The 49,720-nt window shown below is 61.3% G+C and carries 44 protein-coding genes and 2 pseudogenes; 19 read left to right on the top strand and 27 right to left on the bottom strand.

Features of this window, described 5'->3' with window-relative positions; all coding sequences use genetic code 11:
- Nucleotides 1-402 precede the first annotated feature (402 nt).
- Nucleotides 403-1,215 carry a hypothetical protein gene (locus DCO57_RS20405; protein ID WP_208978062.1) on the bottom strand — a complete coding sequence of 271 codons (813 nt, stop codon included), beginning with the start codon at nt 1,213-1,215 and terminating at the stop codon, nt 403-405.
- Nucleotides 1,216-1,288: 73 nt separating this feature from the next.
- Nucleotides 1,289-2,791 (bottom strand): DUF1254 domain-containing protein, encoded by a 1,503-nt coding sequence (locus DCO57_RS20400; protein WP_116700766.1) that lies wholly within the window; start codon nt 2,789-2,791, stop codon nt 1,289-1,291.
- A 237-nt stretch (nt 2,792-3,028) separates the two neighbouring features.
- Between DCO57_RS20400 and DCO57_RS20395 the strand changes: the two genes are divergently transcribed.
- On the top strand, nt 3,029-3,268 hold the full coding sequence (locus DCO57_RS20395; RefSeq protein ID WP_116700765.1) for a hypothetical protein: 240 nt from the start codon (nt 3,029-3,031) through the stop codon (nt 3,266-3,268).
- A gap of 62 nt (nt 3,269-3,330) precedes the next feature.
- Here DCO57_RS20395 and DCO57_RS24000 read toward each other — a convergent pair.
- From DCO57_RS24000 to DCO57_RS20370, 4 genes and pseudogenes are all read right to left on the bottom strand, one after another.
- Nucleotides 3,331-3,438: pseudogene (locus DCO57_RS24000) on the bottom strand (transporter); the annotation flags it as partial.
- Nucleotides 3,439-3,733: 295 nt separating this feature from the next.
- Nucleotides 3,734-5,272: a DUF1254 domain-containing protein gene (locus tag DCO57_RS20385; RefSeq protein ID WP_116700764.1), complete on the bottom strand. Its 1,539-nt coding sequence runs from the start codon at nt 5,270-5,272 to the stop codon at nt 3,734-3,736.
- Between the two features lie 80 nt (nt 5,273-5,352).
- Complete coding sequence (locus tag DCO57_RS20380; protein ID WP_116700763.1) at nt 5,353-6,858, bottom strand: DUF1214 domain-containing protein; 1,506 nt, start codon at nt 6,856-6,858, stop codon at nt 5,353-5,355.
- Between the two features lie 283 nt (nt 6,859-7,141).
- On the bottom strand, nt 7,142-8,134 hold the full coding sequence (locus DCO57_RS20370; RefSeq protein ID WP_116700761.1) for a helix-turn-helix transcriptional regulator: 993 nt from the start codon (nt 8,132-8,134) through the stop codon (nt 7,142-7,144).
- Between the two features lie 218 nt (nt 8,135-8,352).
- Between DCO57_RS20370 and DCO57_RS24155 the strand changes: the two genes are divergently transcribed.
- Entirely contained in the window at nt 8,353-9,030 is a 678-nt protein-coding gene (locus DCO57_RS24155; protein WP_116700760.1) for a helix-turn-helix domain-containing protein, read from the top strand.
- A gap of 375 nt (nt 9,031-9,405) precedes the next feature.
- Here the strand turns inward: DCO57_RS24155 and DCO57_RS20360 are convergent, their stop codons facing one another.
- From DCO57_RS20360 to DCO57_RS20340, 5 genes are all read right to left on the bottom strand, one after another.
- Complete coding sequence (locus tag DCO57_RS20360) at nt 9,406-10,776, bottom strand: type II restriction endonuclease (protein ID WP_165814796.1); 1,371 nt, start codon at nt 10,774-10,776, stop codon at nt 9,406-9,408.
- Nucleotides 10,773-11,228, bottom strand: coding sequence for a DNA mismatch endonuclease Vsr (gene vsr, locus DCO57_RS20355; RefSeq protein ID WP_116700758.1), 456 nt, complete (start codon nt 11,226-11,228; stop codon nt 10,773-10,775). The genes DCO57_RS20360 and vsr overlap by 4 nt, the downstream gene beginning before the upstream one ends.
- A 5-nt stretch (nt 11,229-11,233) precedes the next feature.
- A complete protein-coding gene (gene dcm, locus DCO57_RS20350; protein WP_116700757.1) occupies nt 11,234-12,469 on the bottom strand; it encodes a DNA (cytosine-5-)-methyltransferase in 1,236 nt (411 codons plus the stop codon).
- Between the two features lie 410 nt (nt 12,470-12,879).
- Nucleotides 12,880-13,581 carry a UTRA domain-containing protein gene (locus DCO57_RS20345; protein ID WP_116700756.1) on the bottom strand — a complete coding sequence of 234 codons (702 nt, stop codon included), beginning with the start codon at nt 13,579-13,581 and terminating at the stop codon, nt 12,880-12,882.
- A gap of 41 nt (nt 13,582-13,622) precedes the next feature.
- On the bottom strand, nt 13,623-15,002 hold the full coding sequence (locus tag DCO57_RS20340; protein WP_116700770.1) for a formimidoylglutamate deiminase: 1,380 nt from the start codon (nt 15,000-15,002) through the stop codon (nt 13,623-13,625).
- An 81-nt stretch (nt 15,003-15,083) separates the two neighbouring features.
- Between DCO57_RS20340 and hutI the strand changes: the two genes are divergently transcribed.
- From hutI to DCO57_RS20300, 8 genes are all read left to right on the top strand, one after another.
- Complete coding sequence (gene hutI / locus DCO57_RS20335; RefSeq protein ID WP_116700755.1) at nt 15,084-16,289, top strand: imidazolonepropionase; 1,206 nt, start codon at nt 15,084-15,086, stop codon at nt 16,287-16,289.
- Complete coding sequence (hutH, locus tag DCO57_RS20330) at nt 16,286-17,842, top strand: histidine ammonia-lyase (RefSeq protein ID WP_116700754.1); 1,557 nt, start codon at nt 16,286-16,288, stop codon at nt 17,840-17,842. The genes hutI and hutH overlap by 4 nt, the downstream gene beginning before the upstream one ends.
- Nucleotides 17,829-18,662 (top strand): N-formylglutamate deformylase, encoded by an 834-nt coding sequence (gene hutG, locus DCO57_RS20325; RefSeq protein WP_116700753.1) that lies wholly within the window; start codon nt 17,829-17,831, stop codon nt 18,660-18,662. Before hutH ends, hutG begins: the two co-directional genes overlap by 14 nt.
- On the top strand, nt 18,655-20,328 hold the full coding sequence (hutU, locus tag DCO57_RS20320) for a urocanate hydratase (RefSeq protein ID WP_116700752.1): 1,674 nt from the start codon (nt 18,655-18,657) through the stop codon (nt 20,326-20,328). Before hutG ends, hutU begins: the two co-directional genes overlap by 8 nt.
- 51 nt (nt 20,329-20,379) lie before the next feature.
- Nucleotides 20,380-21,477, top strand: a complete 1,098-nt coding sequence (locus DCO57_RS20315; protein WP_116700751.1) for a TRAP transporter substrate-binding protein — start codon at nt 20,380-20,382, stop codon at nt 21,475-21,477.
- A gap of 293 nt (nt 21,478-21,770) precedes the next feature.
- Complete coding sequence (locus tag DCO57_RS20310) at nt 21,771-22,274, top strand: TRAP transporter small permease subunit (protein WP_116700750.1); 504 nt, start codon at nt 21,771-21,773, stop codon at nt 22,272-22,274.
- Complete coding sequence (locus DCO57_RS20305) at nt 22,271-23,821, top strand: TRAP transporter large permease subunit (protein WP_116700749.1); 1,551 nt, start codon at nt 22,271-22,273, stop codon at nt 23,819-23,821. The genes DCO57_RS20310 and DCO57_RS20305 overlap by 4 nt, the downstream gene beginning before the upstream one ends.
- A gap of 49 nt (nt 23,822-23,870) precedes the next feature.
- The gene (locus DCO57_RS20300; RefSeq protein ID WP_116700748.1) at nt 23,871-24,125 is read left to right on the top strand and encodes a helix-turn-helix domain-containing protein; all 255 of its coding nucleotides are present in this window, start codon (nt 23,871-23,873) and stop codon (nt 24,123-24,125) included.
- 82 nt (nt 24,126-24,207) lie between these two features.
- On the opposite strand, the gene DCO57_RS20295 is transcribed toward DCO57_RS20300, so the two are convergent.
- The 7 genes from DCO57_RS20295 to DCO57_RS20265 all read right to left on the bottom strand — a co-directional run bounded on the left by DCO57_RS20295 (nt 24,208) and on the right by DCO57_RS20265 (nt 32,512).
- Nucleotides 24,208-25,371: an iron-containing alcohol dehydrogenase gene (locus DCO57_RS20295; protein WP_116700747.1), complete on the bottom strand. Its 1,164-nt coding sequence runs from the start codon at nt 25,369-25,371 to the stop codon at nt 24,208-24,210.
- Between the two features lie 167 nt (nt 25,372-25,538).
- Complete coding sequence (locus tag DCO57_RS20290; RefSeq protein ID WP_116700746.1) at nt 25,539-26,927, bottom strand: aldehyde dehydrogenase family protein; 1,389 nt, start codon at nt 26,925-26,927, stop codon at nt 25,539-25,541.
- Nucleotides 26,928-27,122: 195 nt separating this feature from the next.
- On the bottom strand, nt 27,123-28,490 hold the full coding sequence (locus DCO57_RS20285) for a glutamine synthetase family protein (RefSeq protein ID WP_116700745.1): 1,368 nt from the start codon (nt 28,488-28,490) through the stop codon (nt 27,123-27,125).
- Nucleotides 28,491-28,614: 124 nt separating this feature from the next.
- Nucleotides 28,615-29,664, bottom strand: coding sequence for a TRAP transporter substrate-binding protein (locus DCO57_RS20280; protein ID WP_116700769.1), 1,050 nt, complete (start codon nt 29,662-29,664; stop codon nt 28,615-28,617).
- A 121-nt stretch (nt 29,665-29,785) separates the two neighbouring features.
- Nucleotides 29,786-31,126, bottom strand: a complete 1,341-nt coding sequence (locus tag DCO57_RS20275) for a TRAP transporter large permease subunit (RefSeq protein WP_116700744.1) — start codon at nt 31,124-31,126, stop codon at nt 29,786-29,788.
- The gene (locus tag DCO57_RS20270) at nt 31,126-31,722 is read right to left on the bottom strand and encodes a TRAP transporter small permease subunit (RefSeq protein ID WP_116700743.1); all 597 of its coding nucleotides are present in this window, start codon (nt 31,720-31,722) and stop codon (nt 31,126-31,128) included. The genes DCO57_RS20275 and DCO57_RS20270 overlap by 1 nt, the downstream gene beginning before the upstream one ends.
- Complete coding sequence (locus tag DCO57_RS20265) at nt 31,715-32,512, bottom strand: N-formylglutamate amidohydrolase (RefSeq protein WP_208978061.1); 798 nt, start codon at nt 32,510-32,512, stop codon at nt 31,715-31,717. Before DCO57_RS20265 ends, DCO57_RS20270 begins: the two co-directional genes overlap by 8 nt.
- A 146-nt stretch (nt 32,513-32,658) precedes the next feature.
- Between DCO57_RS20265 and DCO57_RS20260 the strand changes: the two genes are divergently transcribed.
- From DCO57_RS20260 to DCO57_RS20225, 8 genes are all read left to right on the top strand, one after another.
- Nucleotides 32,659-33,528 carry a MurR/RpiR family transcriptional regulator gene (locus DCO57_RS20260; RefSeq protein ID WP_116700742.1) on the top strand — a complete coding sequence of 290 codons (870 nt, stop codon included), beginning with the start codon at nt 32,659-32,661 and terminating at the stop codon, nt 33,526-33,528.
- Nucleotides 33,529-33,694: 166 nt separating this feature from the next.
- The gene (locus DCO57_RS20255; RefSeq protein ID WP_116700741.1) at nt 33,695-34,267 is read left to right on the top strand and encodes an NUDIX domain-containing protein; all 573 of its coding nucleotides are present in this window, start codon (nt 33,695-33,697) and stop codon (nt 34,265-34,267) included.
- Nucleotides 34,260-35,894, top strand: coding sequence for a phosphotransferase (locus DCO57_RS20250; protein ID WP_116700740.1), 1,635 nt, complete (start codon nt 34,260-34,262; stop codon nt 35,892-35,894). The genes DCO57_RS20255 and DCO57_RS20250 overlap by 8 nt, the downstream gene beginning before the upstream one ends.
- Nucleotides 35,887-36,777 carry a GAK system ATP-grasp enzyme gene (locus DCO57_RS20245; RefSeq protein WP_116700739.1) on the top strand — a complete coding sequence of 297 codons (891 nt, stop codon included), beginning with the start codon at nt 35,887-35,889 and terminating at the stop codon, nt 36,775-36,777. The genes DCO57_RS20250 and DCO57_RS20245 overlap by 8 nt, the downstream gene beginning before the upstream one ends.
- The gene (locus DCO57_RS20240) at nt 36,774-37,874 is read left to right on the top strand and encodes an HprK-related kinase B (RefSeq protein WP_116700738.1); all 1,101 of its coding nucleotides are present in this window, start codon (nt 36,774-36,776) and stop codon (nt 37,872-37,874) included. The genes DCO57_RS20245 and DCO57_RS20240 overlap by 4 nt, the downstream gene beginning before the upstream one ends.
- Nucleotides 37,871-38,575 carry a histidine phosphatase family protein gene (locus DCO57_RS20235; RefSeq protein WP_116700737.1) on the top strand — a complete coding sequence of 235 codons (705 nt, stop codon included), beginning with the start codon at nt 37,871-37,873 and terminating at the stop codon, nt 38,573-38,575. Before DCO57_RS20240 ends, DCO57_RS20235 begins: the two co-directional genes overlap by 4 nt.
- The gene (locus DCO57_RS20230; protein ID WP_116700736.1) at nt 38,576-39,946 is read left to right on the top strand and encodes a metallophosphoesterase family protein; all 1,371 of its coding nucleotides are present in this window, start codon (nt 38,576-38,578) and stop codon (nt 39,944-39,946) included.
- Entirely contained in the window at nt 39,943-40,218 is a 276-nt protein-coding gene (locus DCO57_RS20225; protein ID WP_116700735.1) for an amphi-Trp domain-containing protein, read from the top strand. The genes DCO57_RS20230 and DCO57_RS20225 overlap by 4 nt, the downstream gene beginning before the upstream one ends.
- 11 nt (nt 40,219-40,229) lie before the next feature.
- Here the strand turns inward: DCO57_RS20225 and DCO57_RS20220 are convergent, their stop codons facing one another.
- The 8 genes from DCO57_RS20220 to DCO57_RS20185 form a co-directional block, all read right to left on the bottom strand.
- Entirely contained in the window at nt 40,230-41,381 is a 1,152-nt protein-coding gene (locus DCO57_RS20220) for a M56 family metallopeptidase (protein ID WP_116700734.1), read from the bottom strand.
- Nucleotides 41,368-41,763, bottom strand: a complete 396-nt coding sequence (locus tag DCO57_RS20215) for a BlaI/MecI/CopY family transcriptional regulator (protein WP_116700733.1) — start codon at nt 41,761-41,763, stop codon at nt 41,368-41,370. Before DCO57_RS20215 ends, DCO57_RS20220 begins: the two co-directional genes overlap by 14 nt.
- 102 nt (nt 41,764-41,865) lie before the next feature.
- Nucleotides 41,866-42,147 (bottom strand): DUF2160 domain-containing protein, encoded by a 282-nt coding sequence (locus tag DCO57_RS20210; protein WP_244287985.1) that lies wholly within the window; start codon nt 42,145-42,147, stop codon nt 41,866-41,868.
- Nucleotides 42,144-42,941, bottom strand: coding sequence for a carbohydrate ABC transporter permease (locus DCO57_RS20205; RefSeq protein WP_116700731.1), 798 nt, complete (start codon nt 42,939-42,941; stop codon nt 42,144-42,146). The genes DCO57_RS20210 and DCO57_RS20205 overlap by 4 nt, the downstream gene beginning before the upstream one ends.
- A gap of 11 nt (nt 42,942-42,952) precedes the next feature.
- On the bottom strand, nt 42,953-43,819 hold the full coding sequence (locus tag DCO57_RS20200; RefSeq protein ID WP_116700730.1) for a sugar ABC transporter permease: 867 nt from the start codon (nt 43,817-43,819) through the stop codon (nt 42,953-42,955).
- Complete coding sequence (locus DCO57_RS20195; protein WP_116700729.1) at nt 43,816-44,907, bottom strand: ABC transporter ATP-binding protein; 1,092 nt, start codon at nt 44,905-44,907, stop codon at nt 43,816-43,818. The genes DCO57_RS20200 and DCO57_RS20195 overlap by 4 nt, the downstream gene beginning before the upstream one ends.
- A 12-nt stretch (nt 44,908-44,919) precedes the next feature.
- Nucleotides 44,920-45,984, bottom strand: a complete 1,065-nt coding sequence (locus tag DCO57_RS20190) for an ABC transporter ATP-binding protein (RefSeq protein ID WP_116700728.1) — start codon at nt 45,982-45,984, stop codon at nt 44,920-44,922.
- A gap of 125 nt (nt 45,985-46,109) precedes the next feature.
- Nucleotides 46,110-47,849: an ABC transporter substrate-binding protein gene (locus DCO57_RS20185; protein ID WP_116700767.1), complete on the bottom strand. Its 1,740-nt coding sequence runs from the start codon at nt 47,847-47,849 to the stop codon at nt 46,110-46,112.
- Between the two features lie 528 nt (nt 47,850-48,377).
- On the opposite strand from DCO57_RS20185, the gene DCO57_RS20180 reads away from it, so the two are divergent.
- Nucleotides 48,378-49,439 (top strand): NAD-dependent epimerase/dehydratase family protein, encoded by a 1,062-nt coding sequence (locus tag DCO57_RS20180; RefSeq protein ID WP_208978060.1) that lies wholly within the window; start codon nt 48,378-48,380, stop codon nt 49,437-49,439.
- Between the two features lie 132 nt (nt 49,440-49,571).
- On the opposite strand, the pseudogene DCO57_RS23985 reads toward DCO57_RS20180, so the two are convergent.
- Nucleotides 49,572-49,720 (bottom strand): annotated as a pseudogene (locus DCO57_RS23985) (ABC transporter substrate-binding protein); the annotation flags it as partial.

Below are 49,720 nucleotides of genomic sequence, written 5' to 3'. Positions count from 1 at the left end.
TGCCTCTTTCCCCATAGACCCCCCGCCAAGGCCCCGCGGCTTCCTCCTTCCGAGGTTTGTCAACGCGGACCGATGCCTGCTCCGCGGCAACCGCCACACAGCGGCCCGCATCGAAAAACCTTCAGGGGAGCGGTAGTTCGTTGCACCTCGAACCAACGGCGGCTTTGCGCCTAGAGTGATCATGTCACGACCAGAAATTCAGCAGCGGGCATCGTGACCGCAAAACTCCATGCTTCGGTGGCTAGGCATCACGAATTGACCTATAGATCGTCCTTTTCATCGTGACGTCGGTAAACACATCACCGACCGGAGCCGCCTCCTGTGACCAGGCACTGGCTGTCATTCCTGTCGAAACGAGCAGTGCAGTCATCAGTGTCTTGCGCATAGTTTTCTCCGTGCCGGCTATTTCGGAAATTGAAAATTGATGCCGCCGAAAACGCCCCATTCGGATTGGCCAGCCCCTCGTGAAGCCACCGAAATTTGAGGTTCGACAAACATGTTGATGATGGCCTTCTTTCCCTTGATGACCCTGCCGAGCCCCAATCCCAGAGGAATGTTGTAATTGTCGCTTTCGAAATCGTAGGTCCAGATTGCCGTCGAGCGGGCGTACCAGCCGTCGCCCAATTGTCCGATCAACAAGGGCTGAAAAGCACCCGCGTTGACGTCCTTGCGATCGTTGTCGCCGGCGACACTAGCCTGCCAGGTCAGCAGGTAGCCCCACTGAAACTTGGGGTTACTGTAATTGAAAAGGACATTGGCAAGGCCAAGGGACAACTTGTCCGATCCAAGTGTCCGATCCGTCGCTGTCGGGGCAGTGATCTGTGGCCCGATGCCGAAACTGAGGTCGGGGATCCCGGTATCGATCAGATAAGCTGCGAAGACGTTGAAATCTCCGATGCCGGTGGTGTGTCCTCCGGTCAGCGACGTGGGAACCGTATTGATCGGCAGCGTCGCGCGGACCAGCCAATCGCCCCCGAAGACACTGACCGGCAAAGCTCCCCGCAAGTAGAACGCGTTTGAGTTGGTATCCAGATTGCTCAGGTTGCCGTTGTATTGGTTCTGCAAATTGAACGTGTTGAATGCGGCCAACGGGTTGTTGGCCTGGGACAGATCAGGAGCGTTTTGGGCCCATGCATTTGGTCCGGTACCCACATAAAGGGCCAAAAGAACCGCCACGAGCCAACGCGTTTTCCACGTGTGCATTTTTTCCATCATTGGATCTCCTCGATGCAGCATCTGAGGGTTGGTCTGGGCGACACCGGTAACTGTGTCGCCCAAAGCTGAGGGGTTATTCGACCTGCACGACTTCACCTGGCTGCCAGGCCTTGTCGAACCATGGCTGGGTCGGGCTGTAGATCCGCCACAGGATGTTCCAGCCTTTGCCGGGAATGGTCTGCAGCCAGTTGACGTCACCCTCGGGTTTTTCGGGGCTGAACGTGATGTCATAGGAGCCATCTGCGTTCTTGACGATGGCTTCGTCGATGCTCGAGACACCCGGATAATTCTGATCGGTCTGCATCAGGGATCGCGTCTGGTTGTCATACAGCGTCACGTCCCAGAAATTCGCCGCAGGCACATCAGGGGGGACATGCATGGTATAGGTCTGGGCGCCATCAAACGGGCTGCCTTCGGAATCGTGCGCGCCGATCATGTACTGTGAGCCTCTGCCGACGCCGGGGTTCACCATCGCAGGCGTAATACCGGTCGCATAGAAATGGAACCGGGCGCGGTAGTCACTCAGGCTCGCATCGTTGCGCAGGAACTCATGACTGCCACCTGCAAACCCAACTTCCCATGTTTTGCTGTTTGGATAGGGCCGGACCGTTTCATCGCGGTTGTTGAACACGATGCTTCGCATTGCTGCGGTCCCAACTGCGGCAGCTTCCTTAAGGATTTTTTGCATCCGGGCATCCGGTGCAAAAGGTTTGCCTTTTTCAATCCCGATTGCAGCAAGCATACCAATGCTTTCGTTGTCATACGAGAAATACGGCTCTTCCTGCACGATCTCATTCACTTCTTCAAAGAACGTCTCATCTTGGGCGTGCAGTGTGTTGAACGCCTTGCCCGACACGTTGACCCAGTTCACGTCTTTGGGCTCTGAGCCCAACGGGTAAAGCTTGAAGTGTTCTTTCATGTTGGTAACAACCGGATCGGCGTCAAAGTTCTTCATGAAGCCGCGCATCGCCAGCCAATGACCATAGGTTTTGGATTTTTTGACAATGTAACCGTCAGGAATGTCACCTTCGTAATCAGGTCCAACCAGAAGGTATTTGCCGCCCTCGCCCTTGTCGTCACCGGCGTTGCCGAAATCTGTCAGATAGCGGAACCACGCATCATCCACGATGCCCAGTACGTTGGGCGGGGTTTCCATCACCATCGGGCCGTCTTTCAGGTCGATCCACATGAAGCTGTAGACCACCGTGGTGTTGCCAGTCAGCAGCAACGCACGTGGATCCAGGCGGCCTTCAAAGATGATCATGGTCTCGTTGTCTGGCCCAAATTCACGAAGGCCCTTGCGAAAGCCAACCAGAGAGGCCGTGGGCACATGGGTGATCATCGCTTCGACGGCCCGGCTGAAATCCAGATGATCCCAGACCTTCTGTGCGGTCTCATCCGTGGGAATGCCGTCGAAATACTCGAGCGTTCCCAAGCGCGTCTCCGCCTTGTCAGGTGTGATGGTATTGGCGGGAACGTCCGTGGTCATCTTGTACGCGGGGCTCTCCGCGCGGGCAGGAGCGATTGCCAGGGCGAGTGCGGCCAATGACAGAACTAGAAGCGATTTTGTCACCATGTCAGTCTCCAGATTGAAAGACGTCGGCTGGTTCTTTGGCGAACCGACCGTTAGCTGCCTAAATCTCGCATGGCTGGCCCCTGGATTTTGGTCAGATCGCGCCAATTCCTTTCGATGACCCATAAACGTGGCGCGATATGACCAAATCAGGGAATCACAACCTCCTAGAATCATGATCGAAGTACGCGCACAAACGCTGCGGGAGGCGCCCCGTACTTAGGGGTTTGGAGACTGGTGATGAATATCAAGAAAATGATGGAAGAACTTGAGCAGGCACGCGATGAACTGCGCCTGCAATTGCACCTCGCGTCAAAGGACGCCGAAGACGAATGGCAGGAAGTGACCCGTGAATGGGACCAGTTCCTGTCGACCGCGCAGTTTGAAAAGAGTGCCGAAGAAGTTGGCGAGGCGGCAAAAGAGCTCGGTCTGAAAATGAAGGCGAGCTACGATCGCTTCAAAAAAGGCCTGTCCCAGTAAGAACGCGCCGCATTCCCATCGCCCGAACAAAGGTTTTACGGGAGCCGATTGCAGGCGACGAATGCCTTCTGGCCATTGTTGGGGCCCAGGCCCTGATCATAGTTGAACTGGAACGGTACGTTGATCAGAGAGGCGATCGGATTGGCAAGTTGTCTGGCCAATTCGGCATTGTCAGCAGCCTGCCCCCTGCAGCGACAGATCGGCCAGAGAAAGACCGAGTATGGCGGCACTTGCGACAGAGTATTTTTTAAAAATCGCATATATAACTCCATCTCAATTAAACAAATCTGTCAGAAAATCTTCTCAGACAAGAAATAACTCCCGGAAACTCTGCGTGCGCATCAGTGATACTGGCTGTTCCAGCTCTTCCGTAATCGTCCAGGTTTTCCAGCAGTCAACACTGCCTTCGATTGGAAAGCCCCAACAGGGCGCCGCCGCGGCTCAGATCCGCGGCGGCGCTTTTCATTACTTCACCAATTCGATTTCACCCGGACGCCAGCTCTGGTCGATCCACGGCTGTTCAGGACCATAAAGGCGCAGCGCCAACCACCAGCTCTTGCCTGGGATAGTCTGGAGCCAGTTGCCTTCTTTGCCCTTGGGCGGCTTGGGTGCGAAGTAGATGTCGTAGGAGCCGTCGGCGTTTGTGTCGATCCCTTCGGTCTGGCTGCCAAGTGTCGGGAATTGCTGATCGGTCTGAAGCTGCGAACGCGTCTGCGTATCGTACATCGTCAACGCCCAGAAATCCTTGGCAGGCACGTTGGGCGGCATTGTCAGCTTGTAGGTCTTGGAGCCATCCAACGCCTTTTTCTTGGAATCCGCAGCAATCAGAGCATAGTCCGACCCCTTGCCGGCTACCGTCACCGCCATGGCGGGTGAGACGACGATATAACCGAAGTGGAACAACGCCCGGGCTTCGAGGTTATAGGCGCCATCCTTCAGGAAGGCGGTGTCCTTGTTGGCATAGGCCATGATCCACGCGCTTTCCTTGCCGTAGATCTGATTGCCCGGGTCACGCGGGAAATAACTGATGGCGCGGACGGCGGTGTTTCCGATCGCAGCTGCGTCGGTCAGGATTTTTTTCATCCGCTCATCGGGCGCAAAGGGCTGCCCTTTGACGATGCCGATGGCAGCCATCATGCCCTTGGCTTCGGGCCCGAGGTAATCGTCCGGTTCACCCTGGATTAGTTGATGCAACTTTTCGAAGAAGCTGTAATCGTTGGGTACAATCGTGTTCATGACCTTGCCGGACACATTGATGAATTCGGTCGCGGGCGGGTTATCCTGGGACGCCAGAGGATAGACCCTCATATTGTCGCGGATATTCTTGGATGCGGCGGGGATCGCCTTGTCCAGCGGCAGGCTCTTGTCCAGATAACCGCGGGTGAAGACCCAGACACCGTTGGTCTTTGACGGCACCACGAAATACCCGTCTGGTACTTCGCCCTTGAAGTCCGGCGGCAGCACCAGGAACTTGCCACCCTTGCCCTTGTCCGGTCCGGCAACGCCCAGATCCGTCATGTAGCGGAAGGCCATGTCATCGAGCACGCCGAGCATGCCGGGCGGCAGGTCGATCACCGTCGGACCGTCCTTGGCCAGATCCAGAAATCCAACCGCGTACATGGTCGATGTATTGCCGGTCAGCAGCAGAGTTTTCGAATCCATCAGGTTGTCCCAGATGGCAATCTTGTTGCTGGCGTCGGCCCCGATGCTCGCCTGTCCCTCACGCAACATATAAGCGGACATCATCGGGATAGAATTGATGAAGACATTGACGGCGCGGGAGCGGTCAAGAAAATCATAGCTCGCCGCGACGCTGGCCCCATCAGGCACCCCGTCAAAAAACTTCATTGTTCCGATGGATGTCTCAACACTGTCCGGCGCGGTGAGACCTGCCGGAATGTCCGTTGTCATTTTCATCTTCGGTGCGTCCACCGCTGCCGCTGTCGTGGCCCCCGAGACAAGGAGCGTTGTGCCTAATATCAAGGAGAGATGGAGAGATTTCATAATCGATTTCCTCTTGAACCTGGAAGGTGCGGGGCATGGACATCCCACACAGTCATTGGCGTCATTTCAAACCTTCAACCTCAGTCGATGACCTTCTTTATCGGTGTCATCGGGAAGGACTGATCGAAATAGGCCTGTTCAGGACCGTAAAGCCTCAGGTAGACAAAGAAGGATTCGCCTTCTTTGGTCTGCACCCAATTGATTTCCTTGCCTTGCGGCGCCTTCGGACCGAAGTACAGATCAACGGACCCGTCGTGATTTGTAAGAAGACCTTCTGTGCGCGATGAACGGTCGGATCGCTTGCTCTCATTGCGGATTATCAGGCGGTTCTCGATGTCGTAGACCGTCACCGACCAGAAGTTGGCCGCCGGCGGCTTCGGCCCGATGTGCAGCGTATAGGTATTGCCGCCCATCAAAGCGTCGCCATCAGCATCGTAGTAAGATCCCAGATAGGCCGAGCCTTTTCCTGCAACGCGGGACACCATGCCAGCTGAGGTGGTGGTTGCCTCGAACCCATAGGAGGCCCGCTCGTTGAACATCGAGTAGGTCGGCAGATCGATTTTCGGATCCATGCCGGCCATTGCATCCTCGAACCCGGAGTTGTCGCCGTATAGCGACGTCGGAAACATATCGCGGGTCTTGTTGAAGGAAATCGCCTGCGACATGGCCATTCCCACATCCAAAGCCCCCAGCAGGATCTCTTTCTGTTCGGCTGTCGGGGCGAACGGCTTGCCCTTCTCGATACCCAGATCTTTCAGCCACGCATAGAAGAACCGGTCACGGTCCGCCACGGGTTCGCGCTGAACATAGGTGTTCACCAGCTCCCAGTACCGCATGTCGCGCGGCTGGGTGTTGAGTGCGATCTTGTCGCCGTCCTTGGGCGTGTATTTGATGAATTTTGTTTGCGGCGGGTTGTCAGCCTCTGACAGTTTGTAGGCTTTTACCGCCGTGCGCAGCGCCTTGGCCTCTTCGCCAACACCCAGGGCCCGGTAGAAGTAAAGCACACGGAAAGTGTCCGACTGAATGATCTCTCCGTCAAAGTCCCTGGGGTATTCCTGCCCGGGCCCGACCAGCAGCAATTTGCCGGCCTGGCCTTCAATCTCGTGGATGGGTTGCATCCAGGCGTTATCAACCACGCCGTAAATTGCGCCTGGTGGCAAGTCCAGCACCACCGGCCCGGTTTGCGACAGATCCGAATGAGCAATCGTGTAGGGGGTGGTCACATTGGCGGTCATGAACGGGTAAACACCGTCATATCCGTCATAGAGCCCGAAGAAGATGTCATCAGCGGCAATGTCCAGGCCGTTGGACGCCTTCAGATTGCTCAACAGCGCCGGATACAGAGTTTCGAAATTCATCATCGGCATTGCCCAGGTGACCAACTGGGTCGCGCGCTGCTCCAGAAGCCGGCGATGAAGGAACTCCGCAGACTTCTTGGTTATGGACTGCCCCTGGAACTCGATCTCGCCCACGTAAGTCTTCTGTGTCGTCAGGCCGGTCCCTTGAGCAACGGCCTGCTGAGCAAGCGCGGCCATCGCGACACCGGTCAACAATCCGAACAAAGACGTCGCTTTCTTGAAAGGCATGAGCTTCTCCCTGAATATATCTCGCTTGGGCGCCAAGTCTTGTTCAACCAAGGATCCAAAAGCCCAAACATCCGCAGGATGATGAACCGGCTTTTGCCAGGAACGATTTGGATCCAGTTGCCTTCTTTCCCCTCAGGGGTCACGGCCGTCTCCAGACAGCGGTCACTGGCTTCTTTAGAAAAATATGCGCCTTGACGCTTCGAGAAGGCGGTATTGCCACTGGCAGACTAGTCGTGGGGGAGGCAAGTTTTGGTCATGTCACGCCAAATCAGGCGGCATGGCCCTAATTAAGCATCTGGCGGCGATACTTGCCCGGGCTCATCCCTGCAATGCGCCGAAAACTGCGTCCGAAATTGGACTGGTTTTCATAGCCAAGCGTCATCGCGACATCGATCAGTTGAATATTGGTATCCCTCATCATCTCGGTCGCCATTTCGAAACGGGTGGTTTCGATCAACTCTGAATAGCTGATCCCGGCTTGCCCGAGATTGCGCTGTAGCGTCCTTTGGCTCGTTCCGGCAATTTCGGCAAGCACCTTGATTTTGGGTGCCGCTCCGAGCAGGTAGGGCCGCAGCAATCGCTTGAGATTGCCGGTGGCGTCATGATCGGCACAAATGTCCTGTGCCGGCAATGATGCCGTCACGCAGATCGGGGTACTGGTCGCAAGAACCGACGAAGGGACGACGATCGAAGTGTGTTTCGACTTCTTGATGAAGCGCGTATTCGGGTTTGCCGCGCGCGCCTCGTTACAAACACTGAAATCGGATTTGAACCTGATCTCGTCCGGAGACCAGCTTTTGCCAGCGATACTGCGCACCATCCCGATCAAGACCATGACTTGGGTCCATTCCGAGATCGCCACCCCGCCCAGTCCTTGCGGCGGCGAGCCGTCACAATAGATCTCGGCGGTCCCATCGTCATCGACAACCCCGACACGGGTATCGGAATCTTCAAGCTGGATCAGGCTGGCCAGGCGCTCAAGTCGCGCTCTGACCGTGGGCAAAGACCGTGTCGCTGCCAGCAGGTCGGCGCTGAAGGTCGATGATGAAAACTGCCGCGCCCAGAGCCAACCAAGATCGGCGATGCCTTCGCGGCGCTCACACCTGGCGAGGAACTCCAAGGCAAGGATGTTGCTGACGAAATCTTCGGGCGTTTCCTCGACAAGAACCGGCAATCTTGCCCGCACCAACTCTCGTTCGAGAGGCACCCCGATATCGCGAAGAATCTCGATAAACGGAATCAGATATGCTGCTCTACAGGTTGAAATCCGCTTCATTTACCGCACCTCCCCATATTACCAATCAAAGCGTTTCCTCCCAGAGACGCCGACCCGGATATACCGTTTCAAGCCAGATTGGTTTTGATCATTGTAAGCCAAAATGATCACGATGCGACAAATGCAACCCAAGTCTGAGTTGGCGTATTCTGACTAACTTAGCCCTATGCTGGCGCATATTCTCAAAACAACCATATGGCATTCAGCAGGTTCAAACTTTGACCCAGAGCAAGGTAGACTTCGAAATCGAGGCGATCGAGCGTGCGATACACTGCGCACTTCCATGCTCCAGGCCCTGGTTGAAGGATATCGCCCGGTCGCTGAGCATCAGTTCAAGATCACTCCAACGTCATCTAATGGAAAAAGGAACCAACTTTTCGAGAATTGTCGAACGGGCACGAGAGCAAATGGCCTGTGAGCTTCTCGAACGGGACGGAACGAATGTGACAGAAGTGGCGGAAATGCTTGGATACCGCGACACCACTCGCGACATTCGAGCGAATAATCATACGCTGATCCCAGCGCCATCGTCATCTGCAACTCCGAGCTCGGTCCGGTCATTCGCTGCGTCTTGCATCAACGGCATCTCCGGTTCATCCTTCGACCTCATGGTGATGGTCGGCTTCGGCGTCCTCGGCTGGGTGCTGCGCAAGCTCGACGTGCCCCTGGTGCCGATCATCCTGGGAACCCTGCTCGGCAACACCATGGAGAACAATCTCCGCCGGGCGATCACCATCGACAACGGCGACTGGTTCGCCCTGATCGACAGCCCCCTGTCCATCGGCCTGTGGACCCTCGCCGTCATCGGCTTCCTCCTGCCGATCATCTTCGGCAAGGTCGTCAAGGCCCGCATGCGCCACATGAAGCGGGACGAGGAAGGTTCCGTGATCGACTGAATGGTGACGCCACCGGTCGCTGAAACACCCTTTCCCCGTTCCGGGGGAAGGGTGTTTTGCCGAGAGCGGGATACGGCCTGAGGCGGATGATGATATGCCGGCTAACTATCGTCCGGTTTCGCGTCGTGATGAGGGGGGCCTCCGTTTTCGTCCTACGCCTGAAAGCAGACATTCATCGCAGATGCAGTGAATTCGCAGGTTGGGCGGGGGGAGGACTTTCACTGCAGCCGCTATGGCATGTCTAGCCAATAGTGGAAACGGAGGTTCGCGCGGAGAATCTGTCAGAATACAGAATGATCAAAAACTTACTTTCGCGCCAAGGTTTCGGCCAACTTCGAATTTTTCAACCGCACTGCCCGGCCTCTCTCGCTTAAATTAGTGCCAATATTTCATCGATGGTTTCACGATTTCTGCGCAAAACTTGCGAAAAGTCAGTACGTTGTCGTGCCCCTCATACTCGGTTTCTTTCGTCTCCATCAGGCTTTCCGGGATAACCAGTTTCACACCGATTGAGGCCATATCCTTGATTGCGTTACCCGCGATGTTTTCGTCAACCGTGGTAAGATACAGGTTCCGGCTGCCCTTCTCCCGCTCTACCTGTTTCCAGCGCTCACGCAGCGTGGTCTTTGCGCTCAGGATCAGGCCCGAAGAAGCTTCCGGTTTTCCGCTATCCACGAAGATCTGTGAGGGTAAAATGAAATCCGGGCGTTTGCGGGCTTCGATGACGACCTGCTTCTCGAATGGGATATTTCCGCCTATCAGCATCGCCTCGATGTGATGCTCGTAGGAATAGCCCGCCCGCGATTTGCGCTGCTGGGCAGCAGACAGCATCAGCGCGTCGATGGCCGGAAGCTCGTCAACCAGCTTGCGGATCACATCCGGGGGCTCAATGGAGCCAGGCTCATCGCCCAATACAATCCGTACCAGCTCGACGGAACGCTCGCGGCGCTGGAATTCACGGAACAGGTCCCATTCGATGCTGCGGCTGATTTCGCGCAAAGCGTTGCCGGGACATTCCATCTCGAAAGGATTGAGCTGCTCCATACTATTTTGCTTGAGGAAAGCTTCTCGGGCCATACGTGCCAGCGCCTCAGTTGGCGGCATGACCGCATGCTCGCGGGCAAAGGAGCTGATGGTTCCCGCCATCCATGCCCCGATTAGTTGCTCGACAAAATCGAGCACTCGCTCATGCTCCTTGGCTTTCAGTGCGGAGGGCTCAAATTCTCCGACTAGAAAGTCGGGGCCAATTTCGAATAGATCGGCAAGAAAATCCGCTTCTTCGGCTGCCGAGTTGACCGTCAGGCACTCATAGACTGGTTCTCCGTCACCTTTCAGACGTCCCATTACCATAAATGAGGCAGGGGAGAGCCACGCAAAAGGATCCTTGGGCAGGCGCGTCACGTGCGTCTCCGGCCCCTTGCTTGTATAGTGCACGATACGGGAGCGCTTTTCTCGGTCGCCGACTTTAGCCTGCGGCCAAAGTGTGGAGAACCAAGCTTCGCGAATATCAGCGCCCCTTGGGTCGTCGCGCTCTTTGACAGCGAGCGGCGGAAAAAAGCCGCCGTCGCGCTGTTCGGCAGAGATGTAGACCCCGCCTTGGTGCTTGTTGGTGCATTTTGCCCAGTCGCGGTCGTTATTGGAAAGCTTCTTGACCAAGATGCGCTCCGCCCGATTCATCAATCCGGTCAGAAGTTCAGCGGTACGGCTGTCACCCTGCTCAAAATCAAACTCATTCTGCTCGCTCATACGCTGCCTGCAATTTCTTTCCGGACGGAGTTGCCCGTAATCCATACCGACACACGCTGCACCAGCTCGTCACAGGCAAGCCGGGTTTTGCCTTTCATCGCGCATTCCCACACGGTCAGTACACGCCAAGAAGCTGCCTGCAGTTCCAGAAGCGTGCGGCTGTCACGTTGCCGGTTGCCCTCGATCTTGTCGCGCCAGAATTCCGTGCGCGTAGCCGGAAGCCTGAATAGATGACAGTCGTGCCCGTGCCAGAAACATCCGTGCACAAAAATCGCGGCGCGATACTTCGGCAGGACGATATCCGGCGAACCAGGCAGGGAGCTTACATGTAGCCGGTAACGAAAACCTCTGGCAAATAGGGCCTTGCGCAACTGCACTTCCGGTTTGGTATCCTTGCCCCGTATGCCGCGCATCATGCGGCTGCGTGTAGCGCTATCTACAATGTCCACCATTCAGATCAGGCGCTTTCTGCTATCGCAGAATGCGCCTGATCTTGGAGACACACGGCCAGCCAAGGCTGCATGTGACGTGCAACCGCTTCGACTACCTGCACGACCACGGCATTGCCAAATTGGCGATAGGCTTGGGTATCAGACACCGGAATGGCGAAATGGCGCTCCTCCGTTTCGAAGCCCATCAACCGGGCACATTCCCTCGGCGTCAGGCGGCGCGGGCGATTGCCATCCTGGCGCACCAGGATTTCGGAACCGTCCTTGAAATAGCGCGCGGACAGAGTGCGTGCGGTGTCTTCCGGCCCGACAAGGCCGAACCCGAAACCGTTGCCCTTTGCCTTGTGCTTGGCCGCATAGTCTTGGAGATACTGCCAGAGCTTCGGCGTCAGGGTGTATTTCTCGGATACGGTACCTATATTGCCGCCGGTGTAGGGCGGCTCCGGCGCTTCCTGACCGTCTTCAGGATGCAAAATAGCTTCGAGCTTTGGCCCCCTGACAGGATCGGGAACGACCATATCCTCGAAGCTGAAGCCGCAGTCCTCGCGGAACCCCGCGATAAAAATCCTCTCACGGTGCTGAGGCACCCACGATTTTGCATCGATCACACGCCAGTCGATGTGATAGCCTAGCTCTTCTTCCAGCACCTCGCGAATGACATGGAAGGTCTTTCCCTTGTCGTGGCTGACCAGGTTTTTGACATTCTCCAGAAGAAACGCCTTGGGCCGGTGATGGCGGATGATCTCAGCCAGCCGGAAAAACAACGTCCCCTGCGCATCGCAAGCAAAGCCATGCTTTCGGCCCAAGGCGTTTTTCTTTGACACACCGGCAATCGAAAAAGGCTGACAAGGAAAGCCTGCCAGTAACACATCATGCTGCGGAATCTCGCCCAGCTCCACATCATTGATATCGCCCGTAATGTCGTGATCATCACCGGGGAAATTCGCCTTGTAGGTCTGCTGGCTGTATTTGTCACGCTCGCAGGTAAACACGCATTGGCCGCCAATCGCCTCGAACCCAAGGCGCAGGCCGCCGATTCCGGCGAATAGGTCGATGAAGGTAAACTGCGCCGGGCCGGACGACCGTGTTTTTACCAAATGCTGAAGCGTGTCTATGACTGCCTTGCGGGGCTCAGCATCGCCGGTTTCCCATCGATAGGCAGTGCGCTCGCTGAAGCCTGTATGCAGCGCGGCTTCCGCTACACTAAGTCCTGCTTTTTGCCGCAGTTCGGAAAAGGATGTCATGCCTGTCAGACCTCTTGTGCGGGAATATTTTTGCCAATATGGCAGCATGAATCACGGCGAGCAAGAGGAATGAACATTTCATGAACAAAATTCTGAAGCAGTAACAATCGATGATACCCACCAATCAAACCACAGCATGTAGAGGTTTCATGGAAGGGTTTGTCATAGTTTTAAAAGCCGGCCCGGAAATGCGACACAAAATGGACCGTGACTGACGCCTCCGTCGGCAGGGGGTGAAACACCACTCTGTGATCGCGGCGCTGCGACGAATGGCAGGTTTGACGAACTAAGCGCAGTATTTGAATGGCGCATTGGGTGTCCGCAAAGTACCGGCACCTCCCAGCGCCCCCATCGACGTGAATGTCCGTTTCTCTGGTTCATGATCGAAACCGGCCATCCCCACCTTCCCCTCAGATCTCCGTACGCATCCGGTACCCCGGCGCGAAGATCAGCCGGACATGGGTGATCGGCAGGTCGGCGGACCAGGTGATGCGTTCCATGGCAAAGAGCGCCGTCCCTTCCGCCGCGTCCAGTTGCCGGGACAGGTTGTCGCCGGCGTTCACGGCGAAGAAGGAAAGGTCGCCGTGCGTATAGGGCGCATTGTGGACCAGCCACTCGTTGGCGCTGATCCGGTCGAAGGCCAGGTCCCTCGCCTCCGGCGCCGCTTCCAGGTTGATGTAGCGTTCCTCATAGGCATAGGGCCGGTCGTCGGCGAAATGCAGGGTCTTGAGGAACAGCACATCGGCGCCGAGCGTGACCTGAAAGGCGCCATGCAGCACCGGCGGCAGCGGCCTCAGATCCCGTTCCAGCAGGCTGTGCCGGTAGGTGTGCCCAAGCGCCTCGATCTCTTCGCGGATGATCGGAATGGTCAGCGTCGCCCGCTGCGGCGGGTTGAGCGCGACGCGGGTTCCGGCCCGGCGCTTGCGCACCACAAGGCCGCTCTGGGCCAGATCCCTCAGCGCCCGGTTGACCGTGGTGCGCGCGCAGCCGAATTCCTCCGCCAGATCCGCCTCATGGGGAATCTGTTCGCCCGGCTGCCAGATCCGGTCATGGATCCGCCGCAGAAGCTCGGTGCGGATGCCCTTCCAGGAATTTGTGTCGGATAAACTCAAGTCGCTGCCAGCCCCCCTCAAAGGCCCATGCCGACCGGCTGCTAGAGCCGGTCCCGCAACGAGGCCATGGTGGCCCGGTAGCGCGCACGGATAGCATCGCCTTTTACATGTTTTCCGCCGCGAACAACATGCCGCCCCGCCGACCACACGTCGCGGACCATCCGGTCGTCCCCGGCGAAGATCCAGGCATCCAGCAGTTCGTCTCCCGCACGCCCCTCCAGATCGATGGCGGTGCTGTCGAGGGCCAGAAGATCCGCGAAGCGGCCTTCGCAAATCCCGCCGGACTCGCGTCCGAGGGCCCGGGCCCCGCCGGAAACCGCGCCGTCGAAAAGCACCCGGCCGGTGGATCGTTCCGGCGTGGCGACCGAGGCCCGGCATCTGTCGCGCAGCCGCTGCGAATATTCCAGCGTCCGCAGTTCCTCGGACAGGGCGATGCGGATATTGGAATCCGACCCCACGCCGAAGCGCCCGCCGTTTTCCAGATAGCGCACGCCATCGAAGATGCCGTCGCCCAGGCTCGACTCGGTGATCGGGCACAGCCCGGCGACGGCGCCCGTCCCGGCCAGCGCCAGCGTTTCCCCGGCGGTCATCTGCGTGCAGTGGATCAGACACCAGGTCTCACCGACCGCATGGTTGGCGAGCAGCCACTCCACCGGACGCTGCCCCCTTGCCGCCAGGACCTCCTCGACCTCCGCCACCTGCTCGGCCAGATGCATGTGCAACGGCCGGTGGCCGGCAAGCGCCACCGCGTTCTTCAAGCCGTCCTCGTCGACCGCCCTCAGGGAATGCGGCGCAACGCCGATCACGGCATCCTCCGGCAGCGCCTTCAGGGCGCGGGACGCCAGATCGTGGAGACTGGCGAAACTGTCGACATCATTGCCGAAGCGGATCTGGCCCGGCGCCAGCGGCCGCCTGTCGCAGCCGCCATACTGATAGAGGACCGGCAAAAGCGTCAGGCCGATGCCGGTCTCGCCTGCCGCGGCGACGATCCGCCCGGCCAGCTCGGCCGGATCGTCATAAGGCGCGCCGCCCGGCTGGTGATGGAGGTAATGGAATTCGCCGACCGCCGCGTAACCGGCCTCCAGCATTTCCATCTGCACGAAGGCGGCAATCGCCTCGACGTCCTCCGGGCCGAGCGCGTCCAGAAAGCGGAACATGATCTGCCGCCAGGTCCAGAAACTGTCGCGCGCCTCGCCGCCGCGCCGCTCGCTCATGCCGGCCATGGCCCGCTGGAACGCATGGCTGTGCAGGTTCACCGGCGCGGGCAGCAGAATGCCGACACTCTCGCCTGCGGGAAGCGCGTTCCGCTCGACCCGGGCAATCCTGCCGTCCGCATCGACGGTTACCGCCACATCCTCGGCCCAGCCGTCCGCAAGCAGCGCCTTTTCGGCGAAAACCGTCATCCCGGAAACCGTCGCCATGCCGCTCATTCCTCCGTTGACACGTTAATATGTGCATGCATATTATCTTATATCGCAATCTAATCAAGCCGGAGCCGGGTCTTGTCAAAGCGCCTTTTCACCAACGCCAGCCTTGCGACGCTCGTGGAAACGGGCACGCCATACGGCCTGATCGCGGACGGCGCGCTGGTGATCGACGGCGACCGGATCGCCTGGGCCGGCAGCGCGAAGGACCTGCCCGCCGACTGGGCGTCCCTCGACGGGGAAGACCTGGGCGGCCGGCTGGTCACCCCCGGTCTGATCGACTGTCACACCCATGTGGTTTTCGGCGGCAACCGGGCGCGGGAATTCGAAATGCGCCTTGAGGGCGCCAGCTACGAAGAGGTGGCCCGTGCGGGCGGCGGCATCGTCTCCACGGTCGGGGCGACCCGCGCCGCCAGCGAGGATGCCTTGCTTGCAGCCGCCCTGCCGCGCATCGACGCGCTGATCGCCGAAGGCGTCACCACCATCGAGATCAAGTCCGGCTACGGCCTGGACCGGGAGACCGAACTGCGCATGCTGCGGACCGCCCGCAGGATCGCCGATCAGCGCCCGATCCGCGTCAGGACCAGCTTTCTCGGCGCCCACGCCATCCCGCCCGAATACAAGGGCCGGCCGGACGCCTATCTGGACGAGGTCTGCCTGCCGGCGCTGGAGGCGGCCCACGCGGAAGGCCTCGTGGATGCCGTCGACGGCTTTTGCGAGGGTATCGCCTTTTCCCCCGAACAGATCGCCCGCGTCTTCGACAAGGCCCGTGAACTCGCACTGCCGGTCAAGCTCCATGCCGAGCAGCTGTCCAATCTGGGCGGCGCGGCCCTGGCGGCCTCCTATGGCGCGCTTTCCGCCGACCACCTGGAATTTCTGGACGAAGCCGGCGTGAAGGCGATGGCCGCAAGCGGCTCCGTCGCCGTTCTGCTGCCCGGCGCGTTCTACACCTTGCGCGAAACGCAATATCCGCCGCTGGAGCTTCTGCGCCGGCACAAGGTGCCCGTCGCCCTGGCCAGCGACTGCAATCCGGGCTCCTCTCCCCTCGCCTCGCTGCTCATCACCATGAACATGGGCTGCACCCTGTTCCGCATGACGCCGGAAGAAGCGCTTGCCGGGGTCACCCGCGAAGCCGCCAGGGCCCTGGGTCTGACCGACCAAGGCACGCTGGAAGCCGGAAAACGCGCCGATCTTGCCATCTGGAACGTGAACCACCCGGCGGAGCTTTCCTACCGGATCGGCTTCAATTCCCTGGAAAAACGCATTTTCGGAGGCTCTCGATGAGCGCTCTTACCCTCATACCGGGCACCGTAACCCTGGCCGATCTGGAACGGATCTGCCGACAGGAACTTCCCGTGCGCATCGACCGGTCGGCGCAAGCGGCGATCGATCTCGCCGCCGAACGCGTCGCCATCGCCGCACGCGGCGACGAAGCGGTCTATGGGGTCAACACGGGCTTCGGCAAGCTGGCCAGCGTCAAGATCGCCGCGCAGGACACGGCCACCCTGCAGCGCAACCTGATCCTGTCCCATTGCTGCGGTGTCGGCGAGGCCCTCGACAGCAGCACCACGCGGCTGATGATGGCCCTCAAGCTGCTCTCCGTCGGCCGGGGCGCCTCCGGTGTGCGTTTCGAGGTTCTGGAACTGATCGAGGCCTGCCTCGAGAAGGGCGTCACGCCGGTCATTCCCTCGCAGGGCTCGGTCGGCGCCTCGGGCGACCTGGCCCCGCTTGCCCATATGACCGCCGTGCTGATCGGCGAAGGCGAGGCCGAATTCGCCGGTGAGCGCATGCCGGGCGGCACGGCGCTGGCAAAGGCCGGATTGAACCCCGTCGTCTTCGGACCGAAAGAGGGTCTCGGGCTGATCAACGGCACGCAGTTTTCCACCGCCTGCGCGCTCACCGCCCTGTTCGATGCCTGGCGGCTTGCGGAGGCAACCCTGCTGACCGCCAGCCTGTCCACCGACGCGATCATGGGCTCGACCGCGCCGCTGCTGCCGGAAATCCACGAGCTGCGCGGCCATCGCGGCCAGATAGAGGTTGCCCGGGCCATGCGAGCCATCATGGAAGGCTCCGAAATCCGCGAGAGCCACCGCGAGGGCGACAGCCGGGTTCAGGATCCCTATTGCATCCGCTGCCAGCCCCAGGTCGCAGGCGCCTGCATCGATCTCCTGCGCATGGCGGCAAGCACGCTCGAAATCGAGGCCAATGCGGCCACCGACAATCCGCTGGTGCTGATCGACGCGGACCGCATCGTCTCCGGCGGCAACTTCCACGCCGAACCGGTCGCCTTCGCCGCCGACCAGATCGCCCTTGCCGTCGCCGAACTCGGCGCCATCGCCCAGCGCCGTGTCGCGCTGATGGTCGACCCGACACTGTCCTTCGACCTGCCGCCGTTCCTGGCCCGGGATCCGGGGCTGAACTCCGGCATGATGATCGCCGAGGTCACCACCGCCGCGCTGATGAGCGAGAACAAGCATCTCGCCAATCCCTGCTCGACGGACTCCACCCCGACCAGCGCCAACCAGGAAGACCATGTCTCCATGGCCGCCCATGGCGCCCGCCGTCTCGGCCGCATGAACCGCAATCTGTCGCATATTCTCGGCGTGGAACTTCTGTGCGCCATCGAGGGCATCGAGCATCGGGCGCCCCTGCGCACCAGCCCGTCGCTGCAGGCGGTCATCGCCCGGCTGCGGGAGACTGTGCCCGCGCTCGACAAGGACCGCTACTTGGCCCCCGACCTGGAAAAGGCCGCCGACCTCGTGCGCAGCCGGGCCCTTGTGTCCGTCCTGTCGCCGGAGCATCTGATCACGCTGGGAGGAAACCATGCAGCCGGTTGACGTCACCCGGGGAGACGGACCTCTCGTTCTGGGCGTTCCCCATGCGGGCACCTTCGTGCCGCAGGAGATTCTGGCCCGTCTGAACGAGACCGGCCGCAAGCTTGCCGACACGGACTGGCATGTCGACCGGCTCTACTCCGGCCTGCTGCCCGGCGTGACGATGGTCCGCGCCAATTTCCATCGCTACGTGATCGACGCCAACCGCGATCCGGAAGGCGTGTCGCTCTATCCCGGCCAGAACACCACGACCCTCTGCCCGACCACCGATTTCGACGGACGCCCCCTCTATCACGCCGGCGAGGAGCCGGATGCGGCCGAGATCGAGGCGCGCCGGCAGGCCTGGCATGCGCCTTACCATGCCGCGCTCGCCGCCGAGCTGGAGCGGGTAAAGGCAAGGCACGGGGTCGCCATCCTCTACGACTGCCATTCGATCCGCTCCGTCGTGCCCTTCCTGTTCGAGGGCACCCTGCCGGATTTCAACACCGGCACCAACAACGGGACCACCTGCGCCGCACCGGTGGAGGAAGCCGTCGTCGGCCGGACGCAGGCGGCCGAAGGCTACAGCGCCGTCCTCAACGGCCGTTTCAAGGGCGGCTGGACGACCCGTCACTACGGGCGCCCGGCAGACGGTGTCCACGCCATCCAGATGGAACTGGCGCAAAAGACCCATCTTGCCACCGAAGACACGCCCTTTGCCTATGACGAGGCCAGGGCCGAACGTCTTCGCGCCCATCTCGGGGACATTCTCGGCGCGCTGGAAGGCCTTGCCCCGTCCCTTGCCCGAAACCTTCAGGATACTCAGGGAGCGAACCATGGTTGACCGCCGCCACAATGCCCGCGACGTGTTCCCGCCGACAGGCACCGAACTCAATGCCAAGTCCTGGCTGACCGAAGCGCCGCTGCGCATGCTGATGAACAATCTGCATCCGGATGTGGCGGAAAATCCGCATGAACTGGTGGTCTATGGCGGCATCGGCCGCGCCGCGCGCACCTGGGACGATTTCGACCGCATCGTCGCCAGTCTCAAGCAACTTGAGGACGACGAGACCCTGCTCGTCCAGTCCGGCAAGCCGGTGGGCGTGTTCAGGACCCACAAGGACGCGCCGCGCGTGCTGATCGCCAATTCCAACCTGGTGCCGCACTGGGCCAACTGGGATCACTTTCACGAACTCGACAAGAAGGGACTGGCCATGTACGGCCAGATGACCGCCGGATCGTGGATCTATATCGGCACCCAGGGCATCGTGCAGGGCACCTATGAAACCTTCATGGAAGCCGGCCGCCAGCATTATGACGGCAACCTGAAGGGCCGCTGGATCCTGACCGGCGGCCTCGGCGGCATGGGCGGCGCCCAGCCGTTGGCCGCCGTCATGGCCGGCGCCTGCTGCCTGGCGGTCGAATGCGACGAGAAAAGCGCCGACTTCCGCCTGCGCACCCGCTATGTCGACGAAAAGACCCATTCCCTCGACGAGGCGCTTGAGATGATCGAGCGCTGGACCAAGGCCGGCGAAGCCAAATCCGTCGCCCTGATCGGCAATGCCGCCGACGTCTTTCCCGAGCTGGTCAGACGCGGCGTGAAGCCGGACATGGTCACCGACCAGACCTCCGCCCACGACCCGGTCAACGGCTACCTGCCCCAGGGCTGGACTGTCGCCGAATGGCGGGCCAGGGCCGAGAGCGATCCCAAGGCGGTGGAAAAGGCCGCCCGCGCCTCGATGAAGGTCCATGTGGCCGCGATGGTCGATTTCTGGAACGCCGGGGTGCCGACCCTCGACTACGGCAACAACATCCGCCAGATGGCGCTGGAGGAAGGGCTGGAAAACGCCTTCGCCTTCCCCGGCTTCGTCCCGGCCTATATCCGTCCGCTCTTCTGCCGCGGCATCGGCCCGTTCCGCTGGTGCGCCCTGTCCGGCGATCCGGAGGACATCTACCGGACCGACGCCAAGGTGAAGGAACTCATCCCGGACGATCCGCACCTGCACAACTGGCTCGACATGGCGCGCGAGCGCATTTCCTTCCAGGGCCTTCCGGCGCGGATCTGCTGGGTCGGCCTCGGCCAGCGCCATCGCCTCGGCCTCGCCTTCAACGAAATGGTGCGCACCGGGGAACTGAAGGCGCCGGTCGTCATCGGCCGCGACCATCTGGATTCGGGCTCCGTGGCCTCGCCGAACCGGGAAACCGAATCCATGAAGGACGGCTCCGATGCCGTCTCCGACTGGCCGCTCCTGAATGCGCTGCTCAACACCGCTTCCGGCGCCACCTGGGTGTCGCTGCACCATGGCGGCGGTGTCGGCATGGGCTTTTCCCAGCATTCGGGCATGGTCATCTGCTGCGACGGTACGCAGGACGCGGACCGTCGCATCGAACGGGTGCTGTGGAACGACCCGGCCACCGGCGTGATGCGTCACGCCGATGCCGGATATGAAATCGCGATCGACTGCGCGAAAGAACAGGGGCTCAACCTGCCGGGAATTCTGGGAGACTAAAAACCACGGCAGGACGCTCCGGGCATAAATCTGTGAACGAGGGGTAATACCATGAAAAGACGTGATTTTCTCAAAGCCGGTGCCACAGGCACCGTCGCTGCCGCCGCCACCACTCTGGCGGCTCCGGCAATCGCTCAGGACGTGCGCCAGTGGCGCATGGTCACCGCCTGGCCGAAGAACCTTCCCGGTCCCGGCGTGGCTGCGCAAATGCTGGCGGACCGCATCACCGCGCTGTCCGGCGGCCGCATCGAGGTCAAGCTCTTTGCCGCCGGCGAAATCGTCCCGGGCAACGGTGTCTTCGACGCCGTCGGCCAGGGCACGGCCGAGCTGTATCATGCGGTTCCCGCCTATTGGGGCTCCAAGTCCAAGGGCATCCTGCTGTTCGGCTCCCAGCCCTTCGGCCTGACCGCCCCCGAACAGGCCGGCTGGCTGATCCATGGCGGCGGTCAGGCGCTGTATGACGAGATCTATGCCAACTTCAACCTGAAGCCGTTCCTGTGCGGCAATTCCGGACCGCAGTGGGCCGGCTGGTTCCGCAACGAGATCAACAGCGCCGACGATCTCAAGGGCCTGAAGTTCCGCTCCACCGGCCTCGCCTCGGAAATGTGCTCCAAGCTCGGCATGGCCGTTCAGGCCATGAGCGGTCCGGCCATGTTCCAGGCGTTGCAGTCCGGCGCCCTGGATGCGGGCGAGTTCATCGGCCCGTGGAGCGACAGTGCGCTCGGCTACTACCAGATCGCCAAGAACTACTACTGGCCCGGCGTCGGCGAGCCGTCTTCGGCCGAGGAATGCGCCGTCAATCTGGAAGCCTACAACGATCTTCCCGAAGATCTTCAGGCAGCCGTGCGCCATGCCTGCGCCAGCCTCTACAACGACGTGCTGACCGAGTACAACACCAAGCACGCCCAGGCCCTGACCCAGCTGGTCAACGATCACGGCGTGATGGTGCGCAAGCTCCCGGATGAAGTGATCATCGCCATGGGCAATGCCGCCGGCGAAGTGATCGCGGATCTGAGGGCCAGCGATGATGAACTGGTCAAACGCATCACCGAAAGCTTCCTCGCCTACCGCAAGCTGATGCGTGAATACATGCCCTATGCGGACAACGGCCAGATGAACGCCCGCGTCATGGACTACAACTACGACTGACCGGACGGCACCTGCGCGCGGGGGAGAGGAACCTCTCCCCCGAACCGATGCCGTTCGACCACGGCAGATCTCATCCTGCGACGGGCTTGACGGTCCGTCTCGGGACGAGAGTGCGTTGAGAATACGCTTCTCGGCTGGAAAGCCGGAACCGGCGTGGCCTCTCCGCAATCGCTGCCCGGAACAGCGGTCACCGGTTCCCCGCCTGCGCGGGGATGACAAGTGGCAGGTCTTCTGATCCTAATTCGCGACGGGCAAATCCGGTCCTGGCCGGATCGAACAGCAGGATACATCAGATGGAAAAACTTGCGGGCGCGCTGGAGCGCGTCAATTCGGTGATCGGCAACACGATGTGCTGGGCGGCGCTCGCCATGCTGATGCTGCAGTTCGTGATCGTGCTCCTGCGCTACGTCTTCGGCTACAGCTACATTTTTCTCGATGAAGGCGTGCTCTATTTCCACGCTTCCCTGTTCATGCTCGGGGCCGGCTACACCTTCCTGGTCAATGCCCATGTGCGGGTCGACATCTTCTATGCCAAATGTTCGGAACGCGCCCAGGCCTGGATCGACCTCTTCGGGCATGTTTTCCTGCTGACGCCCGCACTTCTGCTGCTGCTCTGGTTTTCCTGGCCGACCGTGCGCGGCAGCTGGTCGATTCTCGAGGGGCCGATTTCCGTCGGCGGCATTCCGGCTTCCTTCCTGCTGAAATCCCTCATACCCGCCTATTGCATCCTTCTTCTGGTCCAGGGACTTGCCGCCCTGATCCGTGACATTCTCCGGCTGAAAGGCGCCGCAGCATGAGCCTGCCCCTCGATCTGATCATGTTCGGCGCGCTGATCGCCTTCATCCTGCTCGGCTATCCCGTCGCCTTCACCATCGCCGGCGTCGCGACGGGCTTCGCGCTGCTTGGATGGATGCTCGGCGACTTCAACATCCAGCTGATGGGCGCCATGGGCCAGCGCTTCTTCGGCGTGCTCACCAATCCGGTCCTGACGGCCATTCCCCTCTTCGTGCTCATGGGCATCATCCTGGAAAAGAGCCGCATCGCGGAAGATCTGCTCGAAACCATGGGCCGTCTGTTCGGCCGGATGAACGGCGGTCTCGGCATCTCGGTCATGCTGGTCGGCGCGCTGCTGGCCGCCTCCACCGGCATTGTCGGTGCGACAGTGGTGGCCATGGGGCTGATTGCCCTGCCGACCATGCTGCGCAACGGCTACGATCCGAAGCTCGCCTCCGGCATGGTCTGCACCGCCGGAACCCTCGGACAGATCATTCCCCCCTCCACGCTGCTGATCATCCTGGCCGACGTCATGTCCAACGCCTTCCAGCAGGCCCAGTATGCGCAGGGAAAATTCACCATCGAGACCATTTCCGTCGGCCAGACCTTCGCTGCGGCGATGGTGCCCGGCCTGCTGCTGGTGCTGGTCTATTGCGCCTATATCGCCGGCCGCGCGTTCCTCTTTCCCGCGGACGCGCCCGCCATGAAGGAACATGTCGACAAGCCGTCCGCAGGCGAGATCGCCGGCGCCATCGTCCCGCCGGTCCTGCTGATCTTCGCCGTGCTCGGCTCGATCCTCGGCGGCATCGCGTCGCCCAACGAGGCGGCCTCCGTCGGTGCCGTCGGCGCGATCCTGCTGGCAGGCCGGCGCCTCGGCGTCTCCACCCGCCTGATCGTGCTGGCCACCCTTGCCCTGCTTGTCCTTGCAGTGGCGGCCACCCTTCTCCCGGTCCGCCTGCAACGCTCCGACATATCGGCCGGTGGCTATGTGCTGGCCGCACTCTATGCCGGACTGGCGGTCTTTGCCCTTCTTGTCATCCTGCGCATCCTGAAGGCCGCCTTTTCCGACGGGCTCCTGAAGGCTTCCCTGCTGTCGACCCTGACCGTCACCTCGATGATCTTCGCGACCATCCTGATGGCGAGTTTCTTCTCCCTGGTCTTCGTCGGTCTTGGCGGCGAGGACCGGGTGCATCAGATCCTCGAGGAAATGCCCGGCGGCGCCACCGGCGCGCTGATCTTCGCCATGCTGTTCGTCTTCGTGCTCGGCTTTTTTCTCGATTTCGTCGAGATCTCGGTGATCCTGCTGCCCGTGCTCATTCCGCCGCTCATCCTCATGGGCATCGATCCGGTCTGGCTGACCGTGCTGATCGCCGTCAACCTGCAGACCTCCTTCCTGACCCCGCCCTTCGGATTCTCGCTGTTCTACCTGCGCGGCGCGGCGCCGAAGGAGATCACCACCGGCCAGATCTATCGCGGCGTCGTCCCCTTCATTCTGCTGCAGGTCGTGGCGGTGGCGATCCTGTGGCTGTTCCCCGCCCTGGCCACCGGATTGCCCCGCTGGCTTTACTAGGGTGTGACCTCATAAATGAAGACGAGATGGCAAAAGCCCGTCAGGAAGCATGCATGGAGCGGGATTGCCCGCCCGGGAGGTGTCACAGGCAATCAACCGTCTGGCCGGCGAGAATGTTTGCCGCTATGTGAACGGCATGCGCGTACAGGAGCTGCGCCGACTGCTGATGCAGCAGCAGGACAAGACCATAACCACCGCCATGCATGAGGCCGGTTTCGTCAACAGGTCAAACTTCAGCAGGGAGTTTCAGGGCATCACCGGACAGACTCCGGTCGCATGGCGGAATACCGGCGGCAACGGATAGGACGTTGGTCGATCACCCCGAATTCGAATGAAGACGGGGTGATCGTATATTGGGAAACGGCGTGCCTCAGGGCACAGTGCCGTCAGACCGTGCCGAGCTGCGCCTTGTCGAAGATCTCCAGGGCGCCGTCCTTTGTCAGCGGCACCGGGTTGCCGCCCGCGGTCGGATCGACAATGGCCATTTCGGCAATCAGATCGCGCTTGCTGTCATCGACCTTCAGGCCCGCGAGCGTATGCGGCACGCCGAGGTCCTCGCGCAGTTTCAGGACGGTTTCCAGAACGCCCTGATAGCCGCCCGCGATGCCGAGGAACCCGGCCAGACGTTCGAATTTTCCCTCGATGGCCGGTCTGTTGAACTGCATCACATAGGGCATGAACACCGCGTTGGTCATGCCGTGGTGGGTGTCGTAGAGCGCGCCGACCGGATGGGACAGCGAATGGATGGCGCCAAGGCCCTTCTGGAAGGCAACCGCCCCCATGGCCGCAGCGCTCATCAGATGGCCGCGCGCTTCCAGGTCGGTGCCGTCGGCGGCAACCTTCGGCAGGTTCTCCAGAACCAGCCGCATGCCTTCCAGGGCGATGCCCTCGGACATCGGATGATACATCGGCGCCGAATAGGCTTCCAGGCAATGGGCCAGCGCGTCCATGCCGGTGCCCACGGTGATGAAGCGCGGCATGCCAACCGTCAGTTCCGGATCGCAGATCACGATGGCCGGCAGCATCTTCGGATGGAAGATGACCTTCTTGGTATGGGTCGCCTCGTTGGTCACCACGCCCGCGCGGCCGACTTCCGACCCCGTGCCCGCCGTGGTCGGCACCGCGATGATCGGCGCGATCCCGGCCGGATCGGCCCGGGTCCACCAGTCACCGATATCCTCGAAATCCCAGATCGGACGGCTCTGACCGGACATGAAGGCGATCAGCTTGCCCGCATCAAGACCCGAGCCGCCACCGAAGGCGATCACCCCGTCATGCCCGCCGGCCTTGAAGGCGTCGACGCCCGCCGAAACGTTGCTGTCCACGGGGTTCGGCTTGACGTCCGCAAAGACGGCAGCGCTGAGACCCGCGGCCTTCAGGCTTTCAATCGCCTCGGCAACCATCGGCAGGGCGGCAAGCCCCGGATCGGTGACCAGCAGCGGATTGGTCATGCCGGTGGCCTTGACCGCCTCCGGCAGTTCCCGGATACGCCCGGCGCCGAAGCGGATGGAAGTGGGGTAGGACCAGTTGACGGAAGGAAGTGCGCTCATGTGTGTCTCGTGGGTTGAACGTTGGTAACCAGAACTGGGCCTTTCCCAGTCAATTTCGTCAGACATCGGCACCGCGTTTCAGCGTGCCGACAGAGATGGAAGCGCGCCGCACCCGCCCGGCCGGCAGGCAACGGATTGCGGGGCGGCGCACTCGATCCTTTGGTCCCTTAATGCTCCACGCGGAAGTGGAAGGATTTCGGTCTTGTCAGGTTGTGGAAGCCTATCTCCGACAGGGCCGCGCCCTTGCCGGTATCCTTGACGCCGGTCCACACAAGAGCCGGATCGAGATAGTCGCAGCGGTTCATGAACACCGTGCCGGTCTCGACCTTGTCTCCGATCCGGGCGGCGGCATCCACATCTTCCGTCCAGATCGATGCGGTCAGGCCATAGGGGCTGTCATTCATGAACTGCAGCGCTTCCTCATCGTCCCGGACCTTCATGATGCCGACGACGGGACCGAAGCTTTCCTCGCGCATGACGGACATCTGGTGGTTCACGTCGGTCAGCACCTGCGGAGCAAGATAGGGCGTGCCGTCCTTGTCCTGGGGAAATTTCGACGGGTCGATATGAGCCCTGGCGCCCTTGCGCAGTGCCTCCTGGGTCTGTTCGCGCACCCAGGCAGCGAAGCGGGCCTGGGCCATCGGGCCGAGCGTGGTCGCCTCGTCCAGCGGGTTGCCGAGCTTGTACTGGCTGGTCAGATCGACGAAACCGTCGACGAAGCGGTCGAACAGACTTTCATGCACATAGATCCGCTCGATACCGCAGCAGCACTGGCCGGAATTGAAGAAAGCCCCGTCCACCAGATTGCCGACCGCATAGTCCAGGTCGGCATCCGAACGGACATAGGCCGGATCCTTGCCGCCGAGCTCCAGGCCGAGCGTGGCGAAAGTCCCGGCCAGCGCCTTTTCGATGGCACGACCGCCGCCGACGGACCCCGTGAAATTGACATGATCGATCGCCCCGGAGCCGAGCAGCTTTTCGGTGCCTGCATGGGTCAGGACAATATTCTGGAACACCCCTTTGGGCAGACCGGCGATCTCGAACGCCCTGGCAAGACGCTCGCCGACCAGAAGGGTCTGCGCGGCATGTTTCAGGAGGACCACATTGCCCGCCATCAACGCCGGCATGATGGTGTTGATCGCCGTCATGAACGGATAGTTCCACGGCGCGATCACCATGACGATGCCCAGAGGCACACGCTTCACATAACGCTTGAAACCGGGCTTGTCGGTGCGCTCGATATCCGCGAGCGCTTCCGCGGCTGTCTTTGCGCAATATTCCGTCCGCTCGATCGTGCCCCCCAGTTCGCCGCCATAGCGCACCGGCCGGCCCATCTGCCAGGCCAGCTCCGTGACCACCTCGTCATTCATCCCCTTGAGAGCTTCCAGGGCCTTTTCGCAATAGGCCACCCGCTCGGATACCGGCAGGGCCGCCCAGCCGGGCTGCGCGGAGCGGGCAAGCGAAACGGTTTTCTCGACGGCGGGTTCATCCAGGGCCGGACGTTCGGCATAGACAGAACCGTCGATGGGGGAGATAAGTCTGATCACATCTGACATTCCGGAACCTCTCAGAGCAGCGTCTTTTCGCGCGGCTTTGTTGAAAGTGGTTGGCTCTAACTTCAATTCCCTGCCGTACCGGTATCCCGACGAGACGCGAAACGCTGTCAGGCAAGACCGGCGGCAAACTCCTGAACGTGGGCCCCATTCCCGGGGATGGGCCGTCCGGCCCTCCGCGGGATGCGGGCAGGCCTGCTATGCCCGTTCGAAGCCGCGGGCGATTTCATAATCCGTGACCGCCCGGTCGAATTCCTCGATTTCCCACTCCGCCGCACGGGCGTAGTGATCGATCACGCCATCCGAGAAAGCCTCGCGCAGGAACTTCGACTTGCGCATGGTTTCGCGGGCATCCCGCAGGCTCTGCGGGATTTCCCTTGCCCGTTTGGCTTCATAGACATCACCGGCGGCCGGCGGGTCGAGCGGCAGCTTTTCTTCGATGCCCTTCAGGCCGGCGGCGATCTGAACGGCAAGCGCAAGATAGGGATTGAGATCGGATCCGCCAATGCGGCATTCCACCCTGAGCGCCTTGGTCCCCTCGCCGCACAGGCGGAAGCCGGCCGTGCGGTTGTCGATCGACCAGACGGTCTTCGTCGGTGCGAAGGTGCCCTTCTGGAACCGCTTGTAGCTGTTGATGTAGGGCGCCAGGAAATAGGTGTAGTCGGGTGCGTATTTGATCAGCCCGGCAACATAGTGGTGCATCGTCTCCGACATGCCGTATTCGCCCTTGGCGTCGCAAAAGACATTGTTGCCGTCCCTGTCGAACAGCGACTGATGCACATGCGAGGAAGAGCCGACCTTGTCATGCCGCCATTTCGCCAGGAAGGACGCCGAGCGCCCTTTCGCCCAGGCGATCTCCTTGACCGCGTGCTTGGCGATGGTGTGATATTCGGCCGTATCCAGTGCCGGGGCGTATTTGATGTTGAGCTCTTCCTGGCCCGCCTCCGCCTCGCCCTTGGTATTCTCCACCGGAATGCCCGCCTCGAAGAGGCAATTGCGCACCGGGCGCATGACGTCCTCTTCCTTGGTGGTCTGCAGGATATGATAATCTTCGTTGTAACCGGAGATCGGCTCCAGATCGCGGAAGCCCCCCTTGCGCATGTCCTCGTAGCTCTTCTCGAACAGGAAGAATTCCAGTTCGGTCGCCATGACCGGCGTGAGGCCAAGCGCGTCCATACGGGCAACCTGCGCCTTCAGCATGGCCCGCGGGGAATGCGGCACGTCCTCGTGGGTATGATGATCCTGCACGTCGCAGATCACCATCGCCGTCCCCTCCAGCCACGGCACCAGCCGCAAGGTGGCCAGATCCGGCTTCATGACGTAGTCGCCATAGCCGCCCGACCAGCTTGTCGCCGCATACCCCTCGACCGTGTACATCTCGAGATCGGTCGCCAGCAGATAGTTGCAGCAGTGGGTTTCGTTGTAGGCGCTGTCGACGAAATGCCGGGCATGAAACCGTTTGCCCATCAGCCGCCCCTGCATATCGACGATGCAGGTGAGCACCGTATCGATTTCGCCCGAGGAAACGAGTGTTTTCAGCGCATCGAAGGTCAGGTTGCCTGGCATTTCTTGAGTCCGTGTTGGGCGGGTCTTGGGTCTTTGAAATCCGAAAGCCGGTCCGGGGCCTTGAGCTCCGGACCGGTAAGTGCGGTCATGCCGGCCAATGAGACACGGCATGACCTGGGCAACATCAGGAGTAACGGTAGGGCCGGCCGGCCTTCTGCATGTCCTGATTGTACTTCTTGAAGATCTCGACGACCTTCGCCTTGACCGGAGACTCTGCGGCGATCTCGTCCCAGAAGGCCATCGCGGCCTCTTCGACCGTGGCCCATTCGGCGTCCGGAATGGTGGTCAGCTCCATCTTGGTGCCGTTGACACGCAGATTGGCTTCACCGCCCCAGTACCACCACTGGCGATAGTAGTGCGAGGCGTCCATGGCGAGCTGCAGCAGGGTCTTCAGGTGATCCGGCAGTTCGTCCCAGCGCTCCTGATTGGCGAAGAAGGACCCCGCCCAGGCACCCGAGATGTTGTTGGTCAGGAAGTAGTTGGTCACATCGGCCCAGCCGACCGTGTAGTCTTCCGTAATACCCGACCAGGCGATGCCGTCGAGTTCGCCGGTCTGGACGGCAACCTCGATGTCTTCCCACGGCAGGGTGACCGGAACGACGCCGAACTGGCTCATGAAACGCCCGGCGGTCGGGAAGGTGAAGATACGCTTGCCTTCCAGATCCTTCAGCGAGCGGATCGGGTCCTTGGTGGCGAAATGGCACGGGTCCCACGAACCGGCGGAAATGTGCTTGACGCCAACCTTGGCATATTCCTCTTCCCAGATTTCCTTCAGGCCATACTGGTTGAACAGCACCGGCACATCGAGGGAATAGCGGGATCCGAACGGGAAATAGCCACCGAAGACGGTGACTTCCGTCGGAGAGGCCATGCTGTCGTCATCGGACTGGACGGCATCGATGGTGCCCTGCTGCATGGCGCGGAACAGTTCCCCGGTCGGAACGAGCTGATCCGCCGTATAAAGCTCGATTACCATCTCGCCGTTCGCCGCCTTGTTGAAGGCATCGATATGCGGCTTGATCACATGTTCGGCCAGGGCCGGACCCGCGTAGGTCTGCAGGCGCCACTTGATCGGCGACTGGCCATGAACGGCGGGAGCCGCGAGAGTGGCGGCGCCTGCGGCGGCAACGGTGCCGACACCGGCCTTTTTGAGAAAATCACGTCTGTTGGTCATATTGAGTTCCCCTTGCTTCATTCAAGAATCCTGACAGTCCGGCCGGTTCCCGGCTCTGATCCGACTGCCCTTTCAACTCCGTTTTCTCCGGATGTTGTTTTTATTGTTCCCCATGTCTCACCTATTTGCCGTAGATCAGGTCCGGCAGCCAGAGCGCGATCTGCGGGAAAGTCATCACCAGCACCAGCGCCAGGATCATCACCAGCACGAACGGCGTGATCGAACCGTAGATATCGCGCATGGAAATGCTCGGAGGTGCCATCGCCCGCATCAGGAAAAGATTGTAACCGAATGGCGGCGTCATATAGGCGATCTGGGTGGTAATCGTGTAGAGCACCCCGTACCAGATCAGCACATCGCCCGCGGGCATGCCCAGATCCAGCCGCGCCACCAGCGGCACATAGAGCGGCGCGACGATCACCAGCATGGCCGTATCATCGAGAAAGGTTCCCATCACCAGAAAGGACAGCTGCATCAGGATGAGGATCATCCATGGCGACAGGCCGAGCTGTTCGGTAAACAGGTTCTCGATGGCCTTGACCGCGCCCAGCCCGTCGAACACGGCGCCGAAGCCCAGTGCCGCCAGAATGATCCACATGAACATGCAGGAAATGCCCAGCGTGTTCTTCATGCACAGGATCAGGATATCCAGGGTCATGCGCCGCTTGACAACGGCGGCCAGCAGGGCGGTCAGCGCGCCGATGGCGGAACTTTCCACCAGGCTCGTCCAGCCGTTGACGAAGGGCACCATCATGGTCGCGAAGATCGCCAGCGGCAGGATGCCCGCCAGAAGGAGATGGTATTTCTCGCCGCTGGAGGACTGACGCTCGTCCTCGGTCAGCGCCGGCCCCAGTTCGGGGTTCATCCGGCAACGCACGGCGATATAGACGATGAACATGGCCGCCATCATCAGGCCGGGCACCACACCGGCAAGCCAGAGCTGGCCGACGGGCGCGCGGGCGATCATCGCATAAAGCACCAGCACCACGGAGGGGGGCACGAGAATGCCCAGGGACGACCCGGCCTGGATCACCCCCGTGACCATGCGCTTGTCGTATTTTCGCTTCAACAGCTCAGGCAGGGCGATCGTGGCCCCGATGGCCATACCGGCCACGGACAGGCCGTTCATGGCCGAGATCAGCACCATCAGGAGGATGGTGCCGATGGCGAGACCGCCGTTTACCGGCCCCATCCAGACATGAAACATCTTGTAGAGGTCGTCCGCGATCTTCGTTTCCGACAGGACATAGCCCATGAAGATGAACATCGGCAGGGTCAGCAGCGGATACCATTTCATCAGCTTCATCGCGGCCGAAAACGGAATATCTCCGCCCCCGGTGCCCCAGAGGGCCAGGGCCGCGATGGCGGCAATGCCGCCGATCGCGCCGAAGACGCGCTGCCCCGTCAGAAGCATCAGCATCATCGACGAGAACATGAGGATGGCGATCATCTCATAGGACATCAGACCGTCTCTCCCCGCAGCACGACGATATCCTTGAGGAACTCCGAGACCGCCTGCAGCAGCATCAGGAAGAATCCGAGAACCATCACGAATTTGACTGGCCACAGATACGGCCGCCAGGCCGTGGGACTGCGTTCGATATACCCGAGTTTCTCACCGGCGGCTTCAGGGCCCCCGGTCACGAATGCGGTGATGAGGTCCCAGTAGAACGCGAAGGGCTCCTTGCCGAAATAGCCCAGCGAATAGGCGGTCGAATTCAACGCGCCGTAAAGCAGGACCCCGAGATAGAACATCAGCAACAGCACCGTGAAAGCATCGAACCAGGCCTTTTTCCGCCGGCTCCAGTCGGCATAGAAAAGATCCATGCGGACGTTGGAACCCAGCTGGACCGAATAGGGACCGCCGAGAACGTAATAGGCGACCATGGCGAACTGGGCGACTTCCAGGGTCCAGAGCGACGGATTGAAGAATGTCTTCGACACGGACGACCACAGCAGGATGCCGGCCATCACGAAGATGCCCCACATGATGATCTTGCCGAGGCCCCGGTTGAAGCCGTCGACCGCGTGAATGTAGCAGCGCGCAGCCTTAAGCATGGGCACTCCCCTTCGCGCTGCCGAGCGTCGCCCCGGCCGCATGTGCAAGCATCGGCGCCAGCATCTCCGACCAGCGGCTTTCTTCCTCCGCGGTCTTCACTTCGTCGTTGCGGATCTCGATCATCAGGCACGGCAGCTGCCGGTCTTCGCCATGGCGGCGGATGGTGTAATAGACGCCGTCCGAGGGCGCATAAGGCTCATTGTCGCCGACTGTCAGGTCGCCTCTCCGGCGAAGCTCGGAAAGCACCGGATCGGCGAGTCTGCGGTCCCTGTCGGAGATCAGGCCGATCTCCCAGGGTCTGGCATCGCCCTTGTAGACGGGCGTGAAGGAATGGATCGACACCACGGCAGTCGGCAATCCCCGGTCCAGCCGCTGGTTGATGACCTTGTCGATCGCCTCGTGAAACGGCCGGTGCGCCAGGTCCAGACGAAACGCGATCTCCGATGCGGAGAGATTCCGGTTTCCGGCGATCGGGGTGGTTTCGCTGAGGCTGGGGATCAGATCCGCACGATCCTCTTCCCGATTGCAGTCGATGACCAGACGGGAGACCCCACTGTGGACCAGCGGTGAATCGAGACGTTGCGACAGACCGAGGGCGACGCCGAGCGCGCCGGGATCCCAGGCGATATGAGCGGTCTTGTCGGTCTGGGTAATCCCGAGCGAGCGATCATAGGGCGGCGGAAGGAAATTGGATGCGTGGTCGCACACAAACACGAAGGGACCGGTGCCCTCCGCATTTTCGACCGCAACGGTCCGGGACATGCCATCCGCCTGGAGGCTCGCGCCCATGCCAAACTCCCTGAAAAATCAATGCCGGCAGGTCTGTAACTTTTATTACAGTATTGCCGATGGGACCAAGTTCTGTAATATTTGATACGTAGATTGCTGCCGCTGTCAAATGAAATTCAACGCAGCAGAACATCAGGTCCGCCATCATGGAACGCCCGCTTCTGGAAGAAATCCGCGACCGACTGGACGAATTCACCGCGACGGAAAAGAGAGCGGCGCATGCGCTTCTGGGCAATTATCCCATGCAGGGCCTGGGCACGGTTGCCCAGTTCGCCGAGGCCGCGGGGGTCAGTTCACCGACCATCCTGCGCTTCATCGGCAGGCTGGGATATCCGGGCTTCGCCGAGTTCCAGAGAAAGCTGCGCGGCGAGCTGGAAAACCAGCTCAATTCACCGCTGGCACGAAGCGCCCATATGGCCGATGACGCCAACGGCGACCCCCATGTCGGCCAGCTTGTGGAAAACGTCCGCGAGACCTTTGCCCATCTGCCCGGAGGCGAACTGGCCGGCCTTATCCGGCTGCTGTCGGACGAACGCAAGGCCATCCATCTGATCGGCGGCCGGTTTACCGACGGCCTGGCCCGATACATGGCCGCCCATCTGAGGATCGTGCGCCCGAATGTGACCCATGTGGCCGGACAGCACGGCAACTGGCTGGACCAGCTCATCGGAATGGGCCCCAAGGACGTGGTCGTTGTGTTCGACATCCGCCGATACCAGGCCGAAATCATCCAGTTCGCCGAAGCCGCCGCCAAACAGGGCGCGACGGTGGCACTTGTCACCGACAGCTGGATGTCCCCGGTCGGCCGGTTCGCAAGCTTCGTCCTGCCTGCCCGCGTGGCCGTGCCCTCCCCCTGGGATTCATCCCTTGCGCTGATGGCGATTGCCGAAGTGCTGATTGCCGGCGTCACCCGTGAGAACCAGGAGCGCGCCCAGGAACGCATGCGCGCCCTGGAAGAACTGCGCAACGAAATCGACCCTTCCACCGAAGGCACGCGGGCCGGGCCGGACATATGAACGGCAGGCGATCGCCCCGGCTGACGTCCCTGCTTTCGTGAGCCCGTGACGGCCGGGTCTTCAGCTCAGCCCCGGCACAAGGCCCGAACGGTACCGTGCGGGGGGCCGGCAAACCGGACGACAGGGCCTCCCGGCACTCGATGGGCAGGCGAATGTTTGGCCGGACATCGGCGACTCGCCTATACTTGAGGACCATCCCGACCATTCGGGGTGCCTTTTTGGCCGCGCGGTCCCGGAAAGGGAGTCCAGAGCAATTCCGACAAACACCCGTCCCTCTCCCGGGTTTCGCCCCCTCATCCGCTCGACCCCGCGCGCCTTCATCCGCCGAGGAGATTGCCTGCTGGTCCAGGAAAAGCACCACCCGGTAAAAGGCCTTTATTTCACGCTCCCCGGCGGCAAACAGGACCCGGGAGAAAGCCTCACCGACTGTCTGAAGCGCGAATGCCTGGAAGAGATCGGCGCGGAAGTGACGGTTGGCCCCCTGCTGCATGTCGCCGAAGTCTACCGGCTGAAATCCGGCGAACAGGAACGGCAGCATCAGCTCGATTTCGTCTTCGAATGCAGTGTTGCGGAAGACTACACGCCCGTTCTCGGCTGCCACCCGGACCCTCACCAGACCGCAACCTGCTGGCTTACGGCCGAAAACGCTCAACAGCTTCGGCCGGACTATGTCACAAAACTGTTTTCACCAGGCTGTACGCGGGGGACCGAAGTCTATCTCGGACCCCATAATGACTAATTTGCCAAAAGCCATCCGGGAAAATCTCCATTTTCTGTGCGTGGAGATCGATGGACAGCTGGTTCAGCTGGAAACCTTCTTTGAGGACCCCACGGCCGCGACCGCCCGCCGGATCATGGACCGGGCCGGTTATGCCCATAATCTCAAGACCCGCATTCACGCGGCCTGTGTCCGGCAGATGGCCGGAACCCGCAAGAACAACCGCGCGCATCTCACCTTGCGCAGTCTGGAATTCATCGCCACCGACCTGCAGCGCATCGCCGGACTGGCGCGCCAGTCCCTGCGTCACGTCGAGCGGATCGAGACCTTCGAGACACTGGTTCCGGCACGCTATCCGGCGATCGTCAAGCGGGTCCGGCAGGGCGTTGCCAGGGTCGAGGAAGCCTTTTTCAGGAATGACAGCGAACGGGCCATCGGCATCGGCCAGCTTCAGGACAAGATCGAATCCGACTACCGCAAACTCTTCAAGATCTACACCAGGGAAATGCGCAATCCGGACGCCCTTCCGGCGGACATCGCCAACAGTCTGCTGGTCGCCAGCGAGTTTCAGCGCATGGGCGACTCCCTGAAAGCCATCAGCGAAGCCGTAATTTCGGCGAATATCGGCCAGGCGGTCAATCTGGAACGTTATTTCGCCCTTCAGGGGCTGATCTCGGACCTGGACGGCAACGGCGGAGACATGAGCATCGAAACCATCGCCGAAACCCGCTCCGGCAGCTCCATATCGGCCATCAGGGACAACAGGACGGAAACCGTGGCGGCCGTCTTCAAGGACGGAGAAAAGAGCAAGGTCAAGGAGGAGCGCCAGGGTGTGAAAAGCTGGCACGCGATCTATCCCGGCCTTGCACCGAAGATCCTCTCCTATCAGAAACGCGATCAGTCGGCCGCACTCCTGATCGAACACCTGCCGGGAATGACCTTCGAGCACATCGTGCTCAATGAATCCGCTGCGCTGTGCGAGACCGCACTTGCCTGTCTGTCGGCAACCCTGAAGGACATCTGGAGACAGACCAGGACCAGCGAGGCAGCCGAGCTCGGCAGCATGCAGCAGCTTGCCCGCAGGCTGGAAGAGGTGCGCCGGGTGCATCCGGAATTCAGGGATACCGCAATCCGCTTCTCGGGCGAGCGTTTCCCCTCCTTCGACGCCCTCATTGCCGAGGCCGCCGCCCGCGAGGCAAAGGTGCCCGCCCCCTTTTCCGTCTATATCCACGGCGACTTCAACGTCGACAACATCATTTTCGACCCGGGCGAAAAGCGGATCCATTTCATCGATCTGCACCGGTCCCGATACATGGATTATGTGCAGGACGTATCGGTCTTCATGGTGTCGAACTACCGTCTCCAGGTACTCGATCTGGAGACCAGACGCAGGATCATGAATATCACCCAGTCCTTCTACAAGTCCGCCCGCGCCTTTGCGCGCAAGCAGGGCGACGCGACATTCGAATACCGGCTGGCCCTCGGTCTTGCCCGCTCCTTCGCCAGTTCCACCCGGTTCATTTTCGACAAGTCCCACGCCCGGCGCATGTGGCTGCGCGCGCGCTACCTGATCGAACAGGCCACCGCCTGCCCGCCCGGCGGAGAAGCCAGATTCCGGCTTCAGATGAAGGAGATCTTCGTTGACTGATCTGAAAATCGGCGTCGTCGGCATTCCCGGCAAATGGTCGACCGAGGTCCTCGCGGACGCGCTTGAAGAACGTACCGGTTTCCGCTGCGTGATCGACATGGCCCATGTCCTGCTGGATCTCGAGGCGCGCACCCTGGTGGCGGATGGCACTGACCTGTGCAGGCTCGATGGCCTGGTGATCAAGAAGATCAGCCAGGAATACAGTCCGGCCACCCTCGACCGCCTGGAGATGCTGCGCGTGGCGGAGGCTGCCGGCGTAAAGGTCTTTTCCGGCACCCGGTCCATTCTCGGCCTGGTCAACCGGTTGAGCTGCACCGTCACCCTCGCCAATGCCGGCATTCCCATGCCGGCGACCTGCGTGACCGAAAGCATCGACCAGGCCTGCGCCGCCGTGCAGCGCTTCGGCGGTGCCGTCTTCAAGCCGCTGTTTTCGACCAAGGCACGCGGCATGACCCTGATGAATGCGGACGAGGGAGATGCCGTTCTCAGGAAGAAAATTACCGATTTCAAGGCGGAAAACCCGGTCATGTACCTACAGAAAAAGGTCGATCTGTCCGGGCGGGATCTGGGCATGGTGTTCCTGGGAGGGAAATACCTGGGCACCTACGCGCGGGTTGCGCAGACCGACAGCTGGAACACCACCATCCTGCACGGCGGCAAATACGAACCCTACTCGCCGGACGGGGATCTCATCGAACTGGCCCGCCGCGCCCAGGCACCCTTCGACCTGGACTTCACGACCGTGGACGTGGGAATGACCAATGACGGCCCGATCATTTTCGAGGTGTCGGCCTTCGGAGGGTTCAGGGGCGCGCTCGAAGGCGCGTCCATCGATGCCGCCACACTTTACGCCGACCATGTGATCGCAGAGGTTTCGTCATGAACAGGACCGGCGTTCAGGACGTCGTCGACGCGCTTGCCCCGGCAGGGCAAACCCGGATCTGCGACCCGGTCTGCCTGACCGTCGGCGGCCTGGTCGTTGAAATCCGCTGCGTGTCGGACACGCTGCTGGCCGAACTGCTGCGCTATTTCCAGCACGTGATTACCGCGCCGGCAGAACCGGACCTGACCGTACATGTGCTCGGCGACGCGGACCTCCCGTTCGCGGTCGACTATCGCGACTGGGCCAGGGAGCCCGGCAAGACTGGCCGCAAGGATGCCATCTGCGACCTGCCCGGCGGCCGCATGATCCTCAAGGTGCGCACCGGCATCCAGTTCCTGCAATCGCCCGACTGGGCCGTGGCCTTCGGGCCGACCGAAGATCATCCGAACCAGGTGATCAATTTCGTCAACACCCAGATCCTCAATCACTTCCAGAGGCAAGGCTGGGTTGCCTGCCACGCGGCGGCGGTGAAGACCGCCTCCAGGGGGCTCGGCATTTCCGGTCTTTCCGGCGGTGGCAAATCAACCACCATGCTGCGGCTGATGGAGATCCCCGGCACCTGCTACGTCACCAACGACCGCCTGCTGGTGCGCGCGCGCGACGGCCATGCCGATGCACTCGGCATTCCCAAACTGCCGCGCATCAATCCCGGCACGATCGTCTCCAATGCCAGGCTAGCCGGCATCCTCGACGAGGAGCGCGAGGAAGAACTGCGCAACATGGAACCGGATGAACTCTGGCACGTTGAAGAAAAATACGACCTCTTCATCGAGGACATCTACGGCCCGGGCCGTATCGCCCATGAAGCCGGGCTGACCGATTTCTGGGTGCTGAACTGGTCGCGTGACAGCGACGAACCGACGAAAGTGAAAAAGACCGATCTGAGGGAACGTCCCGACCTGCTTTCGGCCATCATGAAAAGCCCGGGACCGTTTTACCAGTTGCCGGACGGAACCTTCTGGAGCGACCGGGCGCCGATGGACACCAGGGCCTATCTTGATGCGCTTTCGGACATTCAGGTCTGGGAAGTCACCGGGCAGATCGATTTCGACGCTTTGTTCGACGAGGGAACGCGCCTGCTGGGAGGCACTTCATGAGCGAGCGTTATGCCATTCTGCTCCGCCATGGCGACTATCGACAGAAGGCGAAAACGCCGAGCGCGCTGCAACCCTACGGTCTGACGGAAGCCGGCAAGGAGCAGGCCCTCGACGCCGGCCGCGAACTGGCACTGATGGCCAGCGACCAGGGCTGGCGGCTTGCCCCGGAGGTCTTTTCCTCACGGCAGCAGCGGGCCTGGCAGACGGCCAGCCTGGTCTGCCATTCCCTTTCCGAAGCCTCGGGGCTGACGTTCCGAACGACGGAAGACGAAGCCCTTGCGGAGCGCAGTGTCGGCGCTCTGGCGAATCTGACCCTGGCGGAGATCGAGCAGATTCTGGAAGACGACCCGCGCCATGCACCGCCGCCTGCGGACTGGAAATCGGACAGTCATTACACGTTGCCGGTTCAGGGAGCGGAAAGTCTGATGGAAGCCGGAGACCGGGTCGCCGCCTTTCTGAAGCGGAGGTTTGGCGACCTTGAAGACCGCCATCCCGGCGCGACTGCGCAGATCTTCGTCGGTCATGGCGCCGCCCTGCGTCATGCCGCCCATCAGCTGGGTGTACTGGCCTTCGGAGAGATCCGCCAGCTGAGCATGCATCATGCAAGGCCCGTCGTGCTCAAGGCCGGTGCGGACGGCACCTGGTCACATCACTGCGGCGACTGGAAACAGCGCCACAGCCTGGAAACCGCAATGGACTGAATGGGACAGCACAGCACGATGATGACCGACATGCCCCTGACCCCTCTTCTTCCACCGATGGCACAGGAAGACGTTGCCGACCTCGGCCTGCCGCAAAGCTGCATCCCCTGGCCGCTGGACGGGAGGACCGATGCCGGGAGCCTTGATGCGTCCGCTCCGGACCTGATCTCCAGCCTGGCCAGGGCGACCGAGGGCGGCCCCTGGGAGTGGCCGCAAAAGCCGGTGATCTTCATTTCCGATCCCCATGCCGATGCCGAGAGCCTGCTGCGCTCGCTCGTGGCCGCGCGCGCCATCGTCCGCGAGGGTGGCGGTCTCGGGGATTTCACCCTCACGCCCTTCGGCCGCAGCTGCCAGATCATCATCGGCGGTGACTGCCTCGACAAGGGACCGAGCAATCTCGACCTGCTGGACAGCCTGGCCCTTCTGGTGAAATCCGGCGCGGATGTCGTGCTGCTCGCCGGCAATCACGACCTGCGGCTCTATCTGGGTTTGGAGGCCCTGACGGTAAGGCGCGGGTCGCTCAATGCCCATATGTTCGTGCGGATGGGCAAGAAGGTCATGCCGCTCCTGAAGGAAGTCTTCGACCGCTATCCGGAGGCCAATGCCGCGACGGCCGACCTGCCCGACGAGCAGACCTGCCTGGAACTCATGGTGCCGGGGCGGAAATGGACCAGGCAGTTTCCGAAGGCTGCAGCCCGTTACATGAACGCGGCGGCCATCGCGAAGGAAATGCAGCGACTGAAGAAAAAGACGGAAAAATTCGCCGTTCATGCCGCCGAGTCCGGCCTCACCATCCGCCAGCTTTACGCGGCGGCGCTGAAATGCCGGGAGCTGTTCATCGACCCGTCCGGTCGCTACGCCTGGTTCTTCCGCAGCATGAAAGCCGTTCACCAGAGCGGTTCCTTCCTGTTCGTCCATGCCGGCATCGATGACCAGATGGCGGCGCAGATTTCCTCAAAGGGCGTGGCCCATGTCAACCGGCGCTTCCGGAAGGAGAGCCGCAAGGACCCTTTCGTGTTCTATTCGGGAACCGTCGCGAACCTCATGCGCACCAAATACCGGGACGTCGACCACCCGCTGACGGAAACCGGCGTGGACGACCTGCATCTCGCCGGCATCCGGCTGCTGGTGCAGGGGCATGTCAACCAGCATGACGGCCAGCAGCTGAAGTCCAAGCACGGCCTGCTGCATCTGGAAGCCGATGTCACTCTTGACCGTCACTCCAGAAGGTCGGAAGGTCTGGAAGGCATAGGGACGGGAGCCACGATCATCTATCCGCACGGCAGCATCCTCGGCATCAGCCGGGACTATCCCCACGCCAAGCTTTTCACCCCGGAACGCATCCTTCAGCAACACGGACTGGCGCAATGATGGAACGAAAAGGCCGGTTCCGGCACCAGTCCCTGCAGGACAGGAAGTCCATCCAGAAACTGCTCGACGCCGTCAAACGCGGCATCGCCAAGGGCGAACTGCAGTTCGGCGACGATACCGGCGAAATCACCCTGGAACCGAAGGGCCTGATGAACCTGCGCGTCACCGCCACCGCCGAGGACGACCAGTCCCGCCTCGACCTGCGCATCACCTGGACCAATGAAACCCCGGACAAGCCGGACAGCGGCAAATTGAAGATCAAGGGCGGATAGGATCGTGAGCCCTACGGGCGCTGTCCGAACGTGTTGATGATCTGCAGGCGCTCCAGATTGACGATCGCCGACAGCATGAGCCGGTCCTGGCTCCAGTCCGCCGGTTTCTGGATCGCCAGGGCCGTCAGGAAAATGACGCTCACCATCGCCAGCCCCGCCAGCGCCAGAATGCCCCGGTGCGGCTGCAGCCGGTCCGGTTCCATCAGGGCTTCCACCCGGCGCCGGAGCTTCTGAGCCGGAGACCGGCGCAGCAGCCTGTCATGAACCTCGAGCAGGGCGACGGAAGCGACACCGCCCGACCGGTCCTGCGTTCTTTGTTCCTGGCGTTTCTTCAGACCCGCCTGAGCGGCCCTGAGCAGGCACATGCAATAGGACCTCGGATCCACGCGCGCGTCCTCGGCCACCTTCTGGTCGCAGGCCAGCTCGCGAAGCTGTTCGACCTCCGATTTCCACACATAGTAGAACGGATTCCAGAACAGCAGCGGCCGCAGACATTCCAGCGCGATCTCCCAGGTCACATCGCCCTGGCGCAGATGCTGGAACTCATGCCTCAGAACCAGGGCAAGATCCTCCGGCGCGGCCAGAAGGTCCGAGGGGATCACCACGTAGTGATGACAAGGCCCGCGCGCCGAAAAGGGCACAGGGGCCAGATCCGACAGCAGCAACCGCACACGCCCGTTGCGCCGCCACAGGTGGCAACCGGCCAGCATGCGATGGAGACGCACGAAATTCACGGTCAGCCGCAGGCCGAAACAAGCGAATCCGGCAATCAGGAACAATGCGACTCCCTTGCCGAACCCCGGTTCCATGGCGAGAATGCTCTCGCTTACGCGGCTGCGCAATCCGAGAAGGGACTGGAAGTCCTCCGCCGGAATTGCGATGCCGCCGCGCAGATAATGCGCGACCGCGTAATCCGCCAGATTGACCGGAAGCCGGACGGGCAGCACGTCCGCCGCAAGCATGGTGTGATAGGCCGCCACGATGGCCGGCGACAGGACAATGATGGCAAACAGGCCGTTGAGCAGGCCTAGCTGGAGCGTGAAGGTCAGCCTCTTTCCAAATCGGGCCAGAACCAGTTTCGCGGTCAGCCACACAAGGGCCGTAACGGCCAGGATGATGTTCAGATCGATGTAAACATCGAACATCCGGTTAAGTAGCGTCATCTGTCCTCCTCCTGTCCAGCAACGCTCTGATCTCCTCCAGGTCCTGCTCCGAAAGGTCGTATTCGTCGACAAGCCGCGCCACCAGCGACGCGGGCGTGCCGTCGAACAGTTTATCCGACAGGTTTCGAAGGAAACGGGACTGATAGGCGTCTTTGGTCAGCCGGGGGGAATAGATGAATGTCTTGCCTTCTTTCCGGCTGTCCACGAAGTTCTTTTCGTCCAGGATCCGCATGATGGTGGCACAGGAGGTGTAGGCGAGTTTTCTCTCCGGCGGCAGACATGCCAGGATGTCCCGCACGGAGCCTTCGCCGAGCTTCCAGAGTTCGGTCATGAACTCCAGTTCGACTTCGGTCAGAAACTCGTTGCTCTTGCGTTTTCTCATTATTTTCCTGCGCCATTTGCGGATTGGATGGGGCCACGGCGCTCATTCTTGCATCAATGCCAGGGAAAATACTATTCCTTTAGTCGAACACCCGCGTCGCCGTCATACTTTCCGGAAACAGAAGATCCCCCAGCCCAGGCTGATCGCCAGGGGCCACCACAGCGGCGGGCCCATCAGTCCCAGCCAGGCGAAGAAGATGAAGGCACTGCCGAGCAGGGAGATGAACAGGCGGTCGCCGCGCGTGGTTGTCAGTCCGAGCACGCCCCTGCGGGCCTGTCCGCCCGGATAGCGCAGTTCCAGCAGGACCAGAACGCCAATTGCGGTGAAGATCCCGACGAACAGCAGCGCCGTCGGCCAGGTCCAGGCCATCCAGCCGAGCATCAGACCCTCCCCAGGGCAAAGCCCTTGGCGATGTAGTTGCGGACAAAATAGATGACGATGGCACCGGGAATGATGGTCAGGGTCCCGGCCGCCGCCAGCAGCCCGAGTTCGTAGCCTGCCGAGGAAGCGGTCCGGGTCATCACCGCGGCGATGGGTTTGGCCTCGACGGCCGTCAACGTCTTGGCGAGCAGCAGTTCCACCCAGGAGAACATGAAACAGAAGAAGGCGGCGACGCCGACCCCCGCCGTGATCGAGGGCAGGAAGATGGTGACGAAGAACCTCGGGAAGGAATAGCCGTCCACATAGGCCGTCTCATCCAGCTCCTTCGGCACGCCGCTCATGAAGCCTTCCAGGATCCAGACTGCCAGCGGCACGTTGAACAGGCAATGGGCGAGCGCGACCGCAATATGGGTGTCGAACAGGCCGACCGCCGAATAGAGCTGGAAGAAGGGCAGCGCGAAGACCGCCGCCGGCGCCATCCGGTTGGTCAAAAGCCAGAAGAACAGGTGCTTGTCGCCCACGAAGGTATAGCGGGAAAAGGCATAGGCCGCCGGCAGGGCCACCAGCACCGAGATCACCGTGTTCAGCGTCACATAGATGATCGAGTTGATGTACCCCCAGTACCAGGTCGGATCGGTGAGGATCTCGATATAATTCGCCAGCGTCCAGGTCTGCGGGAACAGGGAGAACCCGGCCAGGATCTCGTTGGTGGTCTTGAAGCTCATCGCCACCAGCCAGTAGATCGGCAGCATCAGGAACAGGATGTAAAGCGCGGGAACCAGGCTTTTCAGGCGCATTTCGGTTCTCCTCAGGACTTGTTGTCGTTCATCGTCATCAGCGTGTAGAACAGCCAGGAGGCCAGCAGCGTGATGGCGAAATAGATAAGGGACATGGCGGCCGCCGGTCCGAGATCGAACTGGCCGAGGGCGATCTTCACCAGATCGATGGACAGCAGCGTGGTGGAATTGCCCGGCCCGCCGCCGGTCAGCACGAAAGGCTCCGTATAGATGTTGAAGCTGTCCATGAAGCGCAGCAGAATGGCGATGGTCAGTACCGTTTTCATCTTCGGAAGCTGGATGAAGCGGAACACAGCCCACCCGGACGCCCCGTCGATTTCCGCCGCCTGATAATAGGCGTTCGGGATCGACACCAGACCGGCATAGGCCAGCAGAACCACCAGCGACGTCCAGTGCCAGACATCCATGATGATGATCGTCACCCAGGCGGCGAACGGATTCTGGGTCATGTCATAGGGAATGCCCAGGGTGTGGTTCATGAAATAGCCGAGCAGGCCGATATCCGGCAGCGTGAAGATGTTCCACATGGCCCCGACCACATTCCACGGGATCAGCATGGGCAGCGCCATGGTGACCAGGCAGAACGGCACCCAGAACCCCTGCCTGGGCATGGCAAGCGCGATGGCGACGCCAAGCGGCACCTCGATGATCAGGATCAGGAATGTGAACAGGAACTGGCGGCCGAGCGCCCTGTGAAAACGGTCCGATGTCAGCACCTGCTCGAACCAGTCGATCCCCTGCCAGAAGAACAGATTGTCGCCGAAAGTCTCCTGGACGGAATAGTTCACCACGGTCATCATCGGAATGAGCGCGTTGAACGCCACCAGCAGCAGCACCGGCGTGACGAACAGCCAGGCCCGTTGATTTTGCTTCTTCATCGCACAGCTCCCTCGGGCCGGCTCGCCAGCCAGCCGTCCTTGTAAAGCCGGGTCTGGGAGCGTTTGAAGTCGAGCATCACCGCCTCGCCCGGGTTCGGCGCCTCGCCCTCGAGGATCGCGTGGATGCGGCTGTCGTGGGCGACGGCCTCGACCACCTTGTGACGGCCGATATCCGCCACCTTGCGCACATGGGCGGCAATGCCGGAGCCGGATGCGGACACGGAGACGAATTCCGGCCGGATACCGACCTCGGCCCGGCCGCCGCCGGCACTGTCCGCCGGGCCTTCCAGCGCAACGTTGTCTCCGCCGAAGAAAGCGGCCCCGTCCCGGACCTCGCAGGGCAGCACATTCATGCCCGGCGAGCCGATGAAATGCCCGACAAAGGTATGCGCAGGACGTTCGAACAACTCCACCGGCGTGCCGATCTGCACGACCTCGCCATCCTGCATGACCACCACCTGGTCGGCGAAGGTCAGTGCCTCGGTCTGGTCGTGGGTCACATAGATCATCGTCGCCCGCACCCGCTGGTGCAGTTCCTTGAGCTTGGAGCGCAGCTTCCACTTCAGATGCGGATCGATCACCGTCAGCGGTTCGTCGAACATGACCACATTGACGTCCTCGCGCACCAGGCCGCGGCCCATGGAGATCTTCTGCTTGTTGTCCGGCGAAAGGTTCGATGCCCGCGTCGACAGCATGCCGGCAACCTCCAGCATCTCCGCGATGGCCGTCACCCGCTGTTTGACGATGGCCTCGTCCCGGCCGCGGTTGCGCAGGGGAAAGGCCAGATTGTCATAGACCGTCATCGTGTCGTAGATGACCGGGAACTGGAACACCTGCGCAATGTTGCGCCTGGCCGGCGGCAGGGCGGTCACATCCGTGTCGTCGAACAGGATGCTGCCTTCCGAGGGAACCAGAAGTCCCGAAATGATGTTCAGAAGCGTGGACTTGCCGCAGCCGGACGGTCCCAGAAGCGCATAGGCGCCGCCGTCTTCCCAGGTGAGATCGATTTTCTTCAGCGCATAGTCGTCATCTGCCGCCGGATCTGGGCGATAGCTGTGGCGCAGATTGGAGAGCTTGATTTGTGCCATGAGGTCCTCTCCCTAGGCCGCCAGATCGCCGTTGGGCGCAAAGAAGAAACAATGGTCCGGGTCCAGATGGAACGTGTGGACCTCTCCGACCTGATAGGGATGTACCCCCGCCGCCAGGGACACCCAGGGCTGGCCGTCCATCTCGAAATGGGCGCTGCTTTCCGAGCCGCTGAGCTCGGTCACCAGAACGCGGCCCGAGAGCGTCACCGAATGGGCCGGCGTTTCCACCGGCATCACATGGTTCGGCCGGATCGCCAGCGTATAGGGTCCGTCGGCAAGATCCGCAGCCGCGCCCGACAGGGTCCAGCTCGTGGCCTCGCTCAGGACGGCCCGGTTTCCCTGCTTGGTCACCCGGGCGATGTTGATCGGTGGATTGGAGAACACCTTCGCCGCATCCAGATCCCTGGGCTTGCGGTAGATGTCCGCGGTCGGACCGAACTGGACCACCTTGCCGCCGGTCATCAGCGCGGTCTTGCCTCCCAGCAGCAGCGCTTCCTCCGGTTCGGAAGTCGCATAGACGACCACCGCCCCGCGGCCGGCGAAAAGTTCGGGAAGCTGGTCGCGCAGTTCCTCGCGCAGCTTGTAGTCCAGGTTCGCCAGGGGTTCATCGAGGAAAACCGCGTCGCTTTCCTTGACGATGGCCCGCGCCAGCGCGGTCCGCTGCTGCTGGCCGCCGGACAATTCATGCGGCCTGCGCTTCAGGAAGGGCTTGAGCTTCAGGAGCCCCGCCGCCTCGTCCACCCGGCCTTCGATTTCCGACCTGGCCAGGCCGGCAACTTTCAACGGCGAGGCGATGTTGTCGAAAACCGACATATGCGGATAGTTGACGAAAAACTGGTGCACCAGGCTGATATTGCGCTTTTGCGCCGACAGGCCGGAGACATCCCTGCCGTTGAGGATGATTTGCCCGGAGGCAAGACCGTCGAGGCCGGCCATCAGCTTGATCAGCGACGTCTTGCCCGAGCCGGTTTCCCCGAGAAGCACGTTGAAATGGCCGGACTCAAGGGTCAGGCTCGTTTCCTTGACATGGGTGATGCCTGCTACACGTTTGCTGACGTTTTTAAGTTCCAGGGACATATATCTTCGCCCGCGTCCGGACAGGCACCGGGGGCGGAACTTCCTCCCCCGGGCCGTCGCATTCGCATCGGTGACGGACCGGGGAAAACCCCGGTCCTGGTGTTGGGATCAAGTGACGGTCCGGCTCAGTTTTCCGCCCAGCGGGCGACCAGCTCGTCATAGTTGACGGTCTGGCCCTGAGGCTTCTCGTTTTCGAGTTTGGCCTTCGGAGCCCCCGGCTGGGCAAGCCAGTATTCCGGGTCCCTTTCCTCGTTCAGGCGCGGCCCGCAGCCGCCGTAGACATTGGCCCGTTCATCGGCCTGCTGCATGCGCGCCATGACGATGTCCATTTCCTCCGCCAGACGGTTCATGGCCTCCTGCGGCGTGAAGGCGCCGGAGTTCACGTCACCGATCTGCTGCCACCAGATCTGGGCCAGCTTCGGATAGTCAGGGACATTGACGCCGGTCGGCGACCAGGCCACCCGGTCCGGAGAGCGGTAGAATTCGACCATCCCGCCGAGTTTCGGCGCGCGCTCCGAGAAGGACTCGTGACGCACGGTGCTGTCGCGGATGAAGGTCAGACCCACATGGCTCTTCTTCACGTCCACCGTCTTGGACACGACGAACTGCGCATAGAGCCAGGCGGCCTTGGCGCGGTCTTCGGGGGTCGAGTTCAGGATGGTCCAGGAGCCCACGTCCTGATAGCCGACCTTCTGGCCTTCTTCCCAGTAGGGGCCGTGCGGGCTCGGAGCCATGCGCCACAGCGGCGTGCCTTCGTCATCCACCGTGTTGTTGCCTTCGGACTTCGGCTTCACCATGTCCGCGGTGAAGGCGGTGTACCAGAAGATCTGCTGGGCGACGTTGCCCTGGCTGAGCGCCGGCAGGGACTGGTAGAAGTCGAAACTGGCGGCTCCCGGAGGAGCGAAGTTGCGCAGCCACTCGTCCCACTTGCGGATCGCATAGACGGCCGCGGGACCGTTGGCGGCACCGCCCCGGGAAACCGACGCACCGACCGGGTTGCAGGTCCCCTTTTCCATGCGGATGCCCCATTCGTCGACCGGCACGCCGTTCGGCTCGCCCTTGTCGCCGGCACCGGCCATGGACAGCCAGGCATCGGTCATGCGCCAGCCGAGATCCGGTGCGCGCTTGCCGTAGTCCATGTGTCCGAAGATCCGCACACCATCGATTTCCTTCACGTCGTTGGTGAAGAACTCGGCGATATCCTCATAGGCGGACCAGTTGACCGGTACACCCAGATCGTAACCGTATTTGTCCTTGAAGGCCTTCTTCAGGTCTTCCCGGTCGAACCAGTCCTTGCGGAACCAGTAGAGGTTGGCGAACTGCTGATCGGGCAGCTGATAGAGATCGCCGTCCGGACCGGTGGTGAACTGCGTCCCCATGAAGTCGTCCAGGTCGAGCCCCGGATTGGTGACATCCTTCGCGGGGCCTTCCATCCAGTCGGTCAGATTGTAGGCAAGCTGGAGACGGGAATGGGTGCCGATAAGGTCGCTGTCGTTGACATAGGCATCATAGAGGTTGCGGCCGGTCTGCATCTGCGTCTGGACAGCCTGAACGACTTCGCCCTCGCCGAGAATCTGGTGATTGACCTTGATGCCGGTGATTTCCTCAAACGCCTTGGTCAGGACTTCCGATTCATAGGAATGGGTCGGAATACCCTCGGACAGAACGTTGATCTCCATCCCGCTGAACGGCTCCGCCGCCTTGATGAACCACTGCATCTCCGCAAGCTGTTCGTCCTTCGACAGGACCGATGGCTGGAACTCCTGATCGATCCACTTCTGTGCCGCCGCTTCGTCGGCAAAAGCGGTCCCTGACCCCGCAATCACAGCGCAAGCTGCAACCGCGGAGAGTAGATACTTACGCATCTGCATCTCCTCCCAATGAGATAAATAGCGCCGTGTTTACCCGGCTCCCGATACTTGGACACATGGTCGCCATGTTGTCAAACTAATTTTTTAGTAGATTTATTTCGGGACAGAAAACAAATTAATACACTGAAACAATTAGATTTTTTTGCTTTCCCCAGACACCCCTCCGGCGGTCTTCTCGCGCCTTTGCTCCTCACGCAGTGCAGCAAGTGTGGCACAATTCCGGCAGCGGAAGCAGCGCGAAAACGAATTTCGGGACTTTCACATAGGCGCACGGAATACGTCTTCTGGCCTTCGTATTGAAAATGAAACGAAAAAATCCGGCGACCGAATCGCCTTCGAAAACCGCCGGGGAGGCTGCCAGGCGGGATCGAAAGGCTTCTTCTCCCCTTCCATTTCCCGTTATGGATGTAGCCGGACACCCTCGGGGAAGCTGCCATGCCCCTCTTGCGCGCTTCTCGTGTTGCAAAGGCAACCGCAGCACACGAAGTATGGAGCCAGCGCAACAAAGTCGGAGCGGCTTCAGTGACCAAAACACTTCCCGACGGTCTCAGGGTGCTGGTAACCGGTGCCTCGGGCTATGTGGCCGGATGGCTGGTGAAGGAGCTTCTGGACGCCGGCGTCACCGTCAACGCCGCGGTCCGCGACCCGCACGACGAGACCAGGGTGGGGCACCTGAAAGAGATCGCGACAAAATCCCCCGGCAGGATCGCCTTCTTCAAGGCAGACCTCCTGCAACCGGGGTCCTACGCCGCCGCCATGGACGGCTGTTCCGTCGTCTTCCACACGGCCTCCCCCTTCAGGACCCGCGTCAGGGACCCGCAGAAGGATCTGATCGACCCGGCCGTGAAGGGCACGCGCAATGTGCTTGAAACCGCAGCGGCGACACCGGGCATCGAACGGGTCGTCGTCACCAGTTCCTGCGCGGCGATCTACACCGACGCCATCGACTGCCGAAAGGCTCCCGGCGGGATCCTGCGCGAAGACATCTGGAACACCACCGCCTCGCTGTCCTACCAGCCCTACTCCTATTCCAAGACACTGGCGGAACGGGAAGCCTGGAAGATCGCGGACACGCAGAACCGGTTCCAGCTGGTCACGGTAAACCCCTCCCTGGTGATCGGCCCGGCGCTGAATCCGGCCCCCACCTCGGAAAGCTTCAACATTGTCCGGCAGATGGGCGACGGCACCATGAGACTGGGGGCTCCGAAGCTCGGGATCGGTGCCGTGGACGTGCGGGATCTCGCCAGGGCACATGTGGCGGCCGGCTTCACCCCCGCAGCGCAGGGCCGTTACATCGTCTCGGGCCATGACACCAATATTCTCGAACTGGGCAAGGCGCTCGTCGAAAAATATGGCAACACCTATCCGGTGCCGCGCAAATCCGTGCCCAAATCCCTGGTCTGGCTGCTCGGCCCGCTCATGAGCGGCATTTCCCGCAGGTTCGTCAGCAACAATGTCGACGTGAAATGGCGCGCGGACAACACCCGCAGCAAACGCGATCTCGCGATGACCTACCGCCCGCTCAAGCTGTCCATGGAAGACATGTTCCAGCAGATGATCGATGCGGGGACTTTCGGAAAATGACCCCGCCGGGACCGGTGCCCCACCACGATCCGGTTCAGGGCGCGCGGGCGCGGCTTTCCCGATTAGATCAACCGCAGTTGACAGGACGACCGTGGCCGCTCACGGGCCGCGGTCGTCCTGCCTGTCATCCGCTCACATGTTGCATTCGGACCAGTAGGCATCCGCATGGCTGGTCAGTGCGGTGCCGATGATCTTGTTGGTGTAGACATCCCCTTCCTTGATCACCTCACGCACATGAATGTCCTGGATCGGGTGATGGTTCGGGCCGAACCTGAAGTCGC

Origin of the sequence: Labrenzia sp. 011, assembly GCF_003075075.1 — a bacterium.
Taxonomy (GTDB): domain Bacteria; phylum Pseudomonadota; class Alphaproteobacteria; order Rhizobiales; family Stappiaceae; genus Roseibium.
The sequence above is the reverse complement of the archived record's forward strand: the minus strand, read 5'-3'. Positions and strand labels throughout refer to the sequence as shown.

What these genes read in the sequence shown, in the direction of transcription:
- DCO57_RS20260 (WP_116700742.1), top strand. Translation starts at nt 32,659, where the DNA reads ATGGAACGCCCGCTTCTGGAAGAAATCCGCGACCGACTGGACGAATTC.
- DCO57_RS20405 (WP_208978062.1), bottom strand. Translation starts at nt 1,215, where the DNA reads ATGATGGAAAAAATGCACACGTGGAAAACGCGTTGGCTCGTGGCGGTT.
- hutH (WP_116700754.1), top strand. Translation starts at nt 16,286, where the DNA reads ATGAGCGCTCTTACCCTCATACCGGGCACCGTAACCCTGGCCGATCTG.
- DCO57_RS20380 (WP_116700763.1), bottom strand. Translation starts at nt 6,858, where the DNA reads ATGCCTTTCAAGAAAGCGACGTCTTTGTTCGGATTGTTGACCGGTGTC.
- DCO57_RS20205 (WP_116700731.1), bottom strand. Translation starts at nt 42,941, where the DNA reads ATGCGCCTGAAAAGCCTGGTTCCCGCGCTTTACATCCTGTTCCTGATG.
- DCO57_RS20315 (WP_116700751.1), top strand. Translation starts at nt 20,380, where the DNA reads ATGAAAAGACGTGATTTTCTCAAAGCCGGTGCCACAGGCACCGTCGCT.
- dcm (WP_116700757.1), bottom strand. Translation starts at nt 12,469, where the DNA reads ATGACATCCTTTTCCGAACTGCGGCAAAAAGCAGGACTTAGTGTAGCG.
- DCO57_RS20240 (WP_116700738.1), top strand. Translation starts at nt 36,774, where the DNA reads ATGAACAGGACCGGCGTTCAGGACGTCGTCGACGCGCTTGCCCCGGCA.
- DCO57_RS20295 (WP_116700747.1), bottom strand. Translation starts at nt 25,371, where the DNA reads ATGAGCGCACTTCCTTCCGTCAACTGGTCCTACCCCACTTCCATCCGC.
- DCO57_RS20395 (WP_116700765.1), top strand. Translation starts at nt 3,029, where the DNA reads ATGAATATCAAGAAAATGATGGAAGAACTTGAGCAGGCACGCGATGAA.
- DCO57_RS20250 (WP_116700740.1), top strand. Translation starts at nt 34,260, where the DNA reads ATGACTAATTTGCCAAAAGCCATCCGGGAAAATCTCCATTTTCTGTGC.
- DCO57_RS20360 (WP_165814796.1), bottom strand. Translation starts at nt 10,776, where the DNA reads ATGAGCGAGCAGAATGAGTTTGATTTTGAGCAGGGTGACAGCCGTACC.
- DCO57_RS20280 (WP_116700769.1), bottom strand. Translation starts at nt 29,664, where the DNA reads ATGACCAACAGACGTGATTTTCTCAAAAAGGCCGGTGTCGGCACCGTT.
- DCO57_RS20305 (WP_116700749.1), top strand. Translation starts at nt 22,271, where the DNA reads ATGAGCCTGCCCCTCGATCTGATCATGTTCGGCGCGCTGATCGCCTTC.
- DCO57_RS20300 (WP_116700748.1), top strand. Translation starts at nt 23,871, where the DNA reads ATGCATGGAGCGGGATTGCCCGCCCGGGAGGTGTCACAGGCAATCAAC.
- DCO57_RS20265 (WP_208978061.1), bottom strand. Translation starts at nt 32,512, where the DNA reads ATGGGCGCGAGCCTCCAGGCGGATGGCATGTCCCGGACCGTTGCGGTC.
- DCO57_RS20195 (WP_116700729.1), bottom strand. Translation starts at nt 44,907, where the DNA reads ATGGCACAAATCAAGCTCTCCAATCTGCGCCACAGCTATCGCCCAGAT.
- DCO57_RS20235 (WP_116700737.1), top strand. Translation starts at nt 37,871, where the DNA reads ATGAGCGAGCGTTATGCCATTCTGCTCCGCCATGGCGACTATCGACAG.
- DCO57_RS20220 (WP_116700734.1), bottom strand. Translation starts at nt 41,381, where the DNA reads ATGACGCTACTTAACCGGATGTTCGATGTTTACATCGATCTGAACATC.
- hutG (WP_116700753.1), top strand. Translation starts at nt 17,829, where the DNA reads ATGCAGCCGGTTGACGTCACCCGGGGAGACGGACCTCTCGTTCTGGGC.
- hutU (WP_116700752.1), top strand. Translation starts at nt 18,655, where the DNA reads ATGGTTGACCGCCGCCACAATGCCCGCGACGTGTTCCCGCCGACAGGC.
- DCO57_RS20185 (WP_116700767.1), bottom strand. Translation starts at nt 47,849, where the DNA reads ATGCGTAAGTATCTACTCTCCGCGGTTGCAGCTTGCGCTGTGATTGCG.
- DCO57_RS20385 (WP_116700764.1), bottom strand. Translation starts at nt 5,272, where the DNA reads ATGAAATCTCTCCATCTCTCCTTGATATTAGGCACAACGCTCCTTGTC.
- DCO57_RS20230 (WP_116700736.1), top strand. Translation starts at nt 38,576, where the DNA reads ATGGGACAGCACAGCACGATGATGACCGACATGCCCCTGACCCCTCTT.
- DCO57_RS20285 (WP_116700745.1), bottom strand. Translation starts at nt 28,490, where the DNA reads ATGCCAGGCAACCTGACCTTCGATGCGCTGAAAACACTCGTTTCCTCG.
- DCO57_RS20370 (WP_116700761.1), bottom strand. Translation starts at nt 8,134, where the DNA reads ATGAAGCGGATTTCAACCTGTAGAGCAGCATATCTGATTCCGTTTATC.
- DCO57_RS20200 (WP_116700730.1), bottom strand. Translation starts at nt 43,819, where the DNA reads ATGAAGAAGCAAAATCAACGGGCCTGGCTGTTCGTCACGCCGGTGCTG.
- vsr (WP_116700758.1), bottom strand. Translation starts at nt 11,228, where the DNA reads ATGGTGGACATTGTAGATAGCGCTACACGCAGCCGCATGATGCGCGGC.
- DCO57_RS20190 (WP_116700728.1), bottom strand. Translation starts at nt 45,984, where the DNA reads ATGTCCCTGGAACTTAAAAACGTCAGCAAACGTGTAGCAGGCATCACC.
- DCO57_RS20340 (WP_116700770.1), bottom strand. Translation starts at nt 15,002, where the DNA reads ATGGCGACGGTTTCCGGGATGACGGTTTTCGCCGAAAAGGCGCTGCTT.
- DCO57_RS20400 (WP_116700766.1), bottom strand. Translation starts at nt 2,791, where the DNA reads ATGGTGACAAAATCGCTTCTAGTTCTGTCATTGGCCGCACTCGCCCTG.
- DCO57_RS20290 (WP_116700746.1), bottom strand. Translation starts at nt 26,927, where the DNA reads ATGTCAGATGTGATCAGACTTATCTCCCCCATCGACGGTTCTGTCTAT.
- DCO57_RS20310 (WP_116700750.1), top strand. Translation starts at nt 21,771, where the DNA reads ATGGAAAAACTTGCGGGCGCGCTGGAGCGCGTCAATTCGGTGATCGGC.
- DCO57_RS20225 (WP_116700735.1), top strand. Translation starts at nt 39,943, where the DNA reads ATGATGGAACGAAAAGGCCGGTTCCGGCACCAGTCCCTGCAGGACAGG.
- DCO57_RS20275 (WP_116700744.1), bottom strand. Translation starts at nt 31,126, where the DNA reads ATGTCCTATGAGATGATCGCCATCCTCATGTTCTCGTCGATGATGCTG.
- DCO57_RS20215 (WP_116700733.1), bottom strand. Translation starts at nt 41,763, where the DNA reads ATGAGAAAACGCAAGAGCAACGAGTTTCTGACCGAAGTCGAACTGGAG.
- DCO57_RS20270 (WP_116700743.1), bottom strand. Translation starts at nt 31,722, where the DNA reads ATGCTTAAGGCTGCGCGCTGCTACATTCACGCGGTCGACGGCTTCAAC.